Origin of the sequence: Afipia clevelandensis ATCC 49720 (genome assembly GCF_000336555.1) — a bacterium.
Lineage (GTDB): Bacteria > Pseudomonadota > Alphaproteobacteria > Rhizobiales > Xanthobacteraceae > Afipia > Afipia clevelandensis.
Window position 1 is genome coordinate 2,316,741 of sequence record NZ_KB375281.1, and the last position, 52,824, is coordinate 2,369,564.

Below are 52,824 nucleotides of genomic sequence, written 5' to 3' on the forward strand. Positions count from 1 at the left end.
ACCACGACGTCGGGATTGACCCGCACCACCTGATTCACCGCATCCAGTCCCGTGCGGATGGAGGCGGCGACCGTCAGATCCGGCTCGGCTTCGATCCAGCGGGAAATCATGCCGCGTATCACCGCGGAATCATCCACCACCATGACGCGCAAAGGCTCGTGCCGCTGGGCGGACGAGCCGGTTGGGGTCAGGACTGCAACACTCATGAAAAACTCAACGCAACCGAACAGAAACAACGTAACGAACCCGGTCCGGATGCGGCGCGTGTCAGCGGCCGTTCCAGCACCCGGACTAGATCAGGCCGACCTCATGAAACTTCGCCGTGACGATTTCCTTGTCGAACGGCTTCATGATGTATTCATTGGCGCCGGCATGAAGCGCGCGCGCAATGTGCGCGACATCGTTCTCGGTCGTGCAGAACACGACCTTCGGCTTGTCGCCGCCCGGCGTCAGACGCAGGTTGCGCAGGAACTCATAGCCGTCCATGACGGGCATGTTCCAATCGAGCAGGACAGCATCCGGCATTCCGCGCTTGCAGACTTCCATCGCTTTTTCGCCGTCCTCGGCCTCGACAATCTGGAAATCCAGACCTTCGAGAATCCGCCGCGCGACTTTCCGGATAACGCTCGAATCGTCAACGATCAGACATGTTTTCATTTTAGCCTCTTTGTTGTCTCGAACCCCGTGTGGGCCGCTATCACGGGATCCTGTGCGTTTCGTCCCGACCGGATCAGGCTGCCAGCATGTCCGGATTGATTTCCAGCACGCGATCGACATCGAGAACGACCATCAACTGGCCGTCGAGCCGGTGCACACCGCCTGCCATCTTCGCCATACGCGGATCGAGGTTGACCGGGTTCACTTCCCGGCTGTCATCCGCGAGTTTGAGAACTTCACCTATGCTGTCGATCAGCAGACCATAAGACTCACCGCGCAGATCGACGCCAACCGCCATCGGCGGCTTGCCGTCCTCGTTCTTCGGCAAGCCGAGACGCGCACGCATGTCGATCGCGGTCACGATCCGGCCGCGAAGATTGAGAACGCCGGCGACGTCCGCGGACGCCAGCGGCACGCGAGTCAGCCGCTCGGGCATGAACACGTCCTGAACCCGCGCAATCGGCAGGCCGAACAACTGTCCGCCGATCATCGCAGTCACGTATTCCGTGATACCGCGGTCAGTGCTTTCAACGTTTGCATCCATTGTCATGTTCCTCACGCCGCCTGCTTCACGTCAGCGGTCTGCTCTTTCAGAGCAGCGATCAATCCCGGGCGGTCGAACTTGGCGACGTAGTCGTGGAAGCCGGCCTGACGGCCGCGCTCGATGGCTGCCGGCGAGACGACCGATGACAGTGCGATGATCGGCATGGCCTCCATCTTGCGGTCCGCGCGGATCGCCTCGGCGAATTCAAAGCCGTTCATCTCCGGCATCTCGATATCGGTCAAAACGACATCGAACGTGTTGCCGGACCGCAGGACCGCAAGGCCTTCCTGTCCATTCTGCGCCAGGGTGACGCGATAACCTGCGGCCTTGAGCACCGGCGCGAGCATGTTGCGGAAGAACGCGGAGTCGTCGACCAAAAGAACGGTCTGAGCGGTCGACGACAGGCGCATTTCCTTGCGGCTGAACCAATCGGCAAAGGCCATCGGCAGGAAGTGTCCGACGTCGATCACTTCGGTTGCCTGGCCCTTGACCACCGCGGAACCCAGCACGCCTTCGCGCGAGCTTGCCACTTCGATGCTCAGATGTTCCTCGACGATGTCGATGATCTCGTCGACAACGAGGCCCATCGCGCGGCCGTCGTCGGCGAAGACGAGGATCGGCTGAACGCCGTTCTCACGCAACGTTACGCCTTCCATTTCGACCAGCGGCATCAGTTGCTCGCGGTACTGAACCATGTGACGGCCATTCGAGAGTTCGATCTTCTCGACCGCGATTTCTTCCAGGCGCGTGACCAGCGCCAGCGGCACCGCCTTGGGCTGCGACGAACCCGAGCGGAACACCAGAAGCGACGTGAGCTGGCCATCGGAGCTGGTACGCGACGCTGCGTTCTCGTCCGAAATCTCGCTCTGCGAGGCCGCCGCTGTTCCGAGCGACTGTGCGATGCCGTTCGGGTCGATGATCATGATCACGGCGCCATCACCGAGAATGGTGTTGCCCGAGAACATGCCAATGTGACGCAGCTTGGTGGACATCGGCTTGACCACGATTTCCTCGGTGTGGAAAACGCCGTCGACAACGATGCCGAAGGTCTGGCTGCCGACCTGAGTCACAACGATGAAGCCGTTTTCCGGATCAATCGACGCGCCGTCGTCGATCTTCAACAGCTTCTTGAGATGCATCAGCGGCAACAGCTTGTTGCGCAGACGCAGAACGGGCGTGTCCTTGATCCGCTCGATGCGGTGATCCGAATTGGAGCGCGCGCGCACGAGTTCAACCACCGACAGTTGCGGAATCGCGAAGCGGTCGCCCGCGGCTTCCACGATCAGCGCGGAAACGATCGCCAGCGTCAGCGGAATCTTGATGGTGAAGCTCGAGCCTTCGCCGGGCACCGACTTGACGTCGATGGTGCCGCCGATCTGGTCGATGTTGGTGCGAACAACGTCCATGCCGACGCCGCGGCCGGACACGCTCGTCACCGCCGCAGCGGTCGAGAAACCGGGAGCGAAGATAAACTTGTGGATCTGTGCCTCGGTCATCTTCTCGACGTCGGCTTCGGTGACCAGACCGTTCTGCACCGCCTTCTGCTTGATGCGCTCGGTGTTCAGGCCGCGGCCGTTGTCGGCGATGCAGATGATGATGTGGCCGCCCTCATGATAGGCGGAGACGCGGATCGTGCCCTGCTCCGGCTTGCCGGCAGCGACACGGTCAGCGGTCGATTCCAGGCCGTGGTCGGCGGAGTTGCGGACCATGTGAGTCAGCGGATCCTTGATCAGATCGAGCACCTGACGGTCAAGTTCGGTCTCGGCGCCGTGCATTTCGAGTTCGATCTGCTTGCCGAGTTCGCTCGACAGGTCGCGCACGATGCGCGGCAGCTTCTGCCAGGCATTGCCGATCGGCTGCATGCGCGTCTTCATGACGCCTTCCTGCAGTTCGGCGGTGACGTTGGAGAGCCGCTGCAGCGGCACCTTGAATTCGGAGTCCTCGTTGCGGCGGCTGATTTCCAGCAACTGGTTGCGGGTCAGCACCAGTTCGGACACCATCGTCATCAGATGTTCGAGGGTGTCGACGTTCACGCGGATGGACTGGTTGGCGACCTTGTCGCCTTCGGTGGTTTCGTTCTCGATCACCGGACGTTTCGCACTTTTTGGCGCGGCCTTCGGGGTTTCGGCTTTGGGGGCCTCGGCCTTCGGCGCCGGAGGCTGCTCGACAGGCGCGATTGACGGCGACGCAACCTCGATTTCGGTTTCGCGGAACGCACGCTCAAGCTCGTCCAGCGAGACTTCGCCGGGGCGCAGTTCGCGCTCGAGGGTCTGCGCAACCAGCATGCCGGTGGCTTGCGCGGGCTGCGGCGCTTCCACGGCGGGCGCCGGCGCGGTCACGGCGGATTCCATAGCGGCCACGCCCTGCTCGACCATCTGCTCAAGCGCGTCGATCAGATCGCGGTCAGCGCCTTCCGGCTCGGCCTCGGTTGCCTCGAGCTGGCCAAGAATCTCCTTGATGCGGTCGATCGTATTGAGGATCAGCGTCACGGCCTCGCCAGTCACCGGCATGCCGTCGCGGAATTTGCCCATCAGGGTCTCGGCGGCGTGGGCCAGCGCTTCGAGCCGCGGCAATCCGAGAAAACCGCATGTCCCCTTGATGGTATGGACCAGGCGGAAAATGTTATCGAGAATCTTCGCGTTGTTCGGATCCTGCTCAAAGCGAACCAACTGGTTATCGACGGTATCGAGGCTCTCGTTGGTTTCAGTCAAAAATTCCCGCAACAAATCGTCCATGTAACCGGCCTTCTGGCAAGGGAGGCATGAACGTCATGCCTCCGAAAGTTCGGCCAGTGTCGGTGCAAAGCGTTTAATATTGGTTGAGCAACCCGAAAAGAACGCCCTGAATAAACCGATAACACACGCATACACGCCGCGGAGACTCTCCGCGGCGCGCCGTTCATTAAGACTTTATGAAGATGCTGCGCGTGCAGCGCCTCACTCATGATGCTGTCAGGGTGACGGCATCCGTTTCGGCTGTGAGCGAGACCTTCAGCCCGCACGCCTGCGCGAGCAACGCCGTGTAATAGGGCTGAACGGCATGCGCGGACACCGATCCGGCGTTATCGAGATTGAGCTGCGCGGCGACGTTCTGCGGCTCGCGGGCATTGGTACCGGCGGCACGCAGGCGAAAGCCCATCGTGTCGCCCTCGCCGACCGGATCGACGGTGAGTTCGCCGCCGCGTGGAATCGCCTGCTGCGCGATGACGAACATGTTCAGCAGCAGCTTGACGCGGTTCTTGGCCATCAGGACATGCGGCAGATTCCACGTAATCTTCGTCTTCTCGTCCTCGAGATGATTGCGCGTCATCTTCTGCGCTTCGCCAAGATCAATCTGCGATCCGGCGGAGCCTGCGGCGCCATAGGCGATGCGGCAGAACTGCAGGCGCGCCGAGGTCGATTTCGCGCTCTTGCGGATCAGATCGAGCGCGAACTCCTTGTCGTCGTCCTTGTTGCTGCTGTCGAACACTTCAAGGCCGTTGACGATCGCACCCACCGGATTGATCAGATCATGACAGACGCGCGAGCACATCAGCGCCGCAAGTTCGAGCGCATCGGGCGTGGGACCGGGAGTTGGCGTGCCAGACATAGAATTCCTCGGATTTTCGGTGGTTTTTCCGCGATTTCCTGTGATCATGCGCTGACGATGAGCCGCACCGTGCTGACGCGGCGAATCACACATGCTTTATGGTTTGATACACTGCGGTTGGGCTCTCGGCCACCGACGCGAGGCACCCGACCACAGCGGATTGAAGGCTGACCGATGACCACGACTGCACTTGACCGCGATGCTGCGGCCACCCTGATGGAGCCGCTGACAGACATCGTCGTGCAGGCGGGCGCTGCAATTCTTGCGGTGAGCCGTTCCACGATGCAGGTCACCGGCAAGCCGGACGGCTCGCCCGTCACCGAAGCGGATATGGCCGCCCACCACATTATCTCGGAGGGCCTCGCGAAACTTGCGCCGGATATTCCAGCGCTGTCCGAGGAGCGCACCGATCTTGCAGCACGCCCTTACAAGGGCAGCTTTTTCCTCGTCGACCCGCTGGACGGCACCAAGGAATTCGTCGCCGGGCGCGAAGAATATACCGTCAACGTCGCGCTCATCACCCGCGGGCAGCCGCTGCTCGGCATTATCGCCGCTCCGGCGCTTGGCGTGGTCTGGCGTGGGCTCGTGGGCAAGGGAGCCGAAAGGCTGCTTGTCACCAAGGATGGAAAGTCCCGCGCCGGGCAGCCGATCCATACCCGCCGCCATCCCGGCCCCGGCGGCGCCTGGATCGTGGCCGTGAGCCGGTCCCATGGCGACAAGCGGACCGAGGCCTTTATCGCGGATCGCCCCGGAGCGATCCGGCAGGCGCTGGGATCGGCGGTCAAATTCGGGCGGATCGCCGAAGGCGGCGCCGACATCTATCCCCGGCTCTCCCCGACCTCCGAATGGGACGTCGCCGCAGGCCATGCCGTCGTGACCGCCGCGGGAGGAAAGATCACCGACAGCAAGGGAGCAGACCTTTGCTTCGGAGAACTCCGCGAAGACTTTCTGGTCCCCGAATTCATCGCCTGGGGCGACCCGTCGGTGTCAGTAGTTTGAAAGCGTTTCGACGAGGGCCGGCCACCGGCTGTCCGCGCGTCCGGCGATGCCGTCCGGGTCGGCCGCAAACGCCGCGCGGTTTTCATCGCGGCTGAACAGGTAAAGCCGCTCGCCTGAAATCAGCCACACCTGCGCCCGCCCTGCGACAATCTTGCCTTGCGCCACATCGACAGGATCGTAGCCCCCAAACCGGGGTCCGTAGATATCCGGATGCGCGAGAAAGACGGCCCGGTTGGCGTCGTTCCGGAAACGCCAGACAGCGCCGCCCGAGGAAGCCTCGATGTCCGGCTCCCCCTTGGTGGCCTCGGAATCGGTGAAATAGGCGACAGGATCAAATCCGTCGATGGCGAGGCCGCTGTAGCGGTTGACGACAACACGCTCGGTCACCGCTGCCCATGCCGAGGCCACCGGTCCAGCCGGGCTCACAGCCCCTGCCAAGACCGCAAGGCAGGCGATTCTAAGGTAGCGCCCTTTATTTTCCTGCCGCCGTGCCGTCATAGTTGATGCTGATAACAATCGAGTCGGGGACGTGGGACCGCAGCTTAAGCCTTGCTTCTCAGCAAGGCGTTAAGCGATGGCCATGAAATCCGGCCATGAAATCTGGCCATGCAGTACGGCCATCCGGTGGTCCAAGGGGTTCCTTCATGACCTTTGCTTTGCGCATCGCGGCGCTGGTGTTTGCAGCGACGATCTCCCTGGCCATGCCGGCCTCGGCCCAGCAACGCACCACCAATACCTATGGTCCGGAAGAACTGGTCGGCGCTGGCCACCGGTTCTTCGGCAGCGTCTCGCGCGGTCTCGCCTCCGTGATCGAGCGCGCGGTCAGCCAATGGGGTCTGCCCAACGGCTATGTGCTCGGCGAGGAAGGCAGCGGCGCGTTCGTGGCCGGGCTGCGCTATGGCGAAGGCACGCTCTACACCAAGAACGCCGGCGACCTGCGGGTCTATTGGCAGGGTCCGTCGGTCGGCTTCGACTGGGGCGGCGACGGCGCGCGTACCATGGTGCTGGTTTACAACCTGCCCGCAACAGAGGCGATCTATCAGCGCTTCGCCGGCATCGACGGTTCGGCCTACATCATCGGCGGCTTCGGCATGACCGCGCTGACCGCCAACGGCATCGTGCTGGTCCCGATCCGCTCCGGCGTCGGTCTGCGGCTCGGCGCCAATATCGGCTACCTGAAGTTCACCCCCCGGGCCACCTGGAACCCGTTCTGACGGTTTCATGACCGCTTTGACCGGCTTTCCCTCGCATCCCGTGCGGAGGGGCGCGGATTCACGTTAACGCATGGTCCAGCTAGCTTTTTCCCGGCCCGCCATGGCATGGTGAAAAGGTAAATAATTTCTCACGCAGGGGTCACGCCGATGGTCGAACCGATCATGTATCTGGCGATCGGTTTTCTGGTTTCGATGCTGTTCGGTCTGATGATCGTGCCGCTGGTGCACAATCGCGCGGTCCGCCTGACTACCAAGCGCCTCGAGGCCGCAACCCCGCTGTCGATGGCCGAAATTCAGGCCGACAAGGACCAGCTCCGCGCCGAATTCGCGATGTCCGCCCGCCGGTTGGAAATGAGCGTCGAGCAGCTCAAGAACAAGACCTCCAGCCAGCTTGCCGAACTCGGCAAGAAATCGGACGCCATCAATCGCCTGAAAATCGAACTCGGCGAGAAGAATGCCGCGATCTTTGCGCTGGAGACGCGCGAGAAGGCGCTGAAGGATCAGTTGCGCACGACGGAAGAGGAATTCACGGCGAAAACGCAATCGCTGCGCTCTGCCGAACAGCAACTCGCCGACAAGCAGGCCGACCTCGGCAAGCTCAACAGTGAACTTTCCGAACGCGCGATGACGGCGGACAGCCGCCAGGTCGAACTGGTGGCGGTGCGCAGCCAGATCGAGGTGCTGCAGGCCCGCGTCAACGAAGCCGAGAAGGAAGTCGCGAGCAGCCAGCAGCGCCTCACCGACCATCGCAACGAGGCGGACATCGCCACCCGCGAACTCAGCGATGCGCGCGGCAAGGTCGAAAATCTCAGCGGCAAGGTCGGCGATCTCGACCGGCAACTGGTGGTGCAGACCAAGGAAACCGAACTGCTCTCCACCCGCGTCACCGATCTCGAAAACCGCCTTGCGATCCAGGGCAAGATCCTCGCCGAGCGTGAATACGAGAACAACCTGCTGCGCCAGCAGGTCGAGGCGGCGAAGCAGACCGAGCAGAAGCTGCGCGAGGATATGACCTCCGGCACCGGCAACACTGCTGCGATGGACAAGTTGCGCGTGGAAAAGACATCTCTGGAGGAGCAACTCACGCTCGCCCGCGACGAGCGCGCCAAACTCCAGCGCGACATCAACCTCATTCAACAACAGGCGGAAAGCTCGTGGTCCACCGAGCGCATGGAAAACGCGCTCCTTCGCGAGCGTATCAATGACATCGCGGCGGAAGTCGCCAAGCTGGCTGTGACGCTTGAAGGCCCGGACTCGCCGATCGAAGCGATCCTGGCGTCGGAGGAGCAGAAACCGGCCATCAGCAGCATTGTCAAAGGGGCCGGCACGAACGGGACTGCGCCTGCAAATGGATCTGCGCCAAACGGCGCGGCCACCGAGGCACGCGGTACGCTGGCGGAGCGGATCCGGGCGCTGCAGACCCATGCCTCGCGCGCCCGGCAGCCGGGTTAGGTGAAATCCGGCTTTCGTGCGGGATATCAGCCAAATTCTGCCGGGCGCGGGCTGGCCGCGCTTGACACCGCGGCTCCGGCTTTCGTAAATCCCCGCTCCGAAAGACATCCGGTGGTTCCGGGCGCATAGCTCAGCGGGAGAGCGTTCCCTTCACACGGGAGAGGTCCAAGGTTCGATCCCTTGTGCGCCCACCATCCGCCGCAAATTTCCAAAACGTGAAGTGAGGGTGCGAGCCTTCGGCCGCAGCTTCTTTCATATGCGATCGTCGCTGCAGACGTCAGTCTCAGGCGGTCAGCACCGGACACGAAGCAGAATTTTCGCGGAACGGACGGAAGAGCGGCCCCGCGCAACACCGGGGCGAAGCGCGTCAGTCGAACGCCGCCTTGATCGTGGTGTACTTGCCATTCATCGTCGTACCCATGCCGTTGATAGCGGCGAGAATAACGATCGAGATCCCAGCCGCGATCAGAGCGTATTCAATCGACGTCGCAGCACTCTCGCTGCGAAAAAAATCGGACACCAATTTCATGGGTCAAACCTCTGTGCAATTCTTGCATATGGTCGCCACGTCCGGCGACTGTCTTGACAGGCCACGGCTAACCTATCGGCAAGAAGCTGCCGAAGACTTAACTAAACATTTCCATGATACCGCCCGCCCGGACGATTTCCCGCCAGGGTCATATCTGGGCTGATTTCAAAGCCAGCAGCGCCAGCAGCCGCAGCCGCTCCGGATCGCGCTCGCCCTGCGACGCCAATTCAACGATGTTCTTCGCCAACGCCTGAACGCGGGCCGACCCGACCGGAAACGGCAGGGTGTCCACCGCGTCTTCAAAGGCGCGCGTCATCAATTCAATGGTGTCCGGGCTGAACGACGAGCCCTGAAAAACAGTCATGTCGGGAACCTGGCAAGATATCCATGCTCAACGCACGAGGCTTGCGCAGGGTTCCCGGTATCCGCGGTTACATCACCACTTCGATCAGCCGCGGTCCCTTCTCGCGCATCGAATCGGACAGCGCCCGCGAGAAGTCCTCGGCGGTTCTGACTGATATCGCCGTCACGCCCATGCCGTTTGCCAGCGACACCCAGCTGAGCGTGGGATTGTCGATGTTCAGCATGTCGAGCGCCTTGCGTCCCGGCTCACCCGCGTCGACGCCCGCGAACTCGCCTTTCAGAATCTGATAGGTGCGGTTGGCGAACACGATGGTGGTGACGTCGAGACCCTCGCGCGCTTGGGTCCACAGCGATTGCAGCGTGTACATCGCGCTGCCGTCGCCGACCATGCAGATGACCTTGCGGTCCGGGCACGCCACCGCGGCGCCGGTCGCGACCGGGGTCGAGAAGCCGATCGAACCGCCCATGTTCTGCAGCCAGTCATGCGGAGCCGCCGCCGCCGTCGGCGGAAAGAAGCCGCGGCCGGTGGTGATGGATTCATCGACCACGATCGCGTTTTCCGGAATCGCCATCGCAATCGCCTGCGCGATCGACGCATGCGTCAGCGCGCCGGTGGGCTTTGAAAGCTCCATCAGCTTCTGCTGCGGAGCATCGCTGGCCTTGGCGCCGAGGGCGTCCGCCAGCGCATGAAGCGCAGCGACGGAATTCTCGCCGGCCTCGCACATGCGATGCACTTCGCAGTCTTCCGGCTTGAGCAGGCTCGGCTTGTTCGGATAGGCGAAGAACGCCACCGGATCGTTGGCCTCGACCAGCACGATGTGGCGGAAGTCCTTCAGGATCGGCAGCGCCTGTTCGATCACGTAGGGAATACGGTCGATGGAAAAACGCCCGCGTCCGCGCGCCATGCGCGGATTGTAGGTCTGGCCCATCACCTTGCAGCCGGTCTTGCCGGCGATGCGCGCGGCAAGTGCGAGGCCTTCGTCCGTCAGCGCCTTGCCGGTCATCAGCAGCAGCGTCGGCTCGCCGCTGCGCAGGACGCGCGCGGCTTCATCGACCGCCTGCGGCGAGTAACTCGCGCGCTGCGAATCCTCAGGCACCTGCGCGATGCCGTCGGCTTCATTCCATGCGGTATCGGCGGGAAGGATGAGGGTCGCGATCTGGCCGGGATGACTTCTGGCTGCGGCGATCGCCGCAGCGCCATCGCGTGCGATGGATTTTGAATCCGGCGAGGTGCGGACCCAGGCCGACATCGGACGCGCGAGGCCTTCGATGTCCGAGGTCAGCGGCGCGTTGTATTCGATGTGATAGGTCGCGTGCTGGCCGACGATGTTGACGATGCCGGAATGCGCCTTTTTGGCGTTGTGCAGATTGGCGAGGCCATTGGCGAGGCCGGGGCCGAGATGCAGCAGTGTCGAGGCCGGCTTTCCGGCCATGCGGTAATAGCCGTCGGCGGCGCCGGTTACGATCCCTTCAAACAGACCGAGCACGCACCGCATGCCATCGACCCGGTCGAGTGCGGCCACAAAGTGCATCTCCGATGTGCCCGGATTGGTGAAGCAGACATTCACATCGCCCGCGACCAATGTCCGCACCAGGCTTTCCGCACCGTTCATCATTTCACTCCCGTATTTTCTTGTCATCACTTGCTGGGTGAACCACCCTTATGACAGGTCATCGGAGTCAGCGGTAGACTGGATCGGCAGCATCACCGTGCGCACGGAACATGTCTCGCGGAAGTCACGCCTCGCGCCGATAATGTGGTGTGCCAGCGCCATTCACGTGTCCGTGGGTTGCGGAGAATGGCAAATTGTGGCCTTTCTCGCGTATTCGTGGCACCTGTGATCCGAATGCAAGGTCATGCAAGACCTCGGGCCCACAGTATTTCCTCCCGCGGTCCGACGATCACCTATGAGGATTCTAATGACGCGCCTTTTGACCGTTCTTTTTACCGCCGCCGCCATCGCCGCCAGCACCGGCCTTGCGAAAGCGGACGCTGAATTCAATCCGCTACTTCAGCTTTTCGGGGGCGGCGCGACCAGCGGCGCAGGCCCGGTCCCGCGCACCACCGTGAACTTCCAGGGCAACTATGCGCCGGGAACGATTATCGTCGATACGCGGGAACGCCGTCTGTATCTGGTGCAGGAGGGCGGACGCGCCCTGCGCTACGGCATCGGGGTTGGCCGCGACGGCTTCCGCTGGTCGGGGGTGCATCGCATTACCGCCAAGAAGGAATGGCCGGCCTGGACCCCACCGGCCCAGATGTTGCGCCGCCGCCCCGACCTGCCGCGTCACATGGTGGGCGGTCCGGACAATCCGCTCGGCGCCCGGGCAATGTATCTCGGCTCGACGCTGTATCGCATCCATGGATCGAACGAGCCCGAGACGATCGGCCAGGCCGTGTCGTCGGGTTGCTTCCGCATGGTGAACGATGATGTCATCGACCTGTACAACCGCGTTCAGGTCGGCGCGACGGTGATCGTGAAGAACTGAGGGCGAAACGCCGGACATATCTTCAAAGGCCGGCCCCGGTGGCCGGCCTTGCCATTTAATAACTCAAGCCCGCCGACACCCGGCTCGGACCGCAATGAAAACATCGTCGGCAATCAAGATTGTCGTGCCGGGAATTGCGGCCCTGGTTGGCTTTTTCGTGCTCAGGATCGCGATTGCGCCGCCCGCCGCTCACGCCGAAACGCAGAGCATCGGCGCTCGGCAACGCGCAGAGAAGAAATCCTTTACCGACAGCCAGATTATCGATGGCTTCATGAAGACCGCATTCGGCGCCGAGTATCATCTCGCAGGCCAGGTTGACCGCATCCGCAAGTACCAGATGCCGGTGCGGGTCTTTCTCGATGGCGCCACGCGCGCGGACCGGCAGAAGCAGATCGGCAAGGTGATCCGCGATGTATCCCGGCGGGTGCAGCATCTTGACATCGCTCTGACCAAGAACCGCGATCAGGCCAACACCATCGTCACACTGGTGCGGGACCGCGATCTTCAGAAAACGATCACATCGTTCTACGGCCCCGAGAAGGCCAAGGAGATCCACGACTCGCTGGACCCGCAATGCCTGTCCGGCTTCCGCAAGAACGACGATTTTGAAATCCAGCGCTCCGATGTGATCCTCACCGTCGACAACGGCGACTTCGTCTTTCTCGATTGCGCGTATGAGGAACTGCTGCAGTCGCTCGGCCCGATCAACGACACGGACTCCGTGCCATGGACAATGTTCAACGATCAGGTCTCGATGGGGTACTTCGACCTTTACGATCAATACCTCATGAACATCCTCTACGATCCCCGCATCAAGGCGGGCATGACCGTGGATGAAGTCCGCGCCGTGCTGCCGTCGATCCTGCCCGACGTACGGGCGTGGGTCGCGAAGATCAACAATCTGCCGAAGTAACCCTCATTCCGAGGAGCGCGTTTTGCGCTTCGTCATTGCGAGGAGCCATTAGCGCGTTTACGCGCGTCTTCGACGCGCTATGGCGACGAAGCAATCCAGCTTCTTCTTTCCAAGAATGGATTGCTTCGCTTCGCTCGCAATGAAGTCGGTAAAATCGACCTACGCCGTCTTCTCGAACAGCTCACGCCCGATCAGCATGCGGCGGATTTCGCTGGTGCCCGCGCCGATCTCGTAGAGCTTGGCGTCGCGCAGCAGCCGACCGGTTGGATAATCGTTGATATAGCCGTTGCCGCCGAGCAACTGGATCGCATCCAGCGCGCATTGGGTCGCGCGTTCCGCCGCGTAAAGGATCGCGCCCGCCGCATCCTCGCGCGTGGTCTCGCCGCGGTCGCAGGCCTTCGCCACCGCATACACATAGGCGCGCGAGGCATTCATGGTCACGTACATGTCGGCGACCTTGCCCTGCACGAGCTGGAAGCTGCCGATGGCCTGACCGAACTGCTTGCGCTCATGGACATAAGGCAAAACGACATCCATGCACGCCTGCATGATGCCGAGCGGACCCGCGGCCAGCACCGCGCGCTCATAGTCGAGACCAGACATCAGCACGTTGACGCCGCGACCGACATGGCCGAGCACGTTGTCCGCCGGCACCTCGCAATCCTCGAACACGAGTTCGGCGGTGTCCGAGCCACGCATGCCGAGCTTGTCGAGCTTCTGCGCGGTGGAAAATCCCTTCATGCCCTTTTCGATCAGGAACGCGGTCATGCCGCGCGGCCCCGCCGCCGGATCGGTTTTGGCGTAGACCACCAGCGTCTCGGCGATCGGACCATTGGTGATCCACATCTTGTTGCCGTTGAGGACGTAACGGTCGCCCTTCTTGTCAGCGCGTGTCTTCATCGACACCACGTCCGACCCCGCACCGGGCTCTGACATCGCCAGTGCGCCGACGTGTTCGCCGGAAATCAGCTTGGGAAGATATTTCCGCTTTTGCGCTTCATTGCCGTTGCGGCGGATCTGATTGACGCAGAGATTGGAATGCGCGCCATAGGACAGGCCGACCGATGCCGAACCGCGCGAAATTTCCTCCATGGCGATGCAGTGCTCGAGATAGCCGAGACCAGCGCCACCGTATTCCTCCTCGACGGTGACGCCGAGCAAGCCGAGCGCGCCCAGCTTGGGCCAGAGATCGCGCGGAAACTGGTTGCTCTTGTCAATCTCATCGGCGCGCGGGGCAATTTCATTGGCGGAGAAATCGCGCACGGTCTCGCGGATCGCATCCGCGGTCTCGCCGAGATCGAAATTGAAAACACTGCTCGCGTTCGGAATCATCAGGCTCTCTCCCGGAGACTAGTGGTCCGATTCTAACATTCGCCCCCGTTTCAGCAGGCATTCTTGCGAATGTTAGAATCGAAGACCACTAGCAGTTATAAATTCAGTGGAGTTTGGATTTGACATTCGCTTTGCGAATCCGCTGCCCGTCAAGCAGCGAATGTCAAATCCACTCCACTGGCTCGTCATGGCGAGCCGCATTATTGGGCCGGACATTGCCACGGGCAGATTGCGGGGAGAAGGGGCAGAAGCGCCAAACCATCGCGGCACCCGAGCCCACCCGGCGATTGCGTTGACCGCAGCATCAGACCGCCCCGCAATACGATTGCGAGGCGGTCCTTATCTACAGTAGCAATTCGGCCTGAAATGTCGTTTGCCCGACATTTAGCGGCTACGCCGGCACCGCCGGATCACCCGAGAGAACGCGATGCCTCCCGGACCTTGCGGGTCGATTCATCGACGGAGCGGGTCGCGTTCGCGATATCGGTCATGCTGGAGTTGATATCGCTCACGCCCTTTGCCGCGACCTGCATGTTCGAGGAAATGCTCTGCGTCACGGACGCCTGCTCCTCGACGGACGCCGCGATCGCCGCCGATATTTCATTGATGCGGGAGATCGTCTGGCTGATGGCCTCGATGACGTTGACGGCGCTGGTCGTGGTTCCCTGAACCTCGGCGATCTGGGAACTGATTTCATCCGTCGCCTTGGCGGTCTGGGTCGCCAGACTTTTCACCTCGGAAGCAACGACGGCGAATCCCCTGCCCGCATCGCCGGCGCGCGCCGCTTCAATCGTGGCATTGAGCGCCAGCAGATTGGTCTGTTCGGCGATATTGTTGATCAATTTGACCACGTCCCCGATCTTCTGGGCCGACGTCGCAAGGCCGGACACGATGGCGCTGGTCTCATTGGCCTGCTGCACCGCCTGCAGCGAGATGTTCAGCGCATCGGACGCCTGACGGCTGATTTCACCCACTGAAGCGGCAAGTTCTTCCGCACCGGACGCGACCGCCTGCATATTTGAGGAGGTCTGGGTCGAAGCGCTCGCAGCGGTCGTCACCCGCTCGGAGGTCGAGGTCACAGCCTCGGTGATCAGCCCGAGATCGAGGTCGATGGACCTTTGCACCTCACCGCGGCGAATCCGGTCTTCGACCTGGGCCGTCGTGTCGGTGGCGAACTTCACCACCTTGACAAGCTTTCCATCGGCGCCACGGATCGGATTGTACGAGGCCTGAATCCAGATCGCCTTGCCGCCCTTGGCGACACGCTTGTACTCGGCGGCCTGATAGTTGCCCTGACGGAGCGCCTCCCAGAACTGGCGATATTCGGCGCTGTTGCGATAGTCCGGTTCGACAAACATGCTGTGATGCTTGCCCTCGATTTCATCCAGCCGGTAACCGAGGGTTGCAAGGAAATTCTCATTGGCGGTGATGATCGTGCCATCGAGGTTGAACTCGATCACGGCCTGGGACTTCTGAATGGCTGCAATCTGCCCCTCGCAATCCGCGCTTCGCAGCTTCTGCTGGGTGATATCGGCCGCGAACTTCACGACCTTGAAGGGCTTGCCGCCGCGGTCCAGCAGCGGATTGTAGGACGCCTGAATCCAGATCGGCCGCCCGCCCTTGGCGATGCGCTGGAATTCACCGGCCTGAAATTCACCGCGGCGCAGAGCGTCCCAGAACTGGCGATATTCCGACCGATCGCGCTGGTCCTGCTCCATGAACATGCTGTGGTGCTTGCCCTGGATTTCATCCAGTCCGTATCCCATGGCGTTGAGGAAATTGGGGTTGGCCGTCAAGATTGTGCCATCGAGGTTAAACTCGATAATTGCCTGAGATTTGCTGAGAGCTTCCATCTTCGCAGTAAGCTCTTGAGAAGACTTGAACATCGGCATTCTTGCCCCTGGGTCGGTATGACGCAGGGGGATATTACGGTTAACTCGTTAAGCAACTTTTGCGCGCAATTTTTGCTAGGTGTTCCTTATGATGGAACCCGGATGCATCTACCGGGATACAACCGGCAAATTCAGGCAGACGCAGCTTGCCGAGCCTTGCGCGAAGCGATGTAATTCTAAAAACAGACTGACTGCCCGGCTGACGACGCCGGAACGCGGTTTTTGAGGCTTTGAACGCTTCGCGGGATGAAGGAAACGCAAAATGCACGGAACGATCACCATGGCCCGCGACGAGCGCCAGAAGGCCGCGCGCGAAAAGGCCTATTCAATGCCGCTCTCGGAATTCCATGTGGGCGCGCCTGAACTGTTCCGGAGCGATACGCTGTGGCCTTACTTCGAGCGGCTGCGCAAGGAAGAGCCGGTGCACTATTGCACCACCTGCCCGGTCGGCGATTACTGGTCGGTGACCAAGTACAACGACATCATGCATGTCGACACCAATGCGGCGATTTTCTCGTCCGACGTGAAATATGGCGGCATCAGCCTGCGCGATGTCGGCGAGAACTATAACTGGCCGAGCTTCATCGCGATGGACGAGCCGAAGCACGGCCCGCAGCGCAAGACCGTGCAGCCGATGTTTACACCGGTGCATCTGGACCGGCTCGCGGTTCTCATCCGCGAGCGGTCCGCGACCATCCTGGACAACCTGCCGCGCAATGAGACCTTCAACTGGGTCGACCGCGTTTCCATCGAACTGACGACGCAGATGCTGGCGACGCTGTTCGACTTCCCTTGGGAAGACCGCCGCATGCTGACCCGCTGGTCGGACCTCTCGACCGCGCTGCCGAAGAGCGGCATCTATGAGAGCGAAGAGCAGCGCCTGCGCGAGCTCGGCGAATGCGCCGACTATTTCACCCGCCTGTGGAACGAGCGCCTCAAGAACCCCGGCAACGATCTCATTTCAATGATGGCGCACAGCGACGCGACACGCGAGATGAACCGGGATGAACTGCTTGGCAACCTCATTCTGCTGATTGTCGGCGGCAACGACACCACCCGCAACTCGATGAGCGGTTCGGTGCTGGCGCTGAACGAAAATCCCGACCAGTACGACAAGCTGCGCGAAAACCACGCCTTGATCGACAGCTTCGTGCCCGAAGTGATTCGCTGGCAGACCCCGCTGGCGCATATGCGCCGTACCGCCCTGCAGGATACCGAGATCGGCGGCAAGAAGATCAGGAAGGGCGACCGCGTCGTGATGTGGTACGTCTCCGGCAACCGCGACGGCGAGATGATCGAAAATCCCGACAGCTTCATCATCGACCGCGCGCGTCCGCGCACCCATATGTCGTTCGGCTTCGGCATTCACCGCTGCGTCGGCATGCGGCTGGCCGACCTGCAGCTCAAGATCATCTGGGAAGAAATCCTCAAGCGGTTCGACAACATCGAGGTGGTCGGGGAGCCCAAGCGGATCTACTCCAGCTTCGTGAAGGGCTACGAGGAACTCCCGGTCCGTATCAACGCCTGACCGCGTCTGTTGCCATGGGCCGTAGCGCGCATCTTGCGGCCAGTGGCTATGGCTGCAGTTTCGGAATGCGGCTGCGCATTCCGGCGGCTGGAACATTCGCCTGCAATCTGCCAAACACGGTGACATGACACATCACGAGCAAGATTTTTCCGATATCCGCGAATCCGTTGCAAAACTCTGCGCGCAATTCCCCGGCGAGTACTGGCGCAAGCTGGACCGCGAGATGGCCTACCCGAAGGAATTCGTGCAGGCCCTGATCGACGCCGGCTACCTTTCGGTGCTGATCCCCGAGGAATATGGCGGCTCGGGCCTGAAACTGTCGGCGGCGGCGGCGATCCTTGAGGAAATCCAGCGCGCTGGCTGCAACGGCGGCGCCACCCATGCCCAGATGTACACCATGGGTACGCTGCTGCGGCATGGCAGCGAGGAGCAGAAATCCAAATGGCTGCCGCGCATCGCCTCGGGCGAGTTGCGCCTGCAAGCGTTCGGCGTCACCGAGCCGACCAGCGGCACTGATACAACCTCGCTCAAGACTTTTGCGAAGCGTGAGGGCGACCATTACATGGTCAACGGTCAGAAGATCTGGACCAGCCGCGCTGAATATTCCGACCTGATGATCCTTTTGGCGCGCACCACCCCGAAGGAACAGGCCGCCAAACGGACCGACGGTCTGTCGGTCTTCATCGTGGACATGCAGGAAGCCAAGAAAGCCGGCGGCCTGACCATCCGCCCGATCCGCACCATGATGAACCATGCAACCACCGAAGTGTTCTTCGACAACATGAAGGTGCCCGCCGAAAACCTGATCGGCGAGGAAGGCAAGGGCTTCCGCTACATCCTCTCCGGCATGAACGCCGAGCGCATCCTGATTGCATCGGAATGCGTCGGCGATGCCAAGTGGTTCATCAAGAAGGCCAGCGACTATGCCAAGGAGCGCACGGTGTTCGGCCGTCCCATTGGCCAGAACCAGGGCATCCAGTTTCCGATCGCGAAATCCTACGCCAACATGCGCGCCGCCGAACTGATGGTGAAGGAAGCCACCCGGCTCTATGAAGCAGGCAAGGATTGCGGCGCGGAAGCCAACATGGCCAAAATGCTCGCCGCCGATGCCTCGTTCGAGGCGGCCAATGCCTGCATCCAGACCCATGGCGGCTTCGGTTTCGCGGAAGAATACGACGTCGAGCGCAAATTCCGCGAGACGCGGCTCTATTCTGTCGCGCCGATTTCCACCAACCTGATCCTGTCGCATCTGTCCGAGCATGTGCTCGGCATGCCGCGTTCTTATTGAGAGACACCATGCTGCCGCTTGAAGGACTGACTGTCATCGCCGTGGAGCAGGCGGTGGCTGCGCCGTTCTGCACCTCGCGCCTCGCCGACGCAGGCGCGACGGTCTACAAGGTCGAGCGGCCGGAAGGCGATTTCGCCCGCGGCTACGACGCCGCCGCCAAGGGGCAGAGCAGCTATTTCGTCTGGCTCAACCGCGGCAAGAAGTCCGTCGTGATTGACCTCGCCACCGATGATGGCCGCAAGACGCTCGAACGCCTGATCGCAGGCGCGGACGTGCTGGTGCAGAACCTCAAGCCCGGCTCAATGGACAAGCTCGGCTTCACCCGCGAGCGGCTGCGCAAGGATTATCCAAGCCTGATCATTTGCACCATTTCGGGTTACGGGGACGAAGGTCCCTATGCCGAGCGCAAGGCTTACGATCTCCTGATACAGGCCGAAAGCGGTCTTGCCTCTATCACCGGCGGACCGGAGACCCCGGCCCGCGTCGGCCTTTCCATTGTCGATATCGCCACCGGTGCGACCGCCCATGCCGCGATCCTCGAAGCGCTGATCGGGCGCGGCAAAACGGGACAAGGCGCGGACATCCGCATTTCGATGTTCGATGTGATGGCCGACTGGCTGACGGTGCCGCTGCTCAACGCCGAGAACGGCCAGCCTCCGAAGCGCATGGGCCTCGCCCATACCTCCATCGCGCCGTACGGCGTGTTCCGCTCCAAGGATGGCCGCGACATCCTGATCTCGATCCAGAGCGAACGCGAGTGGAAGAAGCTCTGCGCCGAAGTGCTCAATATGCCGGACCTGCCGAATGATCCGCGCTTCGCGTCCATGGTCGAGCGCGTCAAGAACCGCAAGCTGACCGACGATACCGTTGCGAATGTCTTTGCGACCATGACGCGCGACGACCTGATCCGGCGGCTGGACGAGTCCGACATCGCCTTTGCCGAGGTCAACACCATGGATGATCTCTCGAAGCATCCGCATCTGCGCCGCATCGAGGTCGGGACGCCGAATGGCGTCGTCGCCTATCCCGCCCCCGCCTCCATCGTTGTCGGCGAAGCGCGGCCTTACGGCGCGGTGCCGCCGATCGGCGACGCGACCCACGAACTCTCGCAGGGGAAAAAATCATGACCGCGAAACCCGACGTCGATCACCTGCGCCAGTGGATCGGACGCACGCAGGAGGCGTCCGACGTCATCACCGCGCAACTTGTGAAGGGCTTGCGCGCGACCCTGTTCCTCGACATCGGCAATCCTGTTGAAGGCGATATCGCGCCGTTCACGACGCACTGGTGCCTGGCGCAGCCGGTCGCGCCGATGAGCGAAATCGGCGCCGACGGCCATCCCGCCCGCGGCGGTTTTTTGCCGCCGGTACCACTGCCGCGCCGGATGTGGGCTGGCGGGCAGATCGAATTCATCGACCCGCTGCGGGTCGGCGACGCGGTGACGCGCTCCTCCCGTATTTCCGATGTAAACCTGAAGACCGGCTCGACCGGCACGCTGTGCTTCGTCTCGGTGGATCATACCATCACCACACCGCGCGGCGTCGCCATCCGCGAGCGGCATGACATTGTCTATCGCGACATGCCCGCGCCCGGCGACAAGCCCGCTCCGGCTCCTGTGCCTGCGCCCGCCGGCAAAATCCGCGAAACGCACATGGCCGACCCGGTGCTGCTGTTTCGTTACTCAGCGCTGACCTTCAACGGTCACCGCATTCATTACGACCGCGACTACGTCACCAAGGTCGAAGGCTATCCCGGCCTGATCGTGCATGGTCCGCTGCAGGCGTCGCTTCTGATCGAATTCGCGGCACGCCAGCGCGGCAACAAGCCGCCCGCAAAGTTTGTCTATCGCGGCGTCAATCCGCTGTTTGATGGCGCGGAGTTCAGCGTCAACGGCAACGAGACGGATGCGGGGCTTGAGGTCTGGTCGGCGAATGCGTCCGGCGCACCGACCATGAAGGGCACGGCGAGCTGGTGAAGCAGGCATGATTTACTCCCTCTCCCCGGCAGGGAGAGGGTTGGGGTGAGGGGCTCTAAATCTATCGAGAGATTCTACGCCCTCACCCGCCCGTCTGCGCGAGCTTCGCCGGACGACCTCTCCCCACGGGAGAGGTGAAGAAACCTACTTCTTCCCGAACGTCTCGCGCATCACCGCCTGGATCTTGGCCATGCCGCCGATCCAGCGGTCGTAGTTGTCGGTCTTCTTTCGCATATAGTCGAGCACCTGCGGATGCGGCAGGATCAGGAAGGTCTCGCGATCGATGCCGTCCAGCGCGCATTGCGCGACTTCTTCCGGCGTGAGATTGCCGTCATTGGACTGCGGCCCCTTCGGCATGCCCCGGATCATGTTGGTTTCGACGCCCTGAGGGCACAGGATCGACACCTTGATGTTGTGCGCCCGGTGCGAGATCGCGAGATTCTCGGCAAAGCCGACAGCGGCGTGCTTGGTGGTCGAGTAAGCGGGACTGCCGACCTGTGACAGCAATCCGGCCGCTGAAATCGTATTGAGGAAGTATCCGCCGCCGCGCGCCTTCATGCGCGGGATCAGATGGCGCGCCGCATAAACGTGGGCCATGACATGGATCGCCCAGCTTTTGGCCCAAGGCTCGTCCGAGGTGCCACCGGCATTCTCCGACAGCATGTCGAAGCCGGCACCGATCCCGGCATTGGAGCAGAACAGGTCGATGGGACCGAACTGCTTTTCGGTCTCGTCGATGACGTGAAGAATGTCGGCTTCCTTGCCAACATCGCAGGCAAACGATGCCCCGCCAATGGAGTCCGCAACGGTCTTCGCCCGTGCGCCGTCGAGATCGGCGACCACGACCTTGGCCGCGCCTTCGCGATGGAAAATTTCAGCGAGCGCCTGGCCGATGCCATTCGCGCCGCCGGTGACGACAACGACTTTTCCTGCAACTTTCATGCGGATGTTTTAGGCGGGAAGCCGCTGCAGATCAATCAGGACACAACGAGGACCAGATCAAGCACCGCGGTATAATGCACTCCGGCGGCAAGCAGCACGAAGGAATGCCAGATCGCATTCTGAAACCGCAGCCGCTCCCAGACATGAAAGATCACGCCCAGCGAATAAATCAGCCCGCCGGCGGCAATGAGCCAAAGCGTCGAATTCGGCAGCGATGCGACCAAGCTGTCATAGGCGACAACACCGCTCCAGCCCATCGCGAGATAAAGCCCCACAGAGAGACGATCGAACCGGCCGGGAAGAAAGACCTTGAGCGCGATACCGATCGCGGCGACCGACCAGACGCCGGCCAGCAGCACAACCGACATGAAGCGATCGTTCATCTGGGTCAGGAACGGCGTGTAGGTGGCCGCGATCAGAATGTAGATCGCCGAATGATCGAGGCGGCGCAGCACCCATTTGACCGGCGACACCGGCCACAGATTGTAGGTCGCAGACAGCCCCAGCATCGCCAGCAGACCCGCCACGTAAACGCTGACCGAAATGATTTCCCTCGTCGAGGCATACATGGCGGTGAAGATCACCAGTGCCGTCGCCGCGATCAGCCCGAAGGCGATGCCAAGGACATGCACGACGCCATCCGCGATCAGCTCCGCGCGGTCGTAATCCCAGCGGATCACACCGCCGCCGATGCTGCGGGGATGCGTGCTGGGCTGTTTCAGGCGAAAGATCGTCATGCGCATCATCACGTTTGCCTGCTTATCCTGACTGAGTACCGATGATACCCCGGTGACAGTCAATGAAACCTGAAAAGACCGTGATGAAGCCCCAGGATTGAAACTTGATTTCAGCCCTGTAAGGCCCCAGCTTCACAGAACTGTCGCACGGCCTGTATTCTTGTCCGTTCATCCCAGTCCGATAAAGTCTTGATGGAATTATGGCACCCAGCTTTTCGGACATTCTCGAAGACACCCGCCTCTCCATCCGCTCGCTGATCGAGTACGGCGAGAGCCTGTTCAATCCCACGGTGCGGCTTGGCGTCACAGGCCTGTCACGCGCAGGTAAGACGGTCTTCATCACGGCGCTGGTCCACGGCCTGCTGCGCGGCGGCCGCTTTCCGGTGTTCGAGTCGCTGGCGACTGGCCGTATTGCGCGGGCGCGGCTGGAGCCGCAGCCGGACGATGCGGTGCCGCGCTTTGCTTATGAAAGCCATGTCCGCACCTTGATCGAGGACCGGCGCTGGCCGCATTCGACCACCGACATCAGCGAATTGCGTCTCGTCATCGAGTACCAGCGGCAGAATGCATCCGCGCGCACGCTGACACTTGATCTCGTGGACTATCCCGGCGAGTGGCTGCTCGATCTGCCGCTGCTGAACAAAAGCTACGAACAGTGGTCGGCGGAAAGCCTCGCGCTGTCCCGGCGCGAGCCGCGCGCAAGACTTGCCGCGCAGTGGCACGCGCATCTCGCAACGCTCGATCCGAATGAACGCGAGGACGAGCAGGCGACGCTGACGGCAGCGAAACTGTTTACGGATTATCTGCGCGCCTGCCGCGACGAGCGCTTCGCCATGAGTCTCTTGCCGCCCGGCCGCTTCCTGATGCCCGGCAATCTCGCAGGTTCGCCCGCGCTGACATTCGCGCCGCTGGATGTGCGGCCAGACGGGACCGCGCCCGACGGCTCGCTGTGGGCGATGATGAAGCGGCGCTATGAGGCCTACAAGGACGTCGTGGTGCGTCCCTTCTTCCGCAATCACTTCGCGCGGCTGGACCGGCAGATCGTGCTGGTGGATGCGCTGGCGGCCTTCAATGCCGGTCCGGAAGCATTGCAGGACCTGGAGGGTGCGCTGTCCGGCATTCTCGATTGCTTCAATGTCGGGCGCAGCACGTTTCTGAACGCGCTATTCCGTCCGCGCATCGACAAGATCCTGTTTGCCGCGACCAAGGCGGACCATCTGCACCACACCAGCCACGATCGGCTGGAAGCGATCCTCAAACGCATGGTGGAGCGCGCGGCTTCGCGCGCCGAATTCGCCGGCGCAAGCGTGGATGTCGTCGCGCTCGCCGCCGTGCGCGCCACCCGGGAGGCGCTGGTGCAGCAGGGCCGCGAAAAACTGCCCTCGATCATCGGCACGCCGGAGGAGGGCGAAATGTCCGGCGGCGAAGTATTCAACGGCGAGACGGAAGCCGCGACCTTCCCCGGCGACCTTCCCGCCAAACTGGACGATCTGTTCAGTGGCAGCACGTTCAAGGGCCTGACCAACACCGCGTCGGACCAGACCGATTTCCGTTTCCTGCGCTTCCGGCCGCCGCTGCTCGCCCGTGAGGGTGGCGAAGAACCAGCGCTGCCCCATATCCGCCTTGACCGCGCGCTTCAGTTCCTGATCGGAGACAAATTGCAATGAGCGACAAGCCGCATCACCGCAAGCCGGCGGCATTCAAGCTCGACGATCCCCGCGTCATCCTGATGGATACCGAGGACGAGGCCGTGCGCTCCCCGCGCGGCAAGGTGCTGATCACGCCGGAAGCCGATCCGGCGCAGTTGCCAGTCCCCATCGACGACCCCGCCATTCCCGCCCGCAAGGGCTTCGGCTGGGGTGGCGTATTCTGGACCGCGCTCGGCGGCCTTGTCGTGCTCGGTCTCGGGCTCGGCATTTCCAATCTGGTCGAGGAGCTGTTCAACCGCAGCGCCAGCCTCGGCTACATCGGGCTTGTGTTCGCGATTCTCGCGGTGATCGCGCTGGTGGTGATCATCGCCCGCGAGGCTCTAAGCCTTGCGCGACTGGAGACCATCGAGAAGCTGCACGCGCGGGCCAATGCGGTGCTTCTCAGCGACGATCGCAAGGACAGCGACGCCATTGTCCGCGACCTCCTGAAAATCGCCCATGACAATCCGCGCCTCGCCCGCGCCCGCGCTGCCCTTGAAGAACACGGCCGCGACATCATCGACGGCGCCGACATGGTGCGCCTCGCCGAACGCGAGCTGATGACCCCGCTCGATCAGGAAGCGCGGCGGCTGGTGTCGAGCGCAGCACAGCGCGTCTCCATCGTCACCGCCGTCAGCCCCGGCGCGGTGATCGACATGCTGTTCGTGTTCGCCGCCGCTGTGCGCCTTGTGCGGCAACTGGCGCGCCTCTACGGCGGACGGCCCGGCACGCTCGGCATGATCCGCCTGATGCGCCATGTGATCGCGCATCTGGCGCTGACCGGCGGCATGGCCGCCAGCGACAGCCTGATCCAGCAGATGCTCGGCCACGGCATCACCGCGAAGCTCTCGGCCAAGCTCGGCGAAGGACTGCTGAACGGCCTGCTCACCGCACGGCTCGGCCTTGCCGCCATCGACGTGACGCGCCCCCTGCCGTTCGAGGCATTGCCGCGCCCCGCGCTGTCCGACCTAGCGAAAGACCTGCTCCGGCGCGTGGGCGGGGACGATTCCAAATCCTGAGCCGGGCCCAGCAATTGTCAAAAACCTCGTCTTTTCAGCGCTGAAGGCGCTCGTGAACCTGTGTCCAGACCGGCGCGACCAATCTGCAAGGGGTGAATGTCACTCAACCCGCGCAGACCGCGCCACTCAGGAGACCGATCATGCTTCGCAAGCTCACTCTCGCCCTCGCCGCCACCGCAGCCCTCGGCGCCGCCGCCCTCGCCCCCACCGCAGCCTCCGCCGGCGGCTGGCACGGCCATCATCACCACTGGGGTCACGGCTGGGGCTATGGCTTCGGCTTCAGCCCGATCATTGTCAGCGGCGGCTATGACGACAGCGGCTGCTACGTGCAGCGCCGCGTGCGCACGCCTTACGGCATCCGCTGGCGGACTGTGAACGTCTGCGACTGATTTCAGGCCGAGTGCCTGAATCGTAAATCCCGGTGGCTATACGCTGCCGGGATTTTCTTCAGTTCAACAACCGCCATTTGTAGAAAGGCGAATCCGGCGGCGGCGACAGGTCCGGCTTCCAGCCTTCAATGGTTTTGAAAGTGAACGGTTCGATCGCGACGCCGCGCCACATCCGCTCGCTTTGTGCCACCAAACGCAGCACCGCAGGCGTCTTCGTCTCAATCATATTGCCATTGTTGGGCGCGCTGTCGACATAAAGGCCGATGCCTGACGCCATGGCATTGCTCGCAATATCCTTGAAGCCGATGAAGCGGCTGCGCTCGTTCACCTGCACCACCGGAATGCTGTCCTTCAGATGCCAGCGCAGCTCCGCGTAGATGCGATAATCCAGCGTCGCGATCCATGTCGCGCCGACGTCCTTCGCGACCGCTTTTGCGCGTGCGGCGATCTCGCCGTAACCGGCCTCCTTCGCAACCGGGTCCTGTCTGGCGGCGAACGCAAGGTTGCTGACAGCGTAGTAATAGAAGATCGCGACGTTCAGTACCACGCCGAGCGCAATGGCCGCGATTGCCCAAGATTCAGCGGTGCGGAAAATCCATCCCCGCTCCCGCCGTTGTCTGATCTCAGCCAGATTGATCGCGGCGGCGGCGAAGGCGAACGGCCAGATCAGCATCGGCCAGGTGTCGCCGATCCGCAGTGATAGCGACTTCCAGAGAAAATAGGCGAACGGCGCCAGCGCGCAGGCCGAAATCAGAAGGAACGCGGCATTCAATTGCCGATAGCCGCGCCACGCCAGCATGATTGCACCGGCCAGCGCCACCGGAAACAGGAGCGGCCCCACCAGCGCGAACTGCAGCCCGAGAAAATCAGCGACCGTGCGCGCGGACATGCCATGATCGGCACCGGCGCGGATGAACTGGAATTTGAACGAGGCCCAGTCGTTTTGCCAATTCCAGATCAGCACCGGCGAGAACACCAGTACCGCGATGACAACCGCTGCCCATGGATATGGACTGCGCAGCCAGCGCATGCGCCATGACGGCAATAGCAGGAACGCAAGGACTGCGGGGGCCAGGAACACAGCGGTATATTTCGACAGCAGCGACAAGCCGCCGAACAGTCCCGCAGAAAGCCACCAGCGGCCGTCGTTGGTTTCGGTCAGCCGAACCAGCGACCACGCCATCGCGAGTGAGAACAAGATCAATCCGGCATCGGGGACGATCCGGGACGCAAACAGCGCATATTCGGGAGCCGCCAGCGGCATCAGTACCGCGAGAACAACGGCGCAACGGTCCCGCGTCAGCCGCCAGACAATGTCGCCGAGGATCGCGACCGCGATCCACATCGCGAGCAATCCACCGAACCGCGCGCCGAAACTGGTATCGCCGAAGATCGCGGTGCCAAAGCGCACAATCCACGCCACCATCGGCGGATGATCCAGATACGACAGCACATACTCCTTCGAGAGCGTCCAGTAATAGGCCTCATCCGTGCGCAGATCGGCGGTCGCCGCGTAGATCACCTGCAACGTTACGATGACGGCAATCGCGCCCGCTGCGGCGAACATGCCGCGCGCGGCGGAACGATCCTTGCCAGTTATGTCAGCGATACCGGTCTTCCCCATGCGTTCAGCTTTTCCGCGACTGCGCCGGCGAAGTCAAACCGCGCAGCCATATCTGGGACGAAAGCCACGCTCCGGCCATGGCGCCGCCGCGACATCTTCGTTAGAATCCCGCTGTTCCGGACGATCCGGAGCGTGACTGCTCAACGCGAGACGTTTTCCCTATGGCCGAAACCGCCGCTTCACCTCTTATCCATGCGCTTCGCGGGATCGGGCTTCGTCAGGTACGGCTCGCCACAGGGCTTGTGCTGTTTGCCTATATTGTCAGCCACTTCACCAATCATGCGCTGGGCAACATCTCCGTCGGCGTCATGGACGAGGCGCTCTACTATCATGCGTGGTTCTGGCAAAGCTGGCCGGTGCTGATCGTGCTGTATGGCTCGGTCCTGATCCATCTCAGCCTCGGACTCTGGGCGCTCTATGCGCGGCGGCACTTTCGCTGGACCGGCGTCGAACTCACACAGCTCATCTTCGGACTCAGCATTCCGGTCTTCATCATCAGCCACGTGATCGGCGTCCGTCTTGCTGGCTCGCTGTTCGGCCACGAGAAAGACTACCCGCAGGTCTTCTTCGCCTACTGGGTGTATCGTCCGCAGATGCAGTGGTCGATGTATGCCGTGCTGCTGATTGCGTGGGTTCACGGCTGCATCGGCATCTATTTCTGGGTCCGCGCCAAGCCCTATTTCCGGAAACTATCATCGCTGCTGCTCGCACTCGCGGTCATTCTCCCGACGCTCTCCATGCTCGGACTTTATCAGGGCGGCCGCGCCGTCCAGCACGCCAGCGGCGCGCCCGAATGGCGGGCGGACAATCTTTCGCGCGAGAAAGTCGGCACCGCCGCCGAACAGACGACCCTCGAACAAATCAGCTCCGCTGTGCTTTACGGGTATTTCGGCCTGATCGGTGTCGCCCTTCTCGCCCGCGGCGCGCGGGCGCTGGTGGAACGGCGCCGCGGTCTCGTGCGGCTGTCCTACGGCAATGGCAAGACCGTCCGGGTGCCCATCGGCCTGAGCGTGCTGGAGGCCAGTACTCGGTTCAACATTCCTCACTCGAGCGTATGCGGCGGCCGGGCGCGCTGCTCGACCTGCCGCATCCGGATTGTCGGCGACCACAGCCATCTGCCCGCGCCGTCTAACCGCGAGACCTTCGTGCTTGAAAGGGTCGGCACCGGCGGCGATCCAGCGGTGCGCCTGGCCTGCCAGTTGCGGCCCAGAACCGACCTCTCCTTCTTCCAGATTTTTCCGGCCCAGACCGCCACATCGTCAGGTACAGCCATCAAGCCGGCTCATCCCGGAAGCGAGCGCTATGTCGTCAGCATGTTCGTGGACATGCGCGGATCGACCAAACTCGCCGAGCGGCACCTGCCGTTCGATACCGTCTTCATCATCAACCGTTTCCTGACGGCTGTTTCGCAGGCGGTTGTCGAATGCGGCGGCCAGCCGAACCAGTTCGTCGGCGACGGACAACTGGCGCTGTTCGGCCTGTCGGCCAATCCGCAAACCGCCTGCCGCCAAGCCATCGAAGCGGCATCGCGGATCGCGATTCATGTCGACGCGCTGAACGCATTTCTCGGCGACGACATCCCCGAACCTTTGCGTTTCGGGATCGGCATCCATGGCGGCGAGGTCATTATCGGCGACATCGGGTCCGAGGAGCACACGGTGTTCACGGCGCTCGGCGATCCGGTCAATGTCGCGGCTCGGCTTCAGGACATGACCAAGGCCCTGTCCTGCGAAGCCATCATGTCCGAAGCCGTCTTGAAAACGGCCAACCTGCCCGCCGGTAACATGCAGCGCGTCGAGGTTCCGATCCGTGGGCGGGTCGAGCCGATGATCGTTTACACCGCTGAAAAAGCCGCGATGTTGTCCGATCTGGTCGCCGATTTCGCAGTTGCAGCAGCGTAAAAGTCCACGGATTCGTGCAAACTTTGAGCGAAATCAACCGCAACCGGTGCCATTTTCGCTATCAAGTGTGGCACTTCCCGCGTATCGTGCGCGCCGTCGAGCACGACTGCGCGTGAGGTTCGACGCATGAAAGGGTCTTATCCCTCTGGAGACTATGGAATGGCTAAAGGCACTGTGAAGTGGTTCAACCCGACCAAGGGCTATGGTTTTATTCAGCCCAGCACCGGCGGCAAGGACGTGTTCGTTCATATCTCGGCAGTTGAAAAAGCAGGTCTGTCGACCCTCAACGAAGGGCAATCGGTCGAGTACGAGGAAGTTGCAAACCGTGGCAAGACGTCCGCGGAAAATCTCAAGGTCTGACAGGAGGGTCCGGTTCAGCAGCACTGAATCGGACCTTTGATTATGATCGCGGCGATCCATCTGTTTTCGCGATCAATTCCCTGATCAACCCCTTTTCAACCCCATGGGCCGCGCTGTTTGCCGCCCCATGGCCCGCGCGGCGCAGCGGACGGCCGGACCGTTGCCGGTCCGCTCCGCGATCCCATCTCACCGGCCAGGCGCTGCAGCTCGTGGACCCGGTTCTCAGTGGACGGGTGGGTCGAGAACAGGTTGTCCATCCCCTGCCCGGATAGCGGATTGATGATGAACATGTACGCGGTGGCGGGACTGCGCTCCGCATCCATGTTCGGGATCTGATGCGCTGCATTGTCGATCTTCACCAGCGCGGACGCCAGCCACATCGGCTGCCCGCAAATCCGCGCGCCCATGTTGTCCGCCGAATACTCGCGTGTGCGGCTGATCGCCATCTGCACGATGGTCGCTGACAGCGGCGCCAGGATCATCATCGCGAGCGAGCCGATCAGGCCCGGACCATTGTTGTCGCGGTGGCCGCCGAAGAACATGCCGAACTGCGCGATCATCGAGATCGCGCCCGCGATGGTCGCGGTGATGGTCATGATCAGCGTGTCGTGGTTCTTGATATGCGCAAGCTCATGCGCGATCACACCGGCCTGTTCCTCGCGGCTCAACATCTGCAGCAGGCCCGTGGTCACCGCCACCGCCGCGTGCTCGGGATTGCGGCCCGTCGCAAACGCATTCGGCTGCGGATTGTCCATCACATAGACCTTCGGCATCGGCAACTGCGCACGCCCCGCCAGCTCGGCGACAAGCTGCACAAGATCGGGCGCACTGCGCGCGTCGACCTCGTGGGCGCCATTCATCGACAGCACCATGCGGTCCGAGTTCCAGTAGGCAAACATGTTGGTGGCCGCGGCGATGACCAGCGCCACCACGGCGCCGCCCGCCCCGCCGATCAGATAGCCGACGCCCATGAACAGGGCCGTCAATCCGGCAAGCAGAATAGCGGTCTTGAAGTAACTCATTGCCTCCTCCGGGCCGGCATCACGCCAGAATGTCCTTGTCGCTCCAATAGATGGTGAGCGCCAGGACCTCCGTTCAAGACGCCGGGATGCGGCGGCGCGTCGCGTTGAAATGGGCTCTGGCCATGTTTTCCCCGCAACCGTCACCCGGCGAAAAGCGCAGGGCTGACGGCCAGTTTGGCTTTGATTAAATGATACTCGTCATATAAACGGGACTGGAACAAAGGGGCTCCCGATGACCATTCAGAATACCGGCGCTGGACACGAACTGGCCTCCGCGCGCGCTCCGGCGTCGGTTTCCGCCGACATTGTCGTGCTCGCAGCGCTCGCTGCCGTGGGCTCGTTCGCGACCAGCATCCTGCTGCCGTCGCTGCCGGCCATCGCCAAGACGCTGAATGTCTCCACCGCCGCTGTTGCATCCGCCATCAGCATCTATCTGGCGGTCTTCGCCGCCGGACAACTGGTTGTCGGGCCGTTGTCCGACCGCTATGGCCGCTGGAAGCCGGTGATGTTCGGCCTCGGCATCTTTGTGATCGGCAGCATCTGGTGCCAATTTGCGGCCGATCTGCCGATGCTGCTGATCGGGCGCTCCATCCAGGCGCTCGGCGCCTGCGCTGCGTCGGTGCTCTCCCGCGCCGTTGCACGAGATCTGCTGAGCGGTGAAGCGCTGACGCGCGCGCTGGCTTTCATCATGGTGGCGATGTCGGCAGCTCCAGGCTTTTCACCGCTAATCGGCGGCCTGCTCGATTCAACGTTCGGGTGGCGTTCGGAGTTCTTCGCTGTCGCGCTGTTCGGCGCGATCGTCGCCCTTGCTTATCTTAGATATGTCGGCGAGACCCATCGACCCGACAATGCCGTTTCAATTCAGCTTGGCGCGATCCTGCGCGGATACTGGGGCCTGTTCACCGATCTGCGCTTTATCGCACCGGCCGGAGCCATCGGACTGTACATGGGCGCGCTGTTCGCCATGTTCTCCGGAACGCCGCGTGTTTTGATCGACGGCCTCGGTTTCACCCCGATCCAGCTTGGCCTGTTCTTCGCAGGCACCGTGTTTATCGTGTTCGGCTCAGGGATCGCCGCGCCCAGGCTTGCGATGAAGATCGGCCACGCCCGCGCCACCGTTGTCGGCCTTGTGATTGCGACCGCAGGCGGCGCCGCCTTGCTGCTGGCGCACTGGCTCACACCCTCGATCTGGAGCTACCTGATCCCGGTGCTGATCTTCCTGGCCGGATTCGGCATGGTCAGCCCGCTGGCGACCGCGACGGCCCTGCAGCCGTTCGGCGACAGGGCCGGCCTTGCATCGGCACTGATCGGATTTCTGCAGATGGCAGGCGCAGCGGCCGGCGTGTCGCTCACCGCCTCGATCGCCAGCGCGACGCTGGCTATCGGCCTTGTTCAAGCCGCGCTCACGGCCGCCGGATTGATCCTGTATCTCGCCGGACTGCGCAGGATGTGATCCGGAAGAGATAATCCGGCCTGCGGCCGGATCGCGCTGAATGGATTTACATCCAGGAACTCACGGGCTCCCGGTCAAAGGACCGGCATCAGCAGGATGCGCCCCACCCTTTCGGGAACGGAAGCATCGGCCACGGGCCTGACTCTGCGAACGAGCCGGAACAGTCAGAGGCCTTGTCGCCCGGCGCGAGCACGCCGCCGCAATACGGGCAATTGTTGTCGTTCGCCGCTGGCGGCACATCGCCGGATGCGTCGATCACTTCATGGGCGAAAAAATTAACCACATGGAGGCGCGGGATCACTCGAAATGCGGGCATGCTCATTCCTCTTCATCAGAGGCTGCATCATGCCTGCCAGATCATGCCGGTCCGTTCAGGGGAACGCTCAAATTTTAGCGGTCCCGCGCTTTCCTGAAGCGAGATGAAACGGGGTTCCGGAAGTCTTAACGCGCGACAATCAGGCCGCGGCTGGTCACCACAACCCAGCGCCCGTCCTGACGACGGATCGCATCGACCCGTCCGACGCCCGGAAGCGGATCGCCCGGAATCACATCGAAGATTCCCTGACGGCCAACCACCGTGGCCGTGCCGTCATACACATCGCGCAGCGACCAGCCTTCCACAATCGGCAGCCGGTTGGGTTGAGGCGCGGTGGTCTTGATAGACCCCGTGGTTTCCGACGCCGGGGCTGCAGCAGGCGCGCGCAATTTTTCGACTGCCTCGTTCAGCTTCGCCAGTTTCGCTGCTGGTTCGGCCTGCGCCTTCTCGACACGATCAATGCGCTCGACAATCTTTGCAGATTGCGCAGCGCTGCTGGACTTGAGCGCGGCGATGTCGGCGTTGATCTTGCCGATTGCTCCCTCAAGGGTACGCGCCTGCTCCGCGGCGCTTGCCGCGGCAACGCTTGCGGTCTGATCGGTCTTGCCAAAATGACCGACGCCCGCGGTCGCCAGCGCGCCACCGATGGCGCCGACAGCGGCCGCGATGGCGACAATGGCCGCAATCGACATGCGGCGGGTTGCGTTCGCTTCCGGCGGGATCGTGTTGAACTGCTTCTCGCGCGCCGCGCTCTCATTGGAAACGATATCTTCCCAGGAACTGTGCGGCGTCAGGCGCTGCAGGGTGATTTCCTTGGACGGCTGCCGTGCAGCCTGCGGAGCATTGTCCTTCAGCGCGTCAATCTTGACCTCATTCTCGGCCTTATCGCCGAGTTCCGGAACCAGCGAAGCCTCGGTGGTGTTGCCTGCTTCCTTGATCTCGCCGTCGGCAATGGGGTCGGTCATGAGCGCGAACTCCGAAATGGTTTACTATTTGGTAACCACGAATTGGTTGAGAATCCGTTACCGCACAGCGCTTTCCGGAATCCGCATCGGCATCACGGTGCGGCGCAGCGCCGTTCCGTGATGTTGTACCGATTACAAAATGAACCCAGTATTTATGAAGTTCGATTTGTGATCGCGGACGATCTCGTCGAGTAATCTTTTTGAATCATCGGTCTGCTTCGCTGCGATCATCGAGCGGATCGAGAACGAGCGCAGCGCATCCGTCACCGAGAGCGTGCCCTCCGCCGAATCCTTGCGCCCGGTAAACGGGAAGACATCCGGCCCACGCTGACACTGACAATTGATGTTCACCCGGCAGACCTGATTGACCAGCGGATCGACCAGCCGCCCGATGGTGTCCGGATCCTCACTGAAGATGGACACCTGCTGGCCGTGTTCGGACGTGATGACGTAGTCGAGTGCGGTGTCGATGTCGTCGAAGGCCATCACCGGCACGATGGGACCGAACTGCTCCTCCCGATAGAGCAGCATGCCCTCCTTCACCGGATAAACCACCGCCGGATAGAACAGCGTGCCGGCGCTTGTGCCGCCACCCTCGTTGATGACCTTGGCGCCCTTCTCCTTTGCGTCCGCAACCAGCCGCGCCATGTGTTCGACCTTGCCGAGTTCCGGGAGCGGCGTCAGCGTGACACCTTTGTCCCATGGCATCCCGGCCTTGAGCTTCGCCACTTCCTCAGTGAAACGCGCGAGAAACTTGTCGACGATGGAGCGATGGACCATCAGCATCTTCAACGCGGTGCAGCGCTGGCCGTTGAAGGACAGCGAACCGAGCACACACTCTTTCACCGCAAGCTCGATGTTCGCATCCGGCAGCACGATGGCCGCGTTCTTGGCGTCGAGGCCGAGAATGGCGCGAAGCCGGTTCACTTTCGGGTGCATCTTCTTCAGATGATCGGCCACCCGGCTTGAGCCGATCAGGGTCAGCACATTGACCTTGCCGGATTCCAGCAGCATCGGCACAACTTCCGAGCCTTTGCCATAGACTGTGTTGATTACGCCCTTCGGAAACGCGCTGCGAAAGGCTTCAAGCAGCGGCTGAAACAACAGCACGCCGAATTTCGGCGGCTTGAACACCATGGTGTTGCCCATGATCAGCGCCGGGATCAGCGTCGCGAAGGTTTCGTTGAGCGGATAATTGTAAGGCCCCATGCACAGCACCACGCCAAGCGGGGTGCGCCGGATCTGGCCGATAGTACCTTCGACAATGGTGAAGCGCGAATTGTCGTTGTCGAGATGCTTCAGCGCCTCGATGGTCGCCTTCATGTATTCGACGGTGCGGTCGAATTCCTTCTGCGAATCCGGCAGCGTCTTGCCGATCTCCCACATGATGAGCTGAACGATCTGCTCGCGGCGCGCCACCATCTGCCGGGTGAAGTCCTGCATGCAGGCGATGCGCTGCGCTACCGTCATGGTCGGCCACTCGCCGCGCCCGTTGTCATAGGCGGCGACAGCCGCATCGAGCGCGACCTTTGCCTCGGGAATGCCACCGACCGGATAGCTGCCAAGCTCGACCTGTTCGAGCGAGCCGTCAGCCTTGCGCACGCAGATCGCCGAACGCACGGTTTCCACCGGCCCGGTCCACGGTTTCAGTTCGCCGTTCACCAGAACCTCGCGCTGATGGACCGGCGGCGGCACACCGCAGTCCTTCAGCTTGCTTTCCTCGGGAAACAATTCTTTCAACTGCTGCGACGTGAGCATCACGACCTCATTGTTTTTCGCGTAGTCCGCGGCTTTTCGCATGGTCCGCAGGCCGCACCCGGTGGAAGCGGCGGGCGCGGACAAAAGCGGAGGGACCGGCGGCAGGAGCCGCCCGGACGATCAATGTAGTGTGCCTGAGGAATGAGTCGAAATGATAATATGCAGCCGGGATTTTTGTGACTGCATGGCAGAGATCGGCGACCGTCCTGCCTAATCATGTGGCAAGGGCTTCCCGCGCGCGGCAATTTGATCGCCATGCGCGGGAACTGCGGGTTGCGTCAGCCGCGATAAATCCGCTTGAGCTGCCGCTCGGCGGAGGCCATCGTACCCTTGATGTCTTCGCGGCCGGTGCAATAGTTCGCGAACATATCGACCACGACAAAATCCGAAATGGCGGCCGCGGCGCTCTCGTTTAGGGTGCCGACGCCGGCTGGCGTGGTCGCCAGTTTGGCGACATCGCGATACGGCGTGTTCTTCGGATCGACCGTCCAGATCGGATTCTTGTCGTAAGCCAGCAGGAAGTGCGACAGATATCCCTGCGCCGCCTCGATCCACGGGTTGAATTGCGGACCTTCCATCAGGAACGCGGTGAACGCCTTGCAGGCCTGCGGATATTTCGTGAACTTGAAGATCAGGATCGGGAAGCCGAGATGCTGCTCTCGTATCTGGCCGCTGACACCGACCGGCAGATGGGCATGGTCGATATCCTGCGCCATCGCGGGATTTTCCTTTTTTGCCGCGACATAGATCGAGATTCCGTTCGTGGTCAGATAGAGCTGGCCCGCGAGAAATGCCTTGTTGTTGGAGCTGTCGTTCCAGGACACCGTGCCCGGAATGAAATTGTCGTAGAGCGACTTGACGTATTGCAGCGCCTTTGCTGTCTCCGGCGAATTGACGATCACCTTGTTGTTCTTGTCGACGGTGTAGGCGTTGTGTGCCCACATCGCCCAGGCCAGCCAGCCGTTCGCGTCACCCGTGGCATGGCCCAGCGCCATGCCGGCGGGCGTTCCGTTTGCCTTCATGCCTTTGATCAGATCGTGGAAGCCGCCAAGGTCCTTCGGGAATTCCTTGAAGCCGGCCTTCTGCATCGCGCTGATGCGATAGTTGACAAGACCGCCGCTGGACGCGACCGGAATGCCGATCCATTTTTTTCCGAGTTTGCCGTAGGCCTCGCCCGAGGGCGCCCAGCCGCCGTATTTCTTGCCGAGATACTCGGCGACGTCGGTCACGTCGGTGCACTTGTCGGGAAACAGGAACGGGAGGGAATACAGTCCCCACACCATGTCGAGGCCCTGCCCGGTATTCGCCGCAACCGACGCCTTGGGCTGAATGTCGTCGAACGATTCATTGGAGACGTTGATCTTGACGCCGGTGGCCTTCTGGAAGGCATCCACGATTTTCATGAAGGCGACATCTTCCGCCTCGACGAAGCGCTTCCAGCGAAGGAGATTGATGCTGGCGCCGGCTTCCGGCTTCCAGGGCGCGGTTTGCGCCCAGGCCTTGGCGTAGCCGAGCATCTGGTCGGCTGACATGGTCGCCGCCGCGGCCAATGCCGCAGCGCTTCCTTTGAGCAGAGATCGTCGATCCGGCGTGAACTCGGTCATAGTCGTCTCCTCCCTGATGAATCGGCCGTTGATCGGCCGATGTTTTCAAATTGCGATGGTCGTGGCGGATATCCTTCTCGAAAACGGCCGGCGACGAGGTACCGGCGGATTGCGATGTAATCACCTGCCCCGCGCGCGATCAATGCGCGGTGCGAAGAAGCAAAACCGGATCGAATTGTGTTGGAGATTTGCGGGCGGCCATGCCTGAACAAGGCTGGCGCTCCCTAGGGGACTGCTTCAGCTTTTTAGGGTCAATAACTTAGCTGGAAGTGGGGCCCGTAACGTTTCCACGCAATCCCTAGGCTTTTTTGCCATTGGGTCCCACCGGCAATCGCGCAAATGCGGATGTTTGTGGTGGGTCTGTTTGATGACTGTCCCCACCGCCGTCCGCCGCTCACAACTAGCCTCTCTTGAGTAGCAGACGTGATGAGTCATCAGGGATGCCGGACCTGACAAAACCGGACAAGCACCGCCGGACCTTTACCTTCCGGCGGCCCGAATGCCCGAGCGCGGGCTGAGGGATAGCGAGGACCACGAACCCCCTTGTGTCACGGAGTGCCGTGGCGGGGGGCGGCTGGCCACCGATAAAGGGCAGTCCTCGGTAAACGGTGCTGGCAAGCGCTCCCTTCAATCCGCTCCTCTCCTCAGATTCTGGGGAGGGGGAGGTCGCGGAAGGCGGACTGTTGTCCAGGAGAACCTAATGCCGAGAGATCGCCAGCGAGTTTGCTTGCAAGACGGCCTTAACCTCGACCTCAACCGTCTGATGCGGCGCGGGTTAGTCCAGCGCGGGCGCTACAGCGCTCCAGTTGGTATCAAGTGGACACACAGCTACTGGGGTGAAATCGCTTCAGGAACCATCTCTGCCGATTTGAGCGGCCATCAAGGCTGGCTTGAAATTCGGCTCCGGAACCTTTGTCAGACCATCGCACTTGCGAGCGAGCGAAGACATTTTGGCGGAGTTCAATGGTATTTCGTTTGCCCGGTACAGAACCGGTTCGCTTCGGTCCTCTGGAAGCCACCGGGGGCAACCCGCTTTTGCAGTCGCCAAACATGGCGGCGGCAGCTGGCGTATCAATCGCAATTCAGCGATGCCACGGGCCGCGCACATTTAGGACAAGCCAAGGTAAAGGCGCACCTCATAGGCAACCTGGATCCCGAGGAATGGGATTTGCCGCCCAAACCAAAATGGATGCGGTGGAAAACCTACGACCGGCATGTGGCACGTTACGATCACTACGGGGACATTCTCGACCACGGTTGCGTCGCCTTGGTCGCAAAATGGCTGGGCAAATAACAGCAAGCAAGATCAATGGCCCAATCAATGTTAGCCAACAGATTTCGATTTGCCCGCAACCCCGTGGTGAGACGCTATGCGTGAGATGACGCCTTACTCGACGCCCCGATAAAACGTGGCCAAGCATTCCTCGACCATCCACTCGGGACTCAAGCGTAAGATTTTCAATCGACCAGTCTTCAGCATCAGCAAGATGCCAAACATCCAAGAAGCTCCTGCGACAGACTTCTCGTGCTTGTCAGAGGCGCTAGCGAGACCATCCGCCTCCAACCCGTTTGCCACCGCCGCATAAACGAGCTTCAAGCGCAGATTGAGTTCTTGGTTCAGATCCTTTCCAACCCCATCCGGTTTAGCGCCACCATAAAGATAGAAACCCAAATCAAACTCGGCTGGCCTATCGCGAAAATAGACGTACCACGCTCGGAGTGCGGCCGCTCCCTTCTGCCCGCGCGGCGCTTCTTGCGCCGCTTTCTCCACCGCGTTCGCCATATACGTCAGAGATTCCCGCAGTATGTCTGCGTAGACATCCTCTTTGCTGGTGTATTGAGCATAGATCGCGCCGGTCGTTGAACCCGCCTGTTTCGCGATCTCTCTAACCGATGCCCCGTGCAAGCCAGTCTCGACAAATACGCGTTTTGCGGCTTCGCGGATCAGACCCTTTTTGAAGTCGATAACGGCGGCCTTGCGCTTTTCAGCCTCATCGCCGGATTTTACCATACTGATTTCCTGCATTCCATTCCGCAGCACATCTACGAATACCCCGCCAGAACTTGCAATGGCAAAGGTACTGCGCGAGGCTGGCACCCCGAACAGACCTCGCACTCGTTCGTTATTTCCCCATTGCAAATTTTGCCAAGAGGTTGGGCGTAAAACCCACTGACCTTCGCGTTGACTTGACGACACATAACAGTGTTAGATTTTTATATCAGAGTTACACGCGGTTGTCAGGACGATGACGAATAGAAGCTACGTAAGCGGCGCGTCAAGCATTCCACTGCTCGGGCAGACAATTGGTGCAGCTCTCGACGCCGCAGCCGAACGATGGGCCAAACACCCAGCGCTGGTCGTGAGAGACCAGAATGTTCGCTGGACCTATGAAGAACTCCAAGAGCAGGTTGACGCATTCGCTATCGGGCTGCTCGCATTAGGTCTAAAGCGAGGGGATCGGCTGGGCATATGGTCGCCGAACAACTCGGAATGGGTGGTTTCTCAGTTTGCCTCAGCCAAGATCGGTGTGATCCTCGTCACCATTAATCCGGTGTATCGCACGGCGGAGCTTTCCTATGCTTTGCGAAAGGTTGGATGTAAGGCGCTCGTGGCTGCCACAGAATTTAAAGGAAGCCGCTATTTTGACATGCTGCGCGAACTCGCGCCCGAGCTAAGCCAGTGCGAACCCGGCAAATTGAGCAGTGAGGCCCTTCCTGACCTTGAGGTCGTTATCCAAATCGGAGGCCCCCAAGAGAAGGGGGCCCTACCATTCGACGCAGTGTCGAAGCTCGGCGCGGTGCAACATGAAAGCGACCTAAGAGAAATCAGTTCGCGTCTTCAGTTTGATGACGCAATAAACATTCAGTTCACGAGCGGCACGACTGGCGCTCCGAAGGGAGCGACGCTCACCCATCACAACATCCTCAATAACGGTTACTTCGCTGGTGTTGCGATGGGGCTCACACCCCAAGATCGGCTCTGCATCCCGGTTCCTTTTTATCATTGCTTTGGAATGGTTCTTTCCAATCTCGCGTGCGTGGCCCACGGTTCAACAATGGTCGTTCCTGGCGCAGCATTCGATCCGCTGGAAGTTCTGAAGACAATCGAGGCGGAGCGCTGCACGGCACTGCACGGCGTCCCGACAATGTTTATCGCGGAGTTGGAGCACCCTGAATTCAGCTCGTTCGACCTGTCATCACTCAGAACCGGCATGATGGCGGGATCGCCCTGCCCTGTCGAAATCATGCGCCGCGTCATCGGGCAGATGGGGGCCAAAGAAATTACCATTGGCTATGGCATGACGGAAACGAGCCCAACCAGCTTCCAAACCGGGCGCGATGACACGCTTGACCGGCGGGTGTCCACGGTTGGCCGGGTCCATCCTCACGTCGAAGTTAAGATTGTCGATGCGCAGGGGCATATCGTGCCGTTCGGAACAGTTGGCGAGCTTTGCACGCGCGGCTACTCGATCATGAAGGGGTATTGGGCCGATGAAACTCGTACTGCAGAGGCCATCGATCAAGACGGCTGGATGCATACCGGCGATCTCGCTACCCTCGACGCAGGGGGCTATTGCAACATCGTCGGCCGAATAAAGGACCTCGTCATTCGGGGTGGTGAGAACGTCTACCCGCGCGAGATTGAGGAATATCTCTATGCGCATCCGAAGATTCAGGACGTGCAAGTCTTCGGTGTTCCCGACAAGCGTTATGGCGAGGAGCTTTGCGCCTACATCTGTCTCAAGGCAGGAGAACGCGCCACTGACGAGGAGATTCGCGCATTCTGCCGTGGTCAGATCGCACACTATAAAATCCCACGCCACATTCGTTTCGTTGAGACATTTCCGACGACGGTCACGGGCAAGGTTCAGAAGTTTGTCATGAGGCAACAGATGATCGACGAGCTAGGACTCGCCGAAGTTCGTACTGCATAGCGATTTTTCTGCAGGAGTTGAATCATGATCATCGACGCATGGATGCAACACCCAAACGCACGATGGATAGGCGATCCGATGTTCGGATCGCTGCGTCGCGCCGCTATCCAAGCGAAATGGTGGACTACATGCGCGGAAACCCCAAACATCGCGTCTTGTTCGGGGTCCAATCATCCGTTCTGGCCCGCCGGGGACTGCATTGAAGGCCTCGACAAACTTCAGCTCGGAGAAACATCTCAGGTGGCGTTCTTGGAATCGAATGCCAAGCGCATGTTTAAACTCGCCCAACGCTCTTAAAAACGGGAGGGACTTATGGCCTGGACCATAGAACGCAAGCACGATCACGTCGCGGTCGTGACTATGAACACAAACAAGGTGAACGCGCAAAATCCCGCGTTCTTCGACGATCTCCATGCTGCATTCGATCGACTTGAGAAGGAATTTGACGAATGTGCGGTGGTCCTTACGGGCACGGGAAAGGTTTTCTCAGCGGGCCTCGACCTTGATCATCATTTCGCGATGTTCGCTCGGCGCGACATCAAGGAAATTGACAAATGGTTCGCAGCTTATAGAGCCACCAATCTGCGTTTGTTTACCTACCCGCGCCCCACCGTGGCCGCTGTCAATGGACACGCCTATGCCGGTGGCTTTATCACTGCAATCGATTGCGATTACCGGATCGCGTCCGAGGGGGATTTGCAGTTCGCCTTGAACGAGGTGCCAATCGGCATTCCGATGCCCGCTGTTTACTGCGAGATCATCAAGTATGCCATCGGCACGCCAGCCGCCGCTGAGTTCACGCTCTTCGGTCAGATTTATGATCTGAGCTCTGCGGTTCGTATGAATGTTGTTCAACGGATCGTCCCTTCGAGTGAACTCATTAATGCTGCGGTAGCTTGGGCGGCCAAAGTTACTCCCGATGGCTATCCGGCTTACGCTTTCGCCAAGCGAGCCCTGCAAGCGACGACCATGTCGGCAATCGATGCGGCAGCACGTCTCGATCTGGATCAGCTATCACGCGGAATGTCACACCCCAGAAGCTTGCTAGCGAATGCGGCTCGCTACCGTGAACTCAAGGGCCATGACATCACGTGGCCTGTTAGCTCTTGATCCAGCACGACCGGGAACCTTGATGCGTGAAAAATTAATCGAGCGGCTGGACGGCCTAAGCACACCCCACCTTGCGGATGCATGCCTGCGCACAGGGACGATAGTTCGATGCGCTCCGAGCGGGTTAAGATCGGTCGGCCAAGGTATGAAATGCGCGGGGCGTGTCCTGCCCGCACGTCACGTTGGAAGCGTCGACATCTTTTTGGAAGCGCTTGAGGCAGCGGAGAAAGGCGACGTCCTTGTCGTAGACAATGGCGGACGCATGGACGAAGCCTGCGTCGGCGACCTTGTTACACTTGAGATGGCGAATGGTGGCCTTGCTGGGATTGTCATCTGGGGACTCCATCGCGACACGTCCGAATTGCTCGAAATTAACTTGCCCATCTTTTCTCTAGGCGCGATGCCTACGGGCCCCCAGCGACTCGACATCCGGTCACCGGATGCGCTTGCTTGGGCTCGGGTAGGTGACTGGGTCGTAAGCCGGAACGATGTCGTCGCCTCTGATGGAGATGGCACCCTCTTCATCGCGGAAGGACAGTTGTCCGTCGTGATCGAAGCAGCGGAAGCAATTCGCGCAACTGAGCTTCGCCAAGCGGATCAGATGCGAAGGGGCCGTAGCTTTCGTGAACAGGCGTCATTTTCGCAGTATCTGGCAGAGAGAGCTAAGATGCCCGCGCTCGGCTTCCGTGAGCATCTTCGCCAGATTGGCGGCGCTATCGAGGAATAAGATCGCCAAGCTATACATAGTGCTCTTCGCCATCTAATCAGCGTCGGGTACGCGATCAATCGATCTTTTCAAGAAGTCTTATGACCGTTTGCGCATGCCACCGCCCGCCCCTTTCAGTAGGAACTTGGCGAGCCGTGAGTTCGCAGGCGATCTTCGCAGCAGACATACCACTAAGCTTTAGTTGCGTTAGCATTGGAGCTAGAGCTGCTGCCCTCTGCACAGCAGCAGCGTGGTATTTTTTTGAAAGATATTCCGCACCATTGACTCCTAGCTTCACTCCACGCGCTTTAGCCGCCTGCAGCGCGCCTTTGGTGCGCTCCGCGATCATTTCCCGCTCGTGCTGCGCTACCGCCGCGAGAATGTGAAGGGTTAACTTGTTGGCATGTGGGTTATCTACCGCGACAAACTCCACGCCGGAGTCCATGAGGGCCGCAATGAATGCCAAATTTCGGGAGAGCCGATCCAGTTTTGCGATTGCAAGCTTTGCCTTTTAGCGTTTGCACAACGCGAGAGCTTGAGCCAATTCCGGCCTATCGCTCTTTTTGCCGGTTTCGATTTCGGTAAATTCCCCATCAAGCGTCCAATTTCCGCCGTTGAGGAAATTCCGTATCGCCGTCTGCTGGGCTTCCAAACCTAACCCGCTCTTACCTTGCCGATCCGTTATTTCGCTGGGCGATGAAAAATGATCTTGCTCCCCACGATCCGACCCGAGACATCAAGCCAGTCCCGCATCCCACCGAAGGTCACCACGCTTGGACGCTGGAAGAGATAGCTGCTTTCGAGGACCGTCATCCCATCGGTTCAAAAGCAAGGCTGGCGATGTGTCTATTGCTCTACACAGCCTGCCGCCGCGAGGACGTGGTTAGGCTTGGCCCGCAACATCTTCGCCACGGGCGCATTCAGTACCGGCAAGCGAAGAACGAACATCGCAATCCAGTTGATTTGGATATTCCGATTCATGCGGACCTTGCGAAAGCAGTTGCTGGTACACCAACGCGGCACTTAACGTTCCTGGTCACCGAATGTGCGAAGCCGTTTTCGGTGGCTGGGTTCGGGGCCAAATTCCGAGATTGGTGCAATCAGGCGGGTCTTCCGCATTGTTCGGCGCATGGATTGCGAAAGGCGACGGCCGCTCGCTTGGCGGAGCGCGGCGCGTCACCCCACGAGATCATGGCTATCACCGGTCACCGATCACTGGAAGAGGTTGAGCGTTACACGCGCGCAGCCAAGAAAATCGAACTGGCTAATACGGCAATGTCGAAGCTCAAATAAGGAACATCATGTGTCCCACTGAAACGGTCGGTGGGACCATTCGGAGGAAAAACAATGAAACTTCAATGTGGATTTATGCTGTTGGCGCTCCCTAGGGGAATCGAACCCCTGTTTCAGCCTTGAGAGGGCCGCGTCCTAACCGCTAGACGAAGGGAGCAAGCGCTGGGGAGGGAATAGCCTCGAAACGGCGCAACTGCAAGCGCGCCGGGCGCTTTCAGACCCTTCATATCCGCAGGCACGGTATGGCTCACCGCCGGTCCCGCTGCGTCGCCCCGCTCCGCGGACGGGGAAAATCAAGGGCATTTGCACCCTCAGCCCTCGCGCACTTAACCAAGTCCCCGTCCGTCCAGTTTCCCGGGCCGCCGGTTGGATGTAGGACTGAGGCATGGACAGCCGGCCCACATGGCAGGACTGGATTGCCGCGCATCCCGTCGCGGTGTCGCTGGCCGCTCTGGCGGCGCCCGCCGCGATCCTTGCGATCTCGGCAGTGGAGATGAGCCCCCTGGCGCTGTCGTCTCATTTTTCCACCGGCATGAAGAGCTTCCTGACCTATATGGACAGTTTTTTCATGGCCGCATCGTTCGTCGTCTTCCTTGCCGCCATCCTGATCCTTGAGCGTCTGCGTCCGGCCGATCCGGATCAGGCGCTGCTGTCGCGGGGACTGTTTTTCGACACGGGGTTTTGCGTCGTCTCGCTGCTGGTCCATTTCCTGTTCGTATCGCTGTTCGTGCTGCTGTTCCTGAATTTTTTTCACCGCCACGTTCCGCCGCTCGCGAGCCTGATCGGACACTGGCCGAACTGGCTGCGTGTGATTGTCGTGTTTGTCGCGGTGGATTTCGCCGGGTGGCTCAGTCATGTGATCCGTCACAAGGTGCCGGCCCTGTGGAATTTCCATGCGCTGCATCACTCGCAGGGCGCCATGAACCTGATGACGGAATTCAGGCTGCATCCGTGCGACCTGCTGGCGCGGACGCTCACGATGTCGCTCGTCTTCATCGTGGTTCTGGTGCCCGTCGAACAGGCCTTCGTGTTTATCCTGCTGCAGAAATACTATCTGATGTTCCTGCATGCGAACGTCGACATCGGCTATGGGCCGCTCGACCGGGTGCTGGTGTCGCCGCGCGTACACCGCCTGCATCATGCGATCGCGCCAGACCTGCACGATCGCAACTACGGAGTTTTTCTCTCGGTCTGGGACACGCTGTTCGGTACCTTCGTCGCCACTGACCGCGCCATCAAGACCGGGGTCGAAGGCTTTCCGGATGAGCGAAACGGGCCGTGGGTCCGGATGCCCCTGACCTTCCTCCAGCAGATCGCGCTGCCCTTTTCCCAGGCCGTGCAATCCCTGCGCGCCGCGTTTACGGCTCAACGGCGAATTTAAGACGCCCCACCGGCTTCAGCGTCTTCGCATCATAGGTGCGGATTTCGGTCGCGCCGCCGGTATCGACGGTGACGGCCAGCCGCTCCCCGGCAGTGGCGGTGGACACGATCCGCGCGCCCTTGGGCAAGGTTGCGGTCACATCGGTGATCTGCACGCTTCCATCGTTGCGGAAAACACGGTAGCCGATGGCGACCAGCAGGGCTCCGATACCGACCGCTGTGGTCAGGCCCGCGATCAGCATCATTCGGCGCACCCGCGCGATCAGCGCGGCTTGCTCGGGCGTCGGTTCGGGCGCAACAGTTTCAGACATGCAAAGCTCTTCTCACTCTTCCGATCACGAAACCAGCCGGCACGAGGTCACGGTCCAGGTGACAGTCCGAGGCGACGAGGGATCGCGGCGGCTGGACCGTGTGCTCGCCGTGCACAGCCCGGACCTGTCGCGCTCGCGCCTGAAAGCGCTGATCCTCGCAGGCCAGGTCCATGTCGGCGGGTCCCCGGTTCGCGACCCCGCTTATCATGTCAGTGCCGGGGATACGATCACAATCGACGTTCCGCCGGCCGCTCCTGCCGAGCCGGAAGGCGAGGATATTCCGCTCGATATCGTGTTCGAGGACGGCGACCTGATCGTCATCGACAAGCCGAAGAATCTCGTGGTCCATCCCGCCGCGGGCCATGAAACCGGCACGCTGGTCAACGCGCTGATCGCCCACTGCGGCGCGTCGCTCTCGGGCATCGGCGGGGTGAAGCGGCCCGGCATCGTCCATCGCCTCGACAAGGACACCACCGGCCTGATGGTGGTGGCCAAGAACGACCGCGCCCACCAGTCGCTCTCCGCCCAGTTCGCCGACCATGGCCGCACCGGCGAGATGCGGCGCGGCTACATGGCTTTTGTCTGGGGCGTGCCGAACCGCAAAAGCGGCACGATCAATGAGCCGATCGACCGGCATCCGCACACCCGCGAGAAAATGGCGGTGCGCCAGGGCGGCCGCGAAGCCGTGACCCATTGGGAGGTGCTGGAAACCTTCACCGGCAAGGACGGCAAGCCGGTCGCTTCCCTGCTCGCCTGCCAGCTCGAGACCGGACGCACCCACCAGATCCGCGTCCACCTCGCCCATCTCGGCCATCCGCTGCTCGGCGACGAGGTCTATGGCTCCGGATTCAAGACCAAGGCCCGCCAGCTCGGGCCGGAGAGCCAGAAAGCGCTGACCGCCCTTGGCAGGCAGGCTTTGCATGCCTACCTTCTGGTTCTGGAGCACCCGGGCTCGGGAGAAATTCTCCACTGGGAATCCGGCCTGCCGGAGGATTTGGTTCTGCTTGAGGCCGCCCTCCGTAGAACAGACTAAAGGCGGTGCGCTAAAAAGCCGCATGGTTACAGACATTTAACCCGGGTCACGGGTTCGTGACCACGTTTTGTTCTTCCCTCCCCTTCGGGTTTTGGAGTATATTGCACCTGCGCTCGGGATCGTCCCGGCGCGGAACAATGCAGTGCTTCTGGCTTTGACACAGCAGATGGCCTGCCTCGCCCGCCGCTATCGGGGGCGTGAACTCTGGAGGGCGCACCATGGCCCGTGCCGCTACCTTGCCGGTTCTCAATGGGGAATCCGGCCTCGCTCATTACCTGACTGAAATCCGCAAGTTCCCGATGCTTGAACCGCAGGAGGAATACATGCTCGCCAAGCGTTGGCGCGAGCATGATGACCGCGATGCGGCGCACAAGCTCGTCACCAGCCACCTTCGCCTCGTGGCCAAGATCGCCATGGGTTATCGCGGCTACGGCCTGCCGATTTCCGAGGTTGTCTCCGAAGGCAATGTCGGCCTGATGCAGGCGGTGAAGCGCTTCGAGCCCGAGAAGGGCTTCCGCCTCGCCACCTATGCGATGTGGTGGATCAAGGCGTCGATTCAGGAATACATCCTCCGTTCGTGGTCGCTCGTGAAAATGGGCACCACCGCGAACCAGAAGAAGCTGTTCTTCAACCTGCGCAAGGCGAAGAGCAAGATCTCCGCGCTTGAAGAGGGCGATCTCCGCCCCGATCAGGTCAAGCAGATCGCGACCTCTCTCGGCGTCACCGAGCAGGACGTTGTCGACATGAACCGCCGCCTCGGCGGCGATGCGTCGCTCAACGCCCCGATCCGGGACGACGGCGAGCCCGGCGAATGGCAGGACTGGCTGGTCGATACCTCGCCCAACCAGGAAGCCATCATGGCGGAGAACGAGGAGTTCGATCATCGCCGCGGCGCGCTGCATGGCGCGATGGGCGTGCTCAACAGTCGCGAGCGCCGCATCTTCGAGGCGCGGCGTCTGGCGGAAGAGCCGATGACGCTGGAAGACCTCGCCGCCGAATTCGGCGTGTCGCGCGAGCGCGTGCGGCAGATCGAGGTCCGCGCCTTCGAGAAGGTGCAGGCGGCGGTGAAGACCGCGATCGCCAAGCAGTCGCACGCGGCGCTTGAAGCGGCGTACTAACTTCCTTGTTGGAACAAGTTGCAAAAGCCGGCCTTCGGGCCGGCTTTTTTGTTTTGCGATTTTGCGAGCCGTGGCATTTCCGCGCATGCCTGACAGCCCCCTCTCCCCGAGGGGGAGAGGGTTGGGGTGAGGGGGTTCCGATCTTAAAACCGGCATCCGATCCCCCTCACCCGGCCGTCTTCGCTGTGCTACGCCGGCCGACCTCTCCCCGCCGGGGAGAGGTGACGAAGCGCGTGCCGCTTTGCGCGCCATCCGGAATGACGGCGTGGGGCCATGACTCATGTCAGCTTGTCCGACACACCCCTCGCCTGCCGCATCCGCTGCAATTCGTCATAGGCGAAATCAATCGCGGCGCCGTGTTCGAGAAATCCGAGCAGGCGCGGATTGCTGTTGTCCACGCGGCAGGAAAACTCCGGTCCGAGACAGCGCCGCGCGCGGCGGCAGGCCCGGTCGGGACAGACGCGGCAGGCACGCAGAAATTCCATCTCGGTCCGCCCGACGATGCGGCTGCAATAATCGTAATCGCGCGCGGTGTGCGCGGCGCGCGTCTCGCCGCGCCTGCGCGGATTTTCCGTGCCGTCGAAACCGTAAGGACCTTCCAGCCTGAACCGTGCCGTCATCGGCCACACTCCCGTTGATGATGTGATGGGTTGAATGCGGTGAACTGGAATGAGCGCACGCGCCGTTGGTCGCACGCAGCGCGCACGGCGGCCTCGCCTTACTTCGTCCCCTCGAAACATGAGGGGACGGAACGCCGAAAGGCGCACAGTGGGGTGGAGACGCAATGCGGATAAACCGCACCGCGCATCGCCTTTCGGCGCTCCGTCGCGGCGATTTGTGTCTTCGGGATCGTTCTTCCGGGACAGGACGGACGCTTTCACGCCCCGATCCGGCAGGCTTTCGCCCGCCTTCGTGCCTGTCCGCGTCCAGCCATTGAAGGCAGAGCCACGTAGTTGGCCCGGACGATGACCCGAAGCCTCCCGGACGCGACGAAGACCGTCTCTTCGCCGCGCGCAGGCGCCGCATCCCGCCCCGCGCATCGAAGCGTCCCAGGACACGCCCCTCAAGTGAGGCGGGATGGCGTTAGGATGGATGATGGGCGGGAAAATGTCAAGGAATTTATTCCTTGCAACGTCCAACCTTGCGATTAAGGTGCAATGACCCCTCTCAATTAGACTAAGCTCAGCCAATGTTTTTGTGGTCTGTTGAAATTTGGCGAGACCCAATTTGCTTCGAGCGAAGAACATTACTTTCAGTATGAAACTAGGAGATCAGTGAACCGTGACCCTCCCAAGACATAGTGAAAATGAATACTTGCTCGGATTGCGAAGCATTGTGGATGCTTGCGAGCATGGAGAGTACTTTTATTGGCCCGATCCTACGGATGAAGATTACGCGATCTTTGGAAAGATTATGTGGCTTTATACCGGATTGGACTTTGTGCTGCGAATGACCGCTGAAGCTATGGACGATGGCAACATGTTAGAATCGCCGTTCAAAGGGAAAGTTCGTTCGTTATCAATTAAGCGCACTACGGACGCGATTTTGTCTTCTCAGATATGGACTGCGAATCATCGATTCGCCTTTGAGCGTATTAATGATCGGCGCAGGCTTCGCAATTTGATAGGGCATTTCATAACCAAGCGTTTTGTAGAAGAAGATGCCTTTATCTTCATGACCAAAAGTGCGTCTGACTTTAAGCAAGTCTTTGACGTTGAGCCCGAGCCGGATCAGATGCTTTATGGTGTGATAGAAACTGAACAAGTGAGGAAGGCTATCCCTGAGATAGAGCGCTTACTTCGTTGGGCTGAAAAACTACCGCGCGATCTGAGTACTCCAATGAGTACTTGAAGCGACGTTGCTAGCAACCGTAGCCCGGATGAAGCGAAGCGCAATCCGGGAATACTCAAGCAATTATAGATCGCGGTTCGACAAGGTCCCCACAGCTTCCCTCAAAATCAACATCGCCCTATCGCGAGTGGCGTTCCCGAATTGCGAGCGGCTCCATCCGGGCTACAAACAGCGCACCGCAAGATCGCGTCATCCTGAGGTACGAGCCGCATTGCGGCGAGCCTCGAAGGATGCGTGGCCGCAAGCATCGCCATCTTCGAGGCTCGCAAGTGCTCGCACCTCAGGATGACGATGCTCTCCTGTCAGCACGGCTGCATGACGGCGAAATGTTTTCACCTAGCTTCGTTCTTGCGGCGATCAAAGGCGACGGATCGCGTCACCCCGCTCACAGGTTGTCGCGGAAGAAATCCGCCAGCGTGTCGTCGGTGCCGGTCATGTCGTAGTCGATCGGCTGCTCCATCAGCATCGCGCTGGCCTCGGTCTTGTAGTCCGGCGAGACATCGGCGACGCCGGGGATCGGCTGACGCAGGATCGACAGATAGGACTCATAGTTGTCGCGCGTGCCGCTGAAGATGCAATTGCACATGCCGGGATCGGCATAGACATAGCGCGGCGCGCCGCCGGCCTTGTGGATCACGAAGCGATGCGGCGGCAGCGCCTTGAGCGCGCGGCGGCTCATCGGATCGTCGGCAAGCTGAATCCTGAATCCGGCGGAGCGCAGATAGAAGCCGGTCTTTTCCAGAAACGGCTTGCTCGGCGTGGCGTGCTGCGCGGCAAGCGGCCAGGCCAGCAGCGTCACGAGCAAGGCGGCGAGTGGAAGCGCCACGGATCGCAGCGCGCCGGCCGCGACCGGCGCCGGATGATCCGTGGTGCGAAACATCATGGTGCGAAGCATCGCGGTGTTCCTCAATTGGTGCGGCCTTCGGGCTTCGGCATGCCCATCGCCAGCGCATTGTTCAGCGTGTCGCGCAGGTTGACCGCGGCGGCGGCGGTCATGCGCAGATGGGTCACCGCCTTGATCCGGCTTGCGACCTTGCCATGTGGCGCGGAGTCGATCAGCCCGGTGGCGAGCATCACATTGATCAGGCCGGCGTTGTTGCCGAATGTCGGACAGACCTCGAAATAGACCACCGGCGCATCCATGACGCCTTCGATCGGAACGAAGGACGGATCGGCGGGTGTGGCGGGCGTATCGGTCATGACTTTTCCTCGAATTGTGTCCGGCTGATCGGCATTTCCGTCACCAACGCATCACGTCCGCGTTTACGATTTTGACGCCGGTGTGAAGCATGCATCGCCGCGCGCGGATTGTCTATTCGGCGGCACAAGATGTGGTGCCGTTCTCGCGTCCGATCATCAAAGTGCATTGCGAGAGCGTAACGTGTTTGAAGGAAATGTGACTGGAGCGTTTCCAAATTCACATCGGTGTATGCGCGTTGCAAATCGCGCTGCTGACTCACATCTGCCCCATTGCGCAAGCATGGTCCCGCCCGCTCACCGAAGGCGCGATGGCAGCGCGCCTTGAAATGCCGAAGAGGAGACTCGCATGGTCGATCGCCCGCAGACCCACCTCAATGGAACATTCGATCCGGACTACGTCGCGACCTTGAGAAAGATTCTCGACATCGCCGTCGAACAGATCGCACTCGAGAACCGCACACCGGCCACCAAGGCGAAGATGGCGCAGACCATCGTCAGCCGCGCCGCGAACGGCATCACCGACGCCAGCGATCTTGTGTCCAGCGCGGTGCGCGCCGGCGAGACCCGCGCGGCGTGAGGGATTTTCCGAAATTGACGCGAGTTACGACGCCGCGCTCTTCGGCGCGGCGTGGGGCTTCTCTGCATCGAGTCGCGGCGCATTGGTCGCGAACTGCTCGTCCTGCGGCATCGACGGCAGTACGCCGCTGGTCTTGGCCTGATCGATCACCTGCGCCAGCAGCCTGAGGCCCAGCGGCGCCAGCGCCCGCTCCCACAGTTCACGGGCGGTCTCGCCCTTCTTCACGAACACCCAGTCCTGCGCGGCGATCGCACCGGCGTCCAGCCGGTCCGACAGGTGATAGACCGTGCCGCCGGCGATGGCGTCGCCTTCCTTGATAGTCCACTCCACCGCCGCGATGCCGCGATGGCGCGGCAGCAGCGAGGGATGGTAGCCGATGCCGCCATGCCTGGCGGCTTTCAGCGCGTCCTGTCCGACCAGCGCATGGCTGTGCGCGGTGACGATGAGATCGGTGCCGGGCGCGATTTCCGAGGCCACGATCAGTTTCGGCTTGGCCTGAACCACGACCTCGATGCCCGCGGCGCGCGCGGCGGCGGCGAGACGGTCGTCGGTATCGGCCACCACGACGCGGATCACCTCGATGCCGTGGCCGCGCATCATGTTCAACGTCTCGACGCCGAAGTGACGCGAGCCGGCAAGGGTGATCTTCATAAAGTTACTGCCCCCAGGCGGTGAACGCTTCATTGAACGCGCGCTCGCCCGGCGCGCCCTTCTCGATGGCGATGATGGAGCGGCGCTGGTTAGCGTAGACCAGCGGAATATCGAACCATGAGCGCTCCTTCAGAAGCTGAAGGTTGCGCGCCTTGTCGGCTTCAACATTCGACAGCCCGACCAGGAAGAAGCCGTCGGTCACCTTCACCGCAAGCCCCGCCAGCGGCGTGCCGCGCGCCTGCTCGTTCGACTTCATCAGAACGCCCGGCACATTGGCGATGGTGGTGCCGAAATCCGGCGGCAGCACGAAGGTGAGCTCCGCCGTGTGGCTCGCCGGCAGCGAGGCATCGGTGTTGCGGCGGATCGAGAGCGACATCTTGATCTTGCGCTCGGGGATGTCGATGTCGGCGCGCACGCCGATATCCGGCGGCTGCCCGGCAGGCACCTTGACGGCTTCCGTGCGCCAGATCACCGAGCCGACATACTGCTTGCCCTGCGGCGCCGAGGGGTCCTCATCGTAAAGCACGACGCGCTGCGCCACCGGTGCGATCTGCTGCGAGCCGGGCTGGCCGACGCGGTCGGTGATCTTCGGCCGCGTGCCCGATGCATCCTTCGGCGTGGTGTCGGCCTGCTGCTGCGCCGGCTTGGTGGTGAGCGACTTGATCAGCGAATAGGCCTTCGGTCCGCCCCAGACCGCGCCGCCGATGGCGATCACCGCCACGCAGACCCAGATCGCGGCCTTCAGCGGAAATCCGCGCCGGGTGTTTTCTTCCTCATCGCGCGGGGCGATGCGGGCGCGGGGACGGTCGCCCGGCTGATAGCGTCCGGCTTCCTGAGCGGACTCGTCGTAGCTGTACGGCGCGCCGAGCTGATCGGGGAAATCCTGCGCCTGGCTGCGCCGCGCGGAACGGGTCGCACCGCCAAGGTCGTTGGCATCCGCAACCACATCGCGCATGCCCGAGCCTTGCGGCGGACGGCGCTGGGCGCGGGCGCTTTCGGTAAAGTCGTCCAGCATCCGCGTGTCGTCGCTGCGCTGGTCGCGTGCGCGGACATCGCGCATGGACGACGGCAGGCCCTGCGGCGCCGGCGGCTGTGCGCGGGTCAGCGGCGGCGGCTG

General features: G+C 61.4%; 53 protein-coding genes, 2 tRNA genes and 1 pseudogene (1 of these 56 cut by a window edge). 27 read left to right on the forward strand and 29 right to left on the reverse strand.

Annotation, left to right across the window (positions count from 1 at the left end; all coding sequences use genetic code 11):
• The 5 genes from HMPREF9696_RS11045 to chpT all read right to left on the reverse strand — a co-directional run.
• Positions 1–206: the beginning of a protein-glutamate methylesterase/protein-glutamine glutaminase gene (locus tag HMPREF9696_RS11045; protein ID WP_002713085.1), read on the reverse strand. Its footprint begins 970 nt before the window's first position; 206 of the gene's 1,176 nt are visible here — the first part of the coding sequence; its start codon is at positions 204–206; its stop codon lies beyond the left edge, outside the window.
• Positions 207–291: 85 nt separating this feature from the next.
• Positions 292–657, reverse strand: coding sequence for a response regulator (locus tag HMPREF9696_RS11050; protein ID WP_002713086.1), 366 nt, complete (start codon positions 655–657; stop codon positions 292–294).
• Positions 658–730: 73 nt separating this feature from the next.
• Positions 731–1,201, reverse strand: a complete 471-nt coding sequence (locus HMPREF9696_RS11055; protein ID WP_002713087.1) for a chemotaxis protein CheW — start codon at positions 1,199–1,201, stop codon at positions 731–733.
• Positions 1,202–1,212: 11 nt separating this feature from the next.
• Positions 1,213–3,936 (reverse strand): hybrid sensor histidine kinase/response regulator, encoded by a 2,724-nt coding sequence (locus HMPREF9696_RS11060; RefSeq protein WP_002713088.1) that lies wholly within the window; start codon positions 3,934–3,936, stop codon positions 1,213–1,215.
• 205 nt (positions 3,937–4,141) lie between these two features.
• The gene (gene chpT, locus HMPREF9696_RS11065) at positions 4,142–4,789 is read right to left on the reverse strand and encodes a histidine phosphotransferase ChpT (RefSeq protein ID WP_002713089.1); all 648 of its coding nucleotides are present in this window, start codon (positions 4,787–4,789) and stop codon (positions 4,142–4,144) included.
• Positions 4,790–4,963: 174 nt separating this feature from the next.
• Between chpT and cysQ the strand changes: the two genes are divergently transcribed.
• Positions 4,964–5,788 (forward strand): 3'(2'),5'-bisphosphate nucleotidase CysQ, encoded by an 825-nt coding sequence (cysQ, locus tag HMPREF9696_RS11070; protein WP_002713090.1) that lies wholly within the window; start codon positions 4,964–4,966, stop codon positions 5,786–5,788.
• On the opposite strand, the gene HMPREF9696_RS11075 is transcribed toward cysQ, so the two are convergent.
• The gene (locus HMPREF9696_RS11075) at positions 5,777–6,196 is read right to left on the reverse strand and encodes a YHS domain-containing (seleno)protein (RefSeq protein WP_002713091.1); all 420 of its coding nucleotides are present in this window, start codon (positions 6,194–6,196) and stop codon (positions 5,777–5,779) included. The two genes, cysQ and HMPREF9696_RS11075, sit on opposite strands and share 12 nt — an antisense overlap.
• Positions 6,197–6,432: 236 nt before the next feature.
• Here HMPREF9696_RS11075 and HMPREF9696_RS11080 point away from each other — a divergent pair, with 236 nt between their 5' ends.
• The 3 genes from HMPREF9696_RS11080 (at position 6,433) to HMPREF9696_RS11090 (ending at position 8,648) form a co-directional block, all read left to right on the forward strand.
• On the forward strand, positions 6,433–7,002 hold the full coding sequence (locus tag HMPREF9696_RS11080) for a DUF1134 domain-containing protein (RefSeq protein ID WP_002713092.1): 570 nt from the start codon (positions 6,433–6,435) through the stop codon (positions 7,000–7,002).
• A gap of 147 nt (positions 7,003–7,149) precedes the next feature.
• Complete coding sequence (locus HMPREF9696_RS11085) at positions 7,150–8,454, forward strand: coiled-coil domain-containing protein (RefSeq protein ID WP_002713093.1); 1,305 nt, start codon at positions 7,150–7,152, stop codon at positions 8,452–8,454.
• A gap of 119 nt (positions 8,455–8,573) precedes the next feature.
• Positions 8,574–8,648 (forward strand) — tRNA-Val (locus tag HMPREF9696_RS11090).
• Between the two features lie 173 nt (positions 8,649–8,821).
• Here the strand turns inward: HMPREF9696_RS11090 and HMPREF9696_RS11095 are convergent.
• The 3 genes from HMPREF9696_RS11095 to HMPREF9696_RS11105 form a co-directional block, all read right to left on the reverse strand.
• Positions 8,822–8,983: a Flp family type IVb pilin gene (locus tag HMPREF9696_RS11095; RefSeq protein WP_002713094.1), complete on the reverse strand. Its 162-nt coding sequence runs from the start codon at positions 8,981–8,983 to the stop codon at positions 8,822–8,824.
• A gap of 148 nt (positions 8,984–9,131) precedes the next feature.
• A complete protein-coding gene (locus HMPREF9696_RS11100; RefSeq protein ID WP_002713095.1) occupies positions 9,132–9,347 on the reverse strand; it encodes a hypothetical protein in 216 nt (71 codons plus the stop codon).
• A gap of 67 nt (positions 9,348–9,414) precedes the next feature.
• Complete coding sequence (locus HMPREF9696_RS11105) at positions 9,415–10,959, reverse strand: acetolactate synthase large subunit (protein ID WP_002713096.1); 1,545 nt, start codon at positions 10,957–10,959, stop codon at positions 9,415–9,417.
• A gap of 307 nt (positions 10,960–11,266) precedes the next feature.
• Between HMPREF9696_RS11105 and HMPREF9696_RS11110 the strand changes: the two genes are divergently transcribed.
• Both HMPREF9696_RS11110 and HMPREF9696_RS11115 read left to right on the forward strand, forming a co-directional pair.
• The gene (locus tag HMPREF9696_RS11110; RefSeq protein WP_002713098.1) at positions 11,267–11,836 is read left to right on the forward strand and encodes a L,D-transpeptidase; all 570 of its coding nucleotides are present in this window, start codon (positions 11,267–11,269) and stop codon (positions 11,834–11,836) included.
• A 94-nt stretch (positions 11,837–11,930) separates the two neighbouring features.
• Complete coding sequence (locus HMPREF9696_RS11115) at positions 11,931–12,749, forward strand: DUF2927 domain-containing protein (protein WP_002713099.1); 819 nt, start codon at positions 11,931–11,933, stop codon at positions 12,747–12,749.
• 159 nt (positions 12,750–12,908) lie between these two features.
• On the opposite strand, the gene HMPREF9696_RS11120 is transcribed toward HMPREF9696_RS11115, so the two are convergent.
• Complete coding sequence (locus tag HMPREF9696_RS11120; protein ID WP_002713100.1) at positions 12,909–14,081, reverse strand: isovaleryl-CoA dehydrogenase; 1,173 nt, start codon at positions 14,079–14,081, stop codon at positions 12,909–12,911.
• Positions 14,082–14,491: 410 nt separating this feature from the next.
• Positions 14,492–15,973, reverse strand: a complete 1,482-nt coding sequence (locus HMPREF9696_RS11125; RefSeq protein WP_002713101.1) for a methyl-accepting chemotaxis protein — start codon at positions 15,971–15,973, stop codon at positions 14,492–14,494.
• A 262-nt stretch (positions 15,974–16,235) separates the two neighbouring features.
• Between HMPREF9696_RS11125 and HMPREF9696_RS11130 the strand changes: the two genes are divergently transcribed.
• From HMPREF9696_RS11130 to HMPREF9696_RS11145, 4 genes are all read left to right on the forward strand, one after another.
• Positions 16,236–17,501 carry a cytochrome P450 gene (locus HMPREF9696_RS11130; RefSeq protein ID WP_002713102.1) on the forward strand — a complete coding sequence of 422 codons (1,266 nt, stop codon included), beginning with the start codon at positions 16,236–16,238 and terminating at the stop codon, positions 17,499–17,501.
• Between the two features lie 124 nt (positions 17,502–17,625).
• Positions 17,626–18,789 carry an acyl-CoA dehydrogenase family protein gene (locus HMPREF9696_RS11135; protein WP_002713103.1) on the forward strand — a complete coding sequence of 388 codons (1,164 nt, stop codon included), beginning with the start codon at positions 17,626–17,628 and terminating at the stop codon, positions 18,787–18,789.
• A gap of 8 nt (positions 18,790–18,797) precedes the next feature.
• Complete coding sequence (locus HMPREF9696_RS11140; protein WP_002713104.1) at positions 18,798–19,916, forward strand: CaiB/BaiF CoA transferase family protein; 1,119 nt, start codon at positions 18,798–18,800, stop codon at positions 19,914–19,916.
• Positions 19,913–20,764 carry an HTD2 family dehydratase gene (locus tag HMPREF9696_RS11145; protein ID WP_002713105.1) on the forward strand — a complete coding sequence of 284 codons (852 nt, stop codon included), beginning with the start codon at positions 19,913–19,915 and terminating at the stop codon, positions 20,762–20,764. Before HMPREF9696_RS11140 ends, HMPREF9696_RS11145 begins: the two co-directional genes overlap by 4 nt.
• Positions 20,765–20,908: 144 nt before the next feature.
• On the opposite strand, the gene HMPREF9696_RS11150 is transcribed toward HMPREF9696_RS11145, so the two are convergent.
• Both HMPREF9696_RS11150 and trhA read right to left on the reverse strand, forming a co-directional pair.
• Positions 20,909–21,706, reverse strand: a complete 798-nt coding sequence (locus tag HMPREF9696_RS11150; protein ID WP_002713106.1) for an SDR family oxidoreductase — start codon at positions 21,704–21,706, stop codon at positions 20,909–20,911.
• 35 nt (positions 21,707–21,741) lie between these two features.
• Positions 21,742–22,443 (reverse strand): PAQR family membrane homeostasis protein TrhA, encoded by a 702-nt coding sequence (trhA, locus tag HMPREF9696_RS11155; RefSeq protein ID WP_040301983.1) that lies wholly within the window; start codon positions 22,441–22,443, stop codon positions 21,742–21,744.
• Positions 22,444–22,643: 200 nt separating this feature from the next.
• Between trhA and HMPREF9696_RS11160 the strand changes: the two genes are divergently transcribed.
• From HMPREF9696_RS11160 to HMPREF9696_RS11170, 3 genes are all read left to right on the forward strand, one after another.
• Entirely contained in the window at positions 22,644–24,110 is a 1,467-nt protein-coding gene (locus tag HMPREF9696_RS11160) for a YcjX family GTP-binding protein (RefSeq protein WP_002713108.1), read from the forward strand.
• Positions 24,107–25,150, forward strand: a complete 1,044-nt coding sequence (locus HMPREF9696_RS11165; RefSeq protein ID WP_002713109.1) for a YcjF family protein — start codon at positions 24,107–24,109, stop codon at positions 25,148–25,150. Before HMPREF9696_RS11160 ends, HMPREF9696_RS11165 begins: the two co-directional genes overlap by 4 nt.
• Before the next feature lie 140 nt (positions 25,151–25,290).
• Positions 25,291–25,539 (forward strand): hypothetical protein, encoded by a 249-nt coding sequence (locus HMPREF9696_RS11170; protein ID WP_002713110.1) that lies wholly within the window; start codon positions 25,291–25,293, stop codon positions 25,537–25,539.
• A 58-nt stretch (positions 25,540–25,597) separates the two neighbouring features.
• Here the strand turns inward: HMPREF9696_RS11170 and HMPREF9696_RS11175 are convergent, their stop codons facing one another.
• Positions 25,598–27,163, reverse strand: a complete 1,566-nt coding sequence (locus tag HMPREF9696_RS11175) for a glycosyltransferase family 39 protein (RefSeq protein ID WP_002713111.1) — start codon at positions 27,161–27,163, stop codon at positions 25,598–25,600.
• A 161-nt stretch (positions 27,164–27,324) separates the two neighbouring features.
• On the opposite strand from HMPREF9696_RS11175, the gene HMPREF9696_RS11180 reads away from it, so the two are divergent.
• Entirely contained in the window at positions 27,325–29,064 is a 1,740-nt protein-coding gene (locus tag HMPREF9696_RS11180) for an adenylate/guanylate cyclase domain-containing protein (protein ID WP_002713112.1), read from the forward strand.
• Positions 29,065–29,223: 159 nt separating this feature from the next.
• The gene (locus tag HMPREF9696_RS11185; RefSeq protein ID WP_002713113.1) at positions 29,224–29,424 is read left to right on the forward strand and encodes a cold-shock protein; all 201 of its coding nucleotides are present in this window, start codon (positions 29,224–29,226) and stop codon (positions 29,422–29,424) included.
• A 95-nt stretch (positions 29,425–29,519) separates the two neighbouring features.
• Here HMPREF9696_RS11185 and htpX read toward each other — a convergent pair whose 3' ends face one another.
• Complete coding sequence (gene htpX, locus HMPREF9696_RS11190) at positions 29,520–30,446, reverse strand: zinc metalloprotease HtpX (protein WP_002713114.1); 927 nt, start codon at positions 30,444–30,446, stop codon at positions 29,520–29,522.
• Positions 30,447–30,678: 232 nt separating this feature from the next.
• Between htpX and HMPREF9696_RS11195 the strand changes: the two genes are divergently transcribed.
• A complete protein-coding gene (locus HMPREF9696_RS11195; RefSeq protein ID WP_002713115.1) occupies positions 30,679–31,899 on the forward strand; it encodes a multidrug effflux MFS transporter in 1,221 nt (406 codons plus the stop codon).
• Between the two features lie 88 nt (positions 31,900–31,987).
• On the opposite strand, the gene HMPREF9696_RS11200 is transcribed toward HMPREF9696_RS11195, so the two are convergent.
• The 4 genes from HMPREF9696_RS11200 to HMPREF9696_RS11215 all read right to left on the reverse strand — a co-directional run bounded on the left by HMPREF9696_RS11200 (position 31,988) and on the right by HMPREF9696_RS11215 (position 36,542).
• Positions 31,988–32,215 (reverse strand): hypothetical protein, encoded by a 228-nt coding sequence (locus HMPREF9696_RS11200; RefSeq protein ID WP_002713116.1) that lies wholly within the window; start codon positions 32,213–32,215, stop codon positions 31,988–31,990.
• A gap of 125 nt (positions 32,216–32,340) precedes the next feature.
• A complete protein-coding gene (locus HMPREF9696_RS11205) occupies positions 32,341–33,180 on the reverse strand; it encodes a hypothetical protein (protein ID WP_002713117.1) in 840 nt (279 codons plus the stop codon).
• 132 nt (positions 33,181–33,312) lie between these two features.
• Complete coding sequence (locus tag HMPREF9696_RS11210; protein WP_002713118.1) at positions 33,313–34,938, reverse strand: NADP-dependent glyceraldehyde-3-phosphate dehydrogenase; 1,626 nt, start codon at positions 34,936–34,938, stop codon at positions 33,313–33,315.
• Between the two features lie 278 nt (positions 34,939–35,216).
• Positions 35,217–36,542, reverse strand: a complete 1,326-nt coding sequence (locus HMPREF9696_RS11215) for an ABC transporter substrate-binding protein (protein WP_002713119.1) — start codon at positions 36,540–36,542, stop codon at positions 35,217–35,219.
• A 700-nt stretch (positions 36,543–37,242) separates the two neighbouring features.
• On the opposite strand from HMPREF9696_RS11215, the gene HMPREF9696_RS11220 reads away from it, so the two are divergent.
• Positions 37,243–37,836: a hypothetical protein gene (locus HMPREF9696_RS11220; protein ID WP_157170021.1), complete on the forward strand. Its 594-nt coding sequence runs from the start codon at positions 37,243–37,245 to the stop codon at positions 37,834–37,836.
• Between the two features lie 93 nt (positions 37,837–37,929).
• Here HMPREF9696_RS11220 and HMPREF9696_RS11225 read toward each other — a convergent pair whose 3' ends face one another.
• Positions 37,930–38,568, reverse strand: a complete 639-nt coding sequence (locus tag HMPREF9696_RS11225) for a TetR/AcrR family transcriptional regulator (protein ID WP_051053238.1) — start codon at positions 38,566–38,568, stop codon at positions 37,930–37,932.
• A 220-nt stretch (positions 38,569–38,788) separates the two neighbouring features.
• Here HMPREF9696_RS11225 and HMPREF9696_RS11230 point away from each other — a divergent pair, with 220 nt between their 5' ends.
• Genes HMPREF9696_RS11230 through HMPREF9696_RS11240 form a run of 4 tightly spaced genes read left to right on the forward strand, consistent with a single transcriptional unit; the run spans position 38,789 to position 42,314 of the window.
• Positions 38,789–40,477 carry an AMP-binding protein gene (locus tag HMPREF9696_RS11230; RefSeq protein ID WP_002713122.1) on the forward strand — a complete coding sequence of 563 codons (1,689 nt, stop codon included), beginning with the start codon at positions 38,789–38,791 and terminating at the stop codon, positions 40,475–40,477.
• A gap of 24 nt (positions 40,478–40,501) precedes the next feature.
• Positions 40,502–40,774, forward strand: coding sequence for a hypothetical protein (locus HMPREF9696_RS21670; RefSeq protein WP_002713123.1), 273 nt, complete (start codon positions 40,502–40,504; stop codon positions 40,772–40,774).
• Positions 40,775–40,789: 15 nt separating this feature from the next.
• Positions 40,790–41,587, forward strand: a complete 798-nt coding sequence (locus tag HMPREF9696_RS11235; RefSeq protein ID WP_002713124.1) for an enoyl-CoA hydratase/isomerase family protein — start codon at positions 40,790–40,792, stop codon at positions 41,585–41,587.
• Between the two features lie 22 nt (positions 41,588–41,609).
• The gene (locus HMPREF9696_RS11240) at positions 41,610–42,314 is read left to right on the forward strand and encodes an RraA family protein (RefSeq protein ID WP_040301380.1); all 705 of its coding nucleotides are present in this window, start codon (positions 41,610–41,612) and stop codon (positions 42,312–42,314) included.
• 55 nt (positions 42,315–42,369) lie between these two features.
• Here HMPREF9696_RS11240 and HMPREF9696_RS22250 read toward each other — a convergent pair whose 3' ends face one another.
• Both HMPREF9696_RS22250 and HMPREF9696_RS22180 read right to left on the reverse strand, forming a co-directional pair.
• On the reverse strand, positions 42,370–42,591 hold the full coding sequence (locus HMPREF9696_RS22250) for a recombinase family protein (protein WP_488225882.1): 222 nt from the start codon (positions 42,589–42,591) through the stop codon (positions 42,370–42,372).
• A gap of 9 nt (positions 42,592–42,600) precedes the next feature.
• Positions 42,601–42,945, reverse strand: a pseudogene (locus HMPREF9696_RS22180) (recombinase family protein); the annotation flags it as partial.
• A 44-nt stretch (positions 42,946–42,989) separates the two neighbouring features.
• Here HMPREF9696_RS22180 and HMPREF9696_RS11250 point away from each other — a divergent pair.
• Positions 42,990–43,586, forward strand: coding sequence for a tyrosine-type recombinase/integrase (locus HMPREF9696_RS11250; RefSeq protein WP_002713126.1), 597 nt, complete (start codon positions 42,990–42,992; stop codon positions 43,584–43,586).
• An 82-nt stretch (positions 43,587–43,668) separates the two neighbouring features.
• On the opposite strand, the gene HMPREF9696_RS11255 is transcribed toward HMPREF9696_RS11250, so the two are convergent.
• Positions 43,669–43,743, reverse strand: a tRNA-Glu gene (locus tag HMPREF9696_RS11255).
• A gap of 228 nt (positions 43,744–43,971) precedes the next feature.
• On the opposite strand from HMPREF9696_RS11255, the gene HMPREF9696_RS11260 reads away from it, so the two are divergent.
• On the forward strand, positions 43,972–44,967 hold the full coding sequence (locus tag HMPREF9696_RS11260; RefSeq protein ID WP_002713127.1) for a sterol desaturase family protein: 996 nt from the start codon (positions 43,972–43,974) through the stop codon (positions 44,965–44,967).
• Here the strand turns inward: HMPREF9696_RS11260 and HMPREF9696_RS11265 are convergent.
• Positions 44,945–45,277 (reverse strand): hypothetical protein, encoded by a 333-nt coding sequence (locus tag HMPREF9696_RS11265; RefSeq protein ID WP_002713128.1) that lies wholly within the window; start codon positions 45,275–45,277, stop codon positions 44,945–44,947. The two genes, HMPREF9696_RS11260 and HMPREF9696_RS11265, sit on opposite strands and share 23 nt — an antisense overlap.
• Between HMPREF9696_RS11265 and HMPREF9696_RS11270 the strand changes: the two genes are divergently transcribed.
• Together HMPREF9696_RS11270 and rpoH are read left to right on the forward strand one after the other, a co-directional pair.
• Positions 45,276–46,310, forward strand: a complete 1,035-nt coding sequence (locus HMPREF9696_RS11270; RefSeq protein ID WP_051053239.1) for an RluA family pseudouridine synthase — start codon at positions 45,276–45,278, stop codon at positions 46,308–46,310. The two genes, HMPREF9696_RS11265 and HMPREF9696_RS11270, sit on opposite strands and share 2 nt — an antisense overlap.
• 218 nt (positions 46,311–46,528) lie before the next feature.
• Complete coding sequence (gene rpoH, locus HMPREF9696_RS11275) at positions 46,529–47,428, forward strand: RNA polymerase sigma factor RpoH (RefSeq protein WP_002713130.1); 900 nt, start codon at positions 46,529–46,531, stop codon at positions 47,426–47,428.
• 278 nt (positions 47,429–47,706) lie between these two features.
• On the opposite strand, the gene HMPREF9696_RS11280 is transcribed toward rpoH, so the two are convergent.
• Positions 47,707–48,048 carry a hypothetical protein gene (locus HMPREF9696_RS11280; RefSeq protein WP_002713131.1) on the reverse strand — a complete coding sequence of 114 codons (342 nt, stop codon included), beginning with the start codon at positions 48,046–48,048 and terminating at the stop codon, positions 47,707–47,709.
• Between the two features lie 661 nt (positions 48,049–48,709).
• Between HMPREF9696_RS11280 and HMPREF9696_RS11285 the strand changes: the two genes are divergently transcribed.
• Positions 48,710–49,279, forward strand: a complete 570-nt coding sequence (locus HMPREF9696_RS11285; RefSeq protein ID WP_002713132.1) for a hypothetical protein — start codon at positions 48,710–48,712, stop codon at positions 49,277–49,279.
• 385 nt (positions 49,280–49,664) lie between these two features.
• Here the strand turns inward: HMPREF9696_RS11285 and HMPREF9696_RS11290 are convergent, their stop codons facing one another.
• Both HMPREF9696_RS11290 and HMPREF9696_RS11295 read right to left on the reverse strand, forming a co-directional pair.
• A complete protein-coding gene (locus tag HMPREF9696_RS11290; protein WP_002713133.1) occupies positions 49,665–50,174 on the reverse strand; it encodes a hypothetical protein in 510 nt (169 codons plus the stop codon).
• A gap of 11 nt (positions 50,175–50,185) precedes the next feature.
• Positions 50,186–50,479, reverse strand: a complete 294-nt coding sequence (locus tag HMPREF9696_RS11295) for a hypothetical protein (protein WP_002713134.1) — start codon at positions 50,477–50,479, stop codon at positions 50,186–50,188.
• Positions 50,480–50,825: 346 nt separating this feature from the next.
• On the opposite strand from HMPREF9696_RS11295, the gene HMPREF9696_RS11300 reads away from it, so the two are divergent.
• A complete protein-coding gene (locus HMPREF9696_RS11300) occupies positions 50,826–51,056 on the forward strand; it encodes a hypothetical protein (protein ID WP_002713135.1) in 231 nt (76 codons plus the stop codon).
• Positions 51,057–51,080: 24 nt separating this feature from the next.
• On the opposite strand, the gene HMPREF9696_RS11305 is transcribed toward HMPREF9696_RS11300, so the two are convergent.
• Together HMPREF9696_RS11305 and HMPREF9696_RS11310 are read right to left on the reverse strand one after the other, a co-directional pair.
• Positions 51,081–51,707, reverse strand: a complete 627-nt coding sequence (locus tag HMPREF9696_RS11305) for a formyltransferase family protein (RefSeq protein WP_002713136.1) — start codon at positions 51,705–51,707, stop codon at positions 51,081–51,083.
• A gap of 4 nt (positions 51,708–51,711) precedes the next feature.
• Positions 51,712–52,824: hypothetical protein (locus tag HMPREF9696_RS11310; RefSeq protein WP_002713137.1), on the reverse strand; the 1,113-nt coding region annotated here is incomplete at its 5' end.

What these genes read in the sequence shown, in the direction of transcription:
- HMPREF9696_RS11050 (WP_002713086.1), bottom strand. Translation starts at nt 657, where the DNA reads ATGAAAACATGTCTGATCGTTGACGATTCGAGCGTTATCCGGAAAGTC.
- HMPREF9696_RS11055 (WP_002713087.1), bottom strand. Translation starts at nt 1,201, where the DNA reads ATGGATGCAAACGTTGAAAGCACTGACCGCGGTATCACGGAATACGTG.
- HMPREF9696_RS11060 (WP_002713088.1), bottom strand. Translation starts at nt 3,936, where the DNA reads ATGGACGATTTGTTGCGGGAATTTTTGACTGAAACCAACGAGAGCCTC.
- chpT (WP_002713089.1), bottom strand. Translation starts at nt 4,789, where the DNA reads ATGTCTGGCACGCCAACTCCCGGTCCCACGCCCGATGCGCTCGAACTT.
- cysQ (WP_002713090.1), top strand. Translation starts at nt 4,964, where the DNA reads ATGACCACGACTGCACTTGACCGCGATGCTGCGGCCACCCTGATGGAG.
- HMPREF9696_RS11080 (WP_002713092.1), top strand. Translation starts at nt 6,433, where the DNA reads ATGACCTTTGCTTTGCGCATCGCGGCGCTGGTGTTTGCAGCGACGATC.
- HMPREF9696_RS11085 (WP_002713093.1), top strand. Translation starts at nt 7,150, where the DNA reads ATGGTCGAACCGATCATGTATCTGGCGATCGGTTTTCTGGTTTCGATG.
- HMPREF9696_RS11095 (WP_002713094.1), bottom strand. Translation starts at nt 8,983, where the DNA reads ATGAAATTGGTGTCCGATTTTTTTCGCAGCGAGAGTGCTGCGACGTCG.
- HMPREF9696_RS11100 (WP_002713095.1), bottom strand. Translation starts at nt 9,347, where the DNA reads ATGACTGTTTTTCAGGGCTCGTCGTTCAGCCCGGACACCATTGAATTG.
- HMPREF9696_RS11105 (WP_002713096.1), bottom strand. Translation starts at nt 10,959, where the DNA reads ATGAACGGTGCGGAAAGCCTGGTGCGGACATTGGTCGCGGGCGATGTG.
- HMPREF9696_RS11110 (WP_002713098.1), top strand. Translation starts at nt 11,267, where the DNA reads ATGACGCGCCTTTTGACCGTTCTTTTTACCGCCGCCGCCATCGCCGCC.
- HMPREF9696_RS11115 (WP_002713099.1), top strand. Translation starts at nt 11,931, where the DNA reads ATGAAAACATCGTCGGCAATCAAGATTGTCGTGCCGGGAATTGCGGCC.
- HMPREF9696_RS11120 (WP_002713100.1), bottom strand. Translation starts at nt 14,081, where the DNA reads ATGATTCCGAACGCGAGCAGTGTTTTCAATTTCGATCTCGGCGAGACC.
- HMPREF9696_RS11125 (WP_002713101.1), bottom strand. Translation starts at nt 15,973, where the DNA reads ATGCCGATGTTCAAGTCTTCTCAAGAGCTTACTGCGAAGATGGAAGCT.
- HMPREF9696_RS11130 (WP_002713102.1), top strand. Translation starts at nt 16,236, where the DNA reads ATGCACGGAACGATCACCATGGCCCGCGACGAGCGCCAGAAGGCCGCG.
- HMPREF9696_RS11135 (WP_002713103.1), top strand. Translation starts at nt 17,626, where the DNA reads ATGACACATCACGAGCAAGATTTTTCCGATATCCGCGAATCCGTTGCA.
- HMPREF9696_RS11140 (WP_002713104.1), top strand. Translation starts at nt 18,798, where the DNA reads ATGCTGCCGCTTGAAGGACTGACTGTCATCGCCGTGGAGCAGGCGGTG.
- HMPREF9696_RS11145 (WP_002713105.1), top strand. Translation starts at nt 19,913, where the DNA reads ATGACCGCGAAACCCGACGTCGATCACCTGCGCCAGTGGATCGGACGC.
- HMPREF9696_RS11150 (WP_002713106.1), bottom strand. Translation starts at nt 21,706, where the DNA reads ATGAAAGTTGCAGGAAAAGTCGTTGTCGTCACCGGCGGCGCGAATGGC.
- trhA (WP_040301983.1), bottom strand. Translation starts at nt 22,443, where the DNA reads ATGACGATCTTTCGCCTGAAACAGCCCAGCACGCATCCCCGCAGCATC.
- HMPREF9696_RS11160 (WP_002713108.1), top strand. Translation starts at nt 22,644, where the DNA reads ATGGCACCCAGCTTTTCGGACATTCTCGAAGACACCCGCCTCTCCATC.
- HMPREF9696_RS11165 (WP_002713109.1), top strand. Translation starts at nt 24,107, where the DNA reads ATGAGCGACAAGCCGCATCACCGCAAGCCGGCGGCATTCAAGCTCGAC.
- HMPREF9696_RS11170 (WP_002713110.1), top strand. Translation starts at nt 25,291, where the DNA reads ATGCTTCGCAAGCTCACTCTCGCCCTCGCCGCCACCGCAGCCCTCGGC.
- HMPREF9696_RS11175 (WP_002713111.1), bottom strand. Translation starts at nt 27,163, where the DNA reads ATGGGGAAGACCGGTATCGCTGACATAACTGGCAAGGATCGTTCCGCC.
- HMPREF9696_RS11180 (WP_002713112.1), top strand. Translation starts at nt 27,325, where the DNA reads ATGGCCGAAACCGCCGCTTCACCTCTTATCCATGCGCTTCGCGGGATC.
- HMPREF9696_RS11185 (WP_002713113.1), top strand. Translation starts at nt 29,224, where the DNA reads ATGGCTAAAGGCACTGTGAAGTGGTTCAACCCGACCAAGGGCTATGGT.
- htpX (WP_002713114.1), bottom strand. Translation starts at nt 30,446, where the DNA reads ATGAGTTACTTCAAGACCGCTATTCTGCTTGCCGGATTGACGGCCCTG.
- HMPREF9696_RS11195 (WP_002713115.1), top strand. Translation starts at nt 30,679, where the DNA reads ATGACCATTCAGAATACCGGCGCTGGACACGAACTGGCCTCCGCGCGC.
- HMPREF9696_RS11200 (WP_002713116.1), bottom strand. Translation starts at nt 32,215, where the DNA reads ATGCCCGCATTTCGAGTGATCCCGCGCCTCCATGTGGTTAATTTTTTC.
- HMPREF9696_RS11205 (WP_002713117.1), bottom strand. Translation starts at nt 33,180, where the DNA reads ATGACCGACCCCATTGCCGACGGCGAGATCAAGGAAGCAGGCAACACC.
- HMPREF9696_RS11210 (WP_002713118.1), bottom strand. Translation starts at nt 34,938, where the DNA reads ATGCTCACGTCGCAGCAGTTGAAAGAATTGTTTCCCGAGGAAAGCAAG.
- HMPREF9696_RS11215 (WP_002713119.1), bottom strand. Translation starts at nt 36,542, where the DNA reads ATGACCGAGTTCACGCCGGATCGACGATCTCTGCTCAAAGGAAGCGCT.
- HMPREF9696_RS11220 (WP_157170021.1), top strand. Translation starts at nt 37,243, where the DNA reads ATGCCGAGAGATCGCCAGCGAGTTTGCTTGCAAGACGGCCTTAACCTC.
- HMPREF9696_RS11225 (WP_051053238.1), bottom strand. Translation starts at nt 38,568, where the DNA reads ATGCAGGAAATCAGTATGGTAAAATCCGGCGATGAGGCTGAAAAGCGC.
- HMPREF9696_RS11230 (WP_002713122.1), top strand. Translation starts at nt 38,789, where the DNA reads ATGACGAATAGAAGCTACGTAAGCGGCGCGTCAAGCATTCCACTGCTC.
- HMPREF9696_RS21670 (WP_002713123.1), top strand. Translation starts at nt 40,502, where the DNA reads ATGATCATCGACGCATGGATGCAACACCCAAACGCACGATGGATAGGC.
- HMPREF9696_RS11235 (WP_002713124.1), top strand. Translation starts at nt 40,790, where the DNA reads ATGGCCTGGACCATAGAACGCAAGCACGATCACGTCGCGGTCGTGACT.
- HMPREF9696_RS11240 (WP_040301380.1), top strand. Translation starts at nt 41,610, where the DNA reads ATGCGTGAAAAATTAATCGAGCGGCTGGACGGCCTAAGCACACCCCAC.
- HMPREF9696_RS11250 (WP_002713126.1), top strand. Translation starts at nt 42,990, where the DNA reads ATGAAAAATGATCTTGCTCCCCACGATCCGACCCGAGACATCAAGCCA.
- HMPREF9696_RS11260 (WP_002713127.1), top strand. Translation starts at nt 43,972, where the DNA reads ATGGACAGCCGGCCCACATGGCAGGACTGGATTGCCGCGCATCCCGTC.
- HMPREF9696_RS11270 (WP_051053239.1), top strand. Translation starts at nt 45,276, where the DNA reads ATGCAAAGCTCTTCTCACTCTTCCGATCACGAAACCAGCCGGCACGAG.
- HMPREF9696_RS11265 (WP_002713128.1), bottom strand. Translation starts at nt 45,277, where the DNA reads ATGTCTGAAACTGTTGCGCCCGAACCGACGCCCGAGCAAGCCGCGCTG.
- rpoH (WP_002713130.1), top strand. Translation starts at nt 46,529, where the DNA reads ATGGCCCGTGCCGCTACCTTGCCGGTTCTCAATGGGGAATCCGGCCTC.
- HMPREF9696_RS11280 (WP_002713131.1), bottom strand. Translation starts at nt 48,048, where the DNA reads ATGACGGCACGGTTCAGGCTGGAAGGTCCTTACGGTTTCGACGGCACG.
- HMPREF9696_RS11290 (WP_002713133.1), bottom strand. Translation starts at nt 50,174, where the DNA reads ATGCTTCGCACCATGATGTTTCGCACCACGGATCATCCGGCGCCGGTC.
- HMPREF9696_RS11295 (WP_002713134.1), bottom strand. Translation starts at nt 50,479, where the DNA reads ATGACCGATACGCCCGCCACACCCGCCGATCCGTCCTTCGTTCCGATC.
- HMPREF9696_RS11300 (WP_002713135.1), top strand. Translation starts at nt 50,826, where the DNA reads ATGGTCGATCGCCCGCAGACCCACCTCAATGGAACATTCGATCCGGAC.
- HMPREF9696_RS11305 (WP_002713136.1), bottom strand. Translation starts at nt 51,707, where the DNA reads ATGAAGATCACCCTTGCCGGCTCGCGTCACTTCGGCGTCGAGACGTTG.